The sequence below is a fragment of the Georgenia ruanii genome (assembly GCF_009193175.1).
GTDB classification, from domain to species: Bacteria; Actinomycetota; Actinomycetes; order Actinomycetales; family Actinomycetaceae; genus Georgenia; species Georgenia ruanii.
In genome coordinates, this window is record NZ_VUKE01000005.1 from 1 (window position 1) to 57,439 (window position 57,439).

Here is a 57,439-nt window from a genome sequence, read left to right on the forward strand (position 1 = left end):
GGCGACGGTGGTGAGCGGGTCCACCAGGACCGCATCGTGCTCGCCGGAGATCAGGGTCGACGTCATCGGGTCCCAGGCCATCGGTGGCCCGAACGGGCGGGGCCGGTCTCCCACCAGGGGCTTGTCCAGCGCGTCGAAGACGGCGAAGCTGAGCGTCGATGTCATGTCGACCGTTGCTCTCTGTGACCAGGCGCCCCGAGCGTGCGTGCGCGCCGGGAGGGAACGCACCTCATCACGGCAGACGCCGATCGCACGCGATGCCTTCGAGGGGCGTTGCGCTGATCGACGCGAGGTCACCTGCTGTGCCTTTGGCCTCCAGCGCGAGGCGGCCGGGCGGGTGGACCGGGCAGAGTCATGCCGCAACGAGCCCTCGACGACGAGCTTGACGACGGCCCCGGGCGCCGCGTCCCTCGATATCCAGCCCGCTGTCCAGCCTGATGAGGTGGACTTGTGCCCTGGACCTGATCGTGGGGCTGTCATGGCGCAATTCATGAGAACTTGGCGCCGGACTTCCGGGCTGCGGTGACCGTGACCCCCACGAGGAGCATCGTGGCGAGGAGGAGAGTCAAAGCGCCGTGGCCGGCTTCGATGAGCACCACGCCGACAAACGCCCCCAGGAACATGCTCACGACGCCGACGAGGCGACGCCCCACCCTGCTGACTTGTCCGCCGGCAAGCGTGCTGTCGGCGGGGATCCCGGTGATGGTCAGCGTGAGCACAGTCGTGGTGAGGTCGGGCACGGCGAGGGCGCGTGCAGTCGCGTTCTGGAGGCCCATCCCGAACCCGAGCAGCGTGATGGGAACGGTGACGCCAACGTCGCGGTAGGGGGGTGTCTGGGCTGCCGCCAAGGCGAACGCACCAAGGACTAGCGCAGCCTCGACCAGCGTGGCAACGGACGGTTCCTGGGATCGATTTACCACGTCGGTGCGGAACGTGTCACCGCGGCCCTTGCGTGACCGCTTGGCTGACGCCGGTGGTCAACGGAGGCGCCTCGAGGCCGCAATGGCGGTACTCCGGTGCGGGGGCGCCGGCTGGCCGGCGCGCGGGCCCGGGGTTGGTGATGGTGGCAGCGGCGAGGAGACCGGCTGCCACGCACAGCCCGCCGGAGATGAGCACCGCGGTCGTGAAGCCGGCGGCGAGCGTCTCCGGGTCGAGATAGGCCTTACCGGTGATGCCTGCCAGCGTCGGAAGCACGGCGACCGCCAGCAGGCCACCGACCCGCGCGACGTCGTTGTTGATCGCCGATGCGATGCCCGAGTGTTGGGTTGGTGCGGAACTCATGGCGGTGGCGGTGAGCGGCGCGACCGTGATGGCGAGCCCGAGCCCGAGGATGACGATCGCCGGCAGCGTGTAGATCACGTAGGTGGACCCGGCCGTGGTGAACGCGAGCGCGGCTACACCCGCGCCCACCACCACCGGCCCGATGCTCAGCTGGAGGCGCGGCCCGATCCGGGTGGCGACCCTGCCCGAGCGTGCGGACAACGTCAGCATGATTGCGGTCAGCGGTAGCAGCGCCAGCCCGGAGCCGAGCGGTGAGTACCCCGAGACCACCTGCAGCACCAAGGGAAGCAGGAAGGTCGCCCCGGTCAGCGCCGCATACACGATGAAGGTCACGGCGTTGGTGGCCGTGAACTGCCGCTCCCGGAAGATCGAGAGCGGCAGCATCGGCGCCGCCTCGCGGCGCTCGAGGACCAGCAAGGCCGTGAGCCCGCCTATGGCTAGCAGGGTAGCCATGAGCACGGCGGGGGACAGCCAGCCGAGCGTGGGCGCCTCGATGAACGCGTACGTGAGGCCGGACAGGAACACGGCGGCGGCCACGGCGCCGCCGTAGTCGAGCCTGCCCGTCACGCTCGCATCACGGGACTCGGGGACGTGCCGCGCGCCGAGGACGACGACCGCGGCCGCGATCGGGACATTGATGAAGAAGATCCAGCGCCAGGACGCGGCCGTGATCAGGTAGCCCCCGAGCACCGGACCGGCGGCGATCGCCAGCCCTCCCAGGCCCGACCAGGCGCCGATCGCCCGGGCCCGGTCGTCGGGCACGAACGAGGCCTCCAGTATGGCCAGGCTTCCGGGCGTGAGCAGCGCCGCCCCGAACCCTTGGAGGATCCGGGCGGCCACGAGCAGCACGGCGCTCGGGGCGAGCCCGCACGCGACTGAGGCCAGCGCGAACCAGACAACACCGATCAGGTACACCCTTCGCCTGCCGAAGCGGTCCCCGAGTGAGCCGCCGATGAGTAGAAAGCCGGCGAGCGTCAGTGTGTAGCCGTTCGCCACCCATTGCAGAGCGGCGACGCCGGTGTGGAAGTCCCGTCCGATGGTCGGCAGCGCGATGTTGACGACCGTGGCGTCCACCGCGGCGATGCCCGACCCGAGGACGGTGATCGCCAGCACCCACCGCCCCGGAGTGGAGGAGTACGAGAGTGCGGCACTAGCTGCGGTCGTCATGGCGCGCTCGATCAGGGGCAATGCTCGTCTTCGCCCCGGCCACTGGTATCACGGTCGGCTCCGACTCGGCGGAGAACAGGTAGCTGGTCGCGAGGCTGCGGTAGGGGCGCCACTTCTCGGAGATGGCGAGGACCTCCTGTTGGCTCGGACGGTGGTCGAGCCGGTAGGCGACCTGGATGGCTCGGCGCAGCGCAAGGTCGCCCGGAAGAACGACGTCTTCTCGCCCCAGGGCGAGGATCAGGGCTCCCTGCGCGGTCCAGGGACCTATCCCGGGGACGGCGGTCAGTTCGGCCATCAGCTCGTCGTCTGGCAGGCCACTCAAGACGGTGGTGTCGAGCCGCCCGTCCGACAGCCGCTCGGCCAGGTCGCGGAGGGTACTGACCTTTCGCCAGGACAGGCCAGCCTCGCGGAGTGCGCCCGGCTCGGCTGCGAGGAGCTCGGTCGGCGACGGGAGACGGCCGTCGAACAGCGCCTGGATGCGAGCCAGGGTATGGCGCGTCGCCGCGACCGAGAGCTGCTGCCCGGCGACCTGGAACAGCAGGGCGCCGTACAGGTCCATCGCCGGCAAGCGGGCGATCCACGCGCGCGGATCGAAGTCCGGCCGGCCGTCGATGAGCCGCGCCAACACCGGATCGGCACCGCGGAGGTGGCTGCGCGCCTGCCGCAGCCGCTCGGCGCGCCCGGCATCTGCGATCACCGGTCTGGGTCCTTGCCGGGCGGGATCGCGGTCCCTCTTTCATGACCAGGGGCCGGCGGCAGACGTCGACCGGACCTGCTGGCGTTCATCTCATGCGTTCCCCTGTGGGCTGCCGGTACCGGCGTCACGTTCGTGGCGGCGAACCTCGATCAGGTCAAGGCCCAGCGCCTCGACCTGTGCCAGGACGCCATAGAGCGCGGACTGATCCAGGAGGCCGGTCAGCACGGTTTCTGCGCCTAGCTGCCGTGGCTGTATCGCCGGGAAGGCAGCGAGCGTTGCGATGCCGAGGCGGCCCTTGAGGCGGATGGTGTACAGAGCCGGCGCCGCGTCCATGAGGCCATGGTGGCCGGCTGGCAGGTGAGGCCGGTTCATCATGATCTGGTGACCTGGCGCGGTCGCACATGCGTCTCGGGCGACAGCAGGCGCAACTCTCGTGCGCGATCCACGGCCGAGGAGCGATCACGAGCCTGAAGCTTGGCGTAGATGTTGCGCACGTGCGTGTTGACGGTGTTCACCGAGACGGACAGCTCGCGTGCAATCTCGGGCCGGGAGAGGTTCGTCGGAAGGTATCGAAGCACCCTGAGCTCGCTCGGGCTCAGCCGCTCCGTTGGCGGTGCCGCGAACCGGTCTTCGACAGGCAAGGACGACCCGCCCAGAACATCGAGAATGTCGATGACCAGAGCGGCGTGCGCTGTTTCGTGGCGCGGCAGGGTCTCCAGCAGCTGGCGTGAGCCTGTCATCGCGAACGGCAGCACGAGGCGATCGGGTTCGGCGAGGGCCAGCGCACCTTCCGTGGCCTCTTTGGCGGCGCGATGGTCGCCGAGCTCCTCGTGTGCGCGCGCCGCAAGCAAGCGTGCTTCGACGGCCGTGGTGACGTTCGCCGGCGACACGTGCTCGTCGGGCCCGTCAGGCAGCGCGGCGAGCGCTGCGGCGGGGTCGCCTTCCGCGAGCGAGATCGTCGCCCGTGCGTTGCAGATCTCCGCGGTCTGCGCCTGCGAGTGCGGGAGCGTGGCGAGGGTGGCGCGGGCCAGTCCGGGCTTCCCGAGGCGCGCCTGCGTGGCCAGCCGCCAGCCGCTCGCCTGGGTGGCCAAGACGGGCGTGCACGCCAACTGCGATTGCAGCTGTTCGGCAGCGTTGAACTCCTCGAGCGCCTCGCGGAAGCGGCCGCTGCCGGCATGCAGCATCCCGGTAGCCCTGTGAAGCAGCTGCCTGATGCCCGGCCCGGTGTCGGATTGCAGGGCCTGCGTGGTGCGCTGCAACCATCGTTGGCCTTCGTCGAGCTCGCCGGTCCAGATCATCGTTTCGGCGAGCGTGACCAGTGCGGGTGCGACGATCCACTCCGTGCCCCATCCGTGTTGTTCGGCGAGCGCTATGGCCTCCTCGCAGCGACGTCGGGCCTCGCTCACCGAGCGGATCTTTGCCGCGAATCCGAGCTGGGCGAGGCAACCGACCTCGAGGTAGGGCCGGCCCAACCTCCGAGCGAGGGCGGCGCCCTCCTGGAGGTGGCGTTCGCCGTCCGGAGCTCCCAGTGACCAAGCTTCGAGGGTCCCCAGATTCATCAGCGCAACTGCGCGCAGATCGCCGTAGAGCGCGATGTCTTCTTCGGTCCGTGCATCGATCATGGGAGCGAGAACCTCGGCCGCTCGGTCCACCACGTCGGACAGGTGACCCCGGCGCCTCGCCAGTGACAGTCTCAGCGCGACGATGGCGAGTTGGAGGCGGTGCCGGCGACCGTGTGAGGCTGTCTGGATCTGTGATTCGGCAACCGCCAGGTGGGCGGCTGCCTCGTCCAGGCGTCCCTCCACAACCTCGACGGCGGCGCGCGCGAGCGCTAGTTCAGGGAGGTCAGCGTCGGCTCCGTGTAAGGGGAAGGCCGTCAGCAACCTGCGCATGGTCTGCGTCTGTCCGTCGAGCATCAGGCTCAACGAATGATCGGTCAAGAGCCGGGCCGCACCTGACCAGTCGCCCACGGCTTGGGTGTGCCGAATGGCGTCTACGACCCATCCGTGCGCCAGAAACCACGTGGCGGCCCGCCGATGCAGTTCCGGCACTTCCGCGGGCATCGCGCGGCGTAGCTCCAGTCGGAGCAGATCGCCGAACAGGTGGTGGTAGCGGAACCACGTGCGCTCCGGGTCCAGCGACACCACGAACGCGTTCGCGTCTTCGAGAGCCAGGAGGGTCCGCTCCGCTCCGATGCCGCCCGTCAGCTGATCGGCAAGCTCACCGGTGAAGCGTTCGACCAGGGACGTGCACAGAAGGAGACGCTGGACGTCGGCCGGCTGGCGGTCCAGCATTTCCGCGATCAGGTACTCGGCGACCGTTCGATCGCTCCCGGTGAACTCGGCGACGAAGCGTTCCGGATCAGGGTGGCCGGTCAGTGAGATCACCGCCAGCCGCAGCCCGGCGGCCCACCCTTCGGTTCGTTGGTGCAGCAGCGCCACACCAGCATCGGACAGGGCGATATCGGAGGCATCGAGAAGCCGGCGGGATTCTCCTTCGGTGAAACGCAGGTCTGTCGCTCGGATCTCGGCCAGCTCGCCGGCGAGGCGAAGTTGGTGCAGGTGGACCGGGAGGTCGTGGCGCATCGCAAGGATTGCGTGCACGTGTGCGGGCAGCCGCGTCAGCAGGTCCGTCAGCCGGGCGAGAGCTTCCGGGGAGTTCAGCTCGTGCAGATCGTCGACGATCAGCATGGCGGGGTCGCTCCGTGCGGCGAGTTCCGCCAGGACCCTGTCGACCATCGCCTGCCCGTCGAAGTCGGGAGTCGGAGCAGGCGGCTCAGCCGCGTCGCTCACGGTGCCGCGGGCTTCTCGGGCGGCCGTGAGCAGGGCGAGCCAGAAGAGCTGAGCGTCCCGTTGGTCGCGTGGCACCTGAACCATGGCAAGCCGATAGGGCTGCCCGGGGCGGTTCGCCCAGGCGCGGATCAGCGACGTCTTCCCGCTGCCCGCCGGAGCCGAGATGAGCGTGACCTTTCCCGCCGCCGCCGCGTCGAGCGCGGCAAGAAGTGCGGCCCGCTCGATCAGTCTGGGATTCACTTCACCCGCCCCCAGAAGCCTGCGGTGGTCGTGGGGCCGTAGGCCCCTGTCGCCGGCGTCTCTTCCCGGCGCCGTCGCGCCTACCGCCAGTTCGCCCTGCGAGCGGGCACCGACGCCCGGGAGTGGGACATGGCCACGTCTCGCCATAGATGATTCAACGCCACGAGCTCGGGCGTGATGCCGTGTTCGCGGTCAGCGGACGCGCCAACCACGCCGTCGGCCTCGGGAGGATCGTCGCGGGATGCCGCGGCCGGTAACTGGTGCCGACCGCGCTGCGCTCCGCGATGACTCCGCGCCGCTCAGACCGCCGGGGCTCGGCCTTCGGTACGCGGATCACCAAGACAGGGTGACGGCGTTTCACCCGGTCGGGTGCAAGCGTGGTTCATCGGGCCGGGCCACGGCGCCTGCGTCAAGCAAGTCAGGCCAGTGCAGGCTCCGCGGAGCGAAGAGGTGGTACGGGATGTCCTCGGTTGCAGCATCGTCGGCCACCCTCAACCGGCGGGAGGCGTCGGCTGACCGGCGCTGGCTGGTCCTGGCCGGGGTTGCTGTCGCCCAGCTGATGGTGGTGCTGGATGCGACGATCGTGAACATTGCACTGCCGTCCGCCCAGCAGGCGCTGGGCTTCTCCAACAGCGGACGGCAGTGGGTGGTGACCGCGTACGCGCTGTCGTTCGGCAGCCTGCTGCTGGTGGGCGGACGGCTGGGCGACATGTTCAGTCGCAAGTGGGTCTTTATCACCGGCCTGCTCGGATTCGCCGTCGCCTCGGCGATCGGCGGCGCCGCAGGCTCGTTCGCCGTCCTGGTGGCGGCTCGGGCGCTGCAGGGGGCTTTCGGTGCTGTCCTCGCGCCGTCAGCGCTCGGCACCTTGGTGAGCACGTTCCAAGACTCGCGCGAACGGGGGAGGGCCTTCGGTGTCTTCGGTTCGGTCGCGGCCAGCGGCGGCGCCGTCGGTTTGATCCTGGGCGGGGTGCTCACCGAGTACCTCTCGTGGCGCTGGTGCCTGTTCGTCAACCTGGTGTTCGCCGCGATGGCCGTCGCGGGCGCGCTGGCCTACATCCGCGGCGGCCGCCCAGCGAGCCGGCCGCGCATGGACTGGCCCGGCGCCGTGCTGGTCTGCACCGGGTTGTTCGCGGTCGTCCTTGGCTGCTCCCGTGCCGCGACCGTCGGCTGGACGGCTCCGCTGACCCTCGGCTCCTTGGTCGGCGGCGTGCTGCTGCTCGCCGGCTTCGTCGCTGCTGAGCGGCGTGTCCGCCACCCGTTGCTGCCCCTGCGCGTCGTTCTTGACCGCGCCCGCGGCGGCTCCTATGTCGCTGTCGGCATCTCCGGAGTGGCGATCTTCGGCACCTTCTTGTTCCTGACCTTCTACCTGCAGGTGGTCAAAGGAGACGGCCCGCTGACAACCGGGCTGCTGTTCCTGCCGATGACGGGGTGCATCCTGCTCAGCTCCAACCTCTCCAGCATCATGGGCTTCGGACCGCGTGCCCTGATCGCGGCGGGCATGCTGCTCGGCGCCGGCGGCATGGCCGTCCTGACCCAGGTCACCGTCACGTCCAGCTATGTCGGCGCGGTGCTGGCCGCCCTGGTCCTCCTCGGCTTGGGCCTCGGCCTGATCTTCGCCCAGGCGATCAACACCGCCACGGCCGGCGTCGCACCCGAGGACTCCGGCGTGGCCTCTGCCCTGGTCAACACGATGCAACAGGTCGGCGGGTCGATCGGGACGTCGGCGCTGAGCACGATCGCGCTCGGTGCCACGGCCACCTACCTGATCGGGCACCGCACCAGCCCCCTGGCCCCGGCGATCGCGGCCACCCACGGCTACACGGTCGCCTTCGGGGTGTCGTCGGGGCTCTTCGGGCTCGGTTTCGTCCTCGCGATCGTGCTGCTGCCGCCGCGGCGCCGGCTCGCCGACGTCAACGAAGCGCCTGCCGCAACCCCGGATGCAAGCGACCCGCCGCGCGTGCTCGTCCCGGCCGTCCCAGCCGCCCCAGCTGCCGCTCCGGCCCGGCGCCAGCCTTCCGAAGCGATTCCCGTCGCCCTGTGCAGCTGCTCGCCCGTGACCTCCACCGGGCGCATCACGAGGATCCAATGACGCATGCTCACCTGGCCGGCAACCAACCTGAGGTCGTGCACCCGCGCGACCGTCAAGGTCCGTGCCGAATCACGCGGTCCTCACAGTCCCTGGCCGAGGCTGAAAGCCCGCCTCCCACCAGGAGGCGGCAGGTCAAACGCCCGATCGGCGAGAAAGGCCCTTTTCCAGGACCCGTGGCCAACACATGTCCGGTCATCGCGAACGACAGGAGTTCGCCATGAGAGACACGCTCGACTGGAACTCGAGGTCCATCGTGGAGTGTCCGGCGCACGCGTGGGCTTCGGCGCGTCTCGCGACAAGGAGTCGACCGTGAGTGGTGTCCCGGGGATGAGCCGGCCCGACCATGCGACACTTCGGTTTCTGGTGTTCTCCGGCTCGCTGCGAGCCGGTTCGCTCAACAGTTCGTTGGCCCGCCTCGCCGCCAAGGTGATCACGGCGAACGGCGGCGATGTCTATCTGGGGTCGCTGTCCGACTTCGACGCCCCGTCCTACGACGCGGACGTGGAACAAGCCGATGGCTTGCCACCTGGCGCGCAGGCGTTGCGCGAGCGGCTAGAGATGTGCGATGCGTTCGTGATCGCGTCGCCGGAGTACAACGCCTCCGTCCCGGGTGGCCTGAAAAACGTGATCGACTGGGTGTCCCGGTATCGCCCCCAGCCCTTCAACGAACGGCACTGCCTGTTGCTGTCGGCTTCGCCCTCGATGGTCGGCGGGAACCGCGGCTTGTGGGCGCTGCGAGTTCCGCTCGAGCACCTCGGGGCCCGGGTCTACCCCGACATGTTCTCCCTTGCCCAGGCGCACAGTGCTTTCGACGGCGACGGAGGTCTCGGCAACGACCACTTGCGCGTGCGGTTTGAGTCCACGATCGCCGACTTCATGGACCTGGTCGAGGCATCCATCCACTACCCGTGCATCAAGCGTGCCTGGGTGGAGTTCCTCGGCGAGGCTCCCGATCCTGCGATCGATAGAGTCGATCGAGCATGACGCACGCGCGCGGGGCTCCCTGGTGGACGTGATGTCGAGGGGCTCGTTGGTGAAGAGCGCCTCGATCAACTCGCCGAAGTCGAGGGGCAGCGCCAGAGGGCCAACGCCTCTGGACCTTTACCAATGGGCGCTCGACTCCAAGCGCGACGGGATCGCGTGAGAGGACCAATGACATGCGAGACGTGATGGAGTTGCTTCACAGCAACCTGCATGAAGTCTTTGCCGAGCGAGACCCTGAACGCCGACGGGCGGCCATCGAACGAACATATACGGACGACGTGACGTTTATCGACCCAGAAGGAGAATTTGTCGGACGACAGGCGTTGAGCGACCGGGCTCAGGAGCTTCTCGATGGCGCCCCGGCGAACTTCGTGTTCGAGGAGGACGGACACCGGTACGTTGGTACCGACACCGGCGCGCTGGCGTGGCGTTTCGGACCGCCTGGCAACCCGGTAGCCCGTGGGATCGATATCCTCACCATTCGTGACGGGCGCGTGAGCCTGGTGCGCACTTTGCTCCTGCCCGAAGGCGCTGCATGATCCGCCTCCCGGTCGATGCCGCCACGCATCGCTCTGGGCCGCATTCCTGCGGTCGGTCCCAACTCCCGTAAGACGCGGTCGCTGAGGGATGTCACGCCCGAGCTCCCCGCAGGCCAACGCTGCGATCGCCACCAGACGTCCGTGAGTGCTCGCGATGACGGGTCGGGAAGCTCTCGACCCGCGCGCGAGGAGCTCGCCGAGGGCGAGTCCGCGCCCTGGTCGCGTCGGGACGCCGCTTCCCGCATCCTTTCGACTCTTCGGGTGCCCACGCCGCTCTGTTGTTTCCCGGGGTTTCCGGCACGGCGGTCAGCTCGCCTGGCCCGCGTATCGGTGGCTGTGGTCAGCGAGTCCCGGGAATGTGATGATCGGCAGGGGACGCGGCCGGCCTCTCGTCACTTGCGGTAGCTCCCGGAGCGGAACTCGTCGACGAGTCCTGGACGCGACGGCGACCAGCCGAGGTCGGCACGAGCCTTGGCTGCGACGGTGGCCTGATCGAGCAGCAACGCTGCGGCGAGATGGTCGCCCACCCGTGCCCGCGCTTCGTCCCCGGAACCGGGAACCGCTCCCGGGGCGCCGACCGCGACGGCGGCGGCCTCGGTCAGTTCGGCGACGGAGGAGTTCCGCCCATCGCCGATGAGGTAGATGCCGTGGGCCGAGTCGTTTTCCAGCGCGCGCCGGAAGGCATCTGCCAGGTCAGCGACGTGAACCGTGGACCAGTGCTGTTCTCCGGTGCCGAGCATGATCAGACGGTCCGCGTCGTCGCGGGGGGAGCCGAGAAGAAGCCCGGGCACACCACCGCCGCCGTAGCCGTAGGCGACACTCGACACGACAACCACTCCGCGCATGCCGTCCGTACCGAGCAGTCGGCGTTCGATCGGTTCCTTCCAGGCCACCAGCGCAGGCGCGTCGAACGGGGACTCCTCGGTGATCGAGCGATTGTCCCCGTAGGTCCACGTCCCGCTGATGTGGAGGTAGGGCTTGCCGGTGCCGGCGAATGCGCCGATCGCCGCATCAACCACGGCGGCGTCCAGGTCGGCGCTGGTGGCGTCGCCAGGACTCGCCGTGTGGATGGCCCCGTCGGCATTGCTCAGCAGGCTCATGACAGCCGGCCGGTCGTAGAGGTCCACCACGATCGGGCTGGCGCCGCGAGCCTTGACAACGTCTGCCCTGGCGTCATCGCGGACAAGCGCCATCACCTCGTGTCCGTGCTCCTCCAATGCCGCCAAGACGTGGGATCCGATAAACCCCGTGGCACCGGTCAGCGCGATCTTCATGGTCGGACGGCCTCCTATCGCTGGTGTCGGGCCACGCTCGCCGTCCGTGTGGAGCGAGGCGGATACCGAGATTCGTGTTGTCGTCGTCGCTGCGGGGTGGTTTCGGCTCGGCTAATAGTCCGAACGCGGCCGAGCTCGGCCACGTTCTGAGGGCCGAACGTGAAAGCGGAGACCGGGGCGCCGTCGGGCAGGGCGAGCTTGCTGCCGGCGGGTGTGGCGATGGTGAAAGTCACGGCGTCCCCTGGACCATCGAGCATGCGCGGTGACCTGCGCGAGCCCCGCGACGAATGCAGGCTCGGCCCTGGTGGGTGAAGAATCGTCACCGGATCCCGGTGATTTGCGGGCGGACACGGACGGAGGTCGTATGGCCTCACCGGTGACCATGCGCCGCGGCCGACGGCGGTCAGGATGATCTCGTCGAGGGCACACCGTGCGACCTCGACCCCCGTTGCGGCAGGTGGCGACAGGCGGTGCGCGACAGCGGGGATCTCGGAGGTGACCTCGACGACGAATGGCCAGAGCACCGCGGACGTCGACATGTTCTCAGCCTGCGCGCAGCGGCCAACCATTCGGGCGTGCGTGATGCTCGTGCCGGCGCTTATGGCATCGTGCTGAAGGGGAGTCGGGGTGCTTACCTGCACCGGTCGCGTGTGGGTGGGCGAGCGTAGCCTTGGCAGTTGTGGCTTCGACCATCACATTGCTGGTGGTAGCAGGGGCTCGTCTTCCGGAGTAGCACGCAGGGGCCACTGGGGCCATCCGCTGGCACCGGAAGCCGCACGATTCCAACGATTGCGAGCTCTTCGGCCAGACGAATAGTTTCTAGCTGGTCCCTCGGCCGTCACCGGCCGTCGACCCTGTCAGGGGCGCGAATCCGTGGAATCTAGCGGGTCCGCGCATCTTCGCGTCTCGGGGTGCCGTCGACACCTGGAGTCATGAGTGACCCGATAAGCGCATCCAAAGGGGACGCAGGGGGCACGGACGGGAGGCGGACCAGGAGGTAGTTCCCACGATCCAGAGCCCTTCGGGCCAGCCGGTCAGCTGCCTCTTCGTGGCCCCGGTGTCGGTCGAGATCGGTCTCGCGTGGCGGGACGGGGCGGGACTGCTGTGCGACGAACCGCGAGGTGCAGCCGGTGCGTCGGGCAGGGAATTCTTCTCGTCGAACAACCGGTGCACGTGCCGAGCGATCCGCGCCACCCCGTGCTCGTACTTGTTCTTCTTCAGGCCCGTGCTAGTCGCGGCGGGCGCAGCGTCTCGACGATCCGCGCCGCCGCGTCACCGAGTGCCTTCTTCTGCTCCGGCGTGAGGTTGTCGAAGACGTAGCGGCGCACGGCGTCGACGTGCCCCGGAGCCGCCGCGACGACCTTGCGCCACCCGGCCTCGGTGAGCACAGCGAGCGTGTACCGGCCGTCGGTGGGGTCCGGGGTGCGGCGCACCAGGCCGGCCTTCTCCAGGCGCGAGACGACGCGCGACAGGTGCGAGAGCGTCATGTTGGCGACGGCCGCGAGCTCGCTGAGCCGGAGGGTGCGCTCCGGCGCCATCGAGATCTGGGAGAGCGCGTGGTACTCGGGGAGCGTCAGCGCGACGTCCTCCCGAAGCTGGGCGTCCAGGCGCGTGGGCAGCCACACCATCATCGTCCAGACCGAGAGCCACGCCTCGGATTCTTCCGGCAGGAGCCAGCGCACGTCGTCGTCCGTCGTCATGACCGCCAGCCTACCGATGACTTGACACGGAAAGTGACCGCTTCGTACGGTCACTTTCCGCAGCAAGTCATGTGCCTGGCCGGCTCGCACCGCGTCGCGGGTACCTCGTGCACCACAGTTAGGAGCCTTCGTGGCAGTCAACCTCCAGGACAACCTCGTCGCCATTCCGCGCACGGACGTCACCGCCGTTCCGCTGGTTCTGGGCGGCAACACCTTCGGCTGGACCTCCGACCGTGAGGAGTCCTTCGGCGTGCTCGACGCCTTTCGCCAGGCGGGCGGCACCCTGATCGACACGGCCGACGTCTACTCCGCGTGGGCGGAGGGCCACGGCGGGGGTGAGTCCGAGGCGATCCTGGGGGAGTGGATGGCCGCACGCGGCAACCGCGACGACGTCGTCATCGCCACCAAGGTCGGGATGCTCGCACCGTTCGACAAGCAGGACCGCGCCACCGTCACCGCCGCGCTCGACAGCTCCCTGAGCCGCCTGCGGACGGACCGTGTCGACCTCTACTACGCCCACCAGGACGACGAGAACGTCGCGATCGAGGAGCATGCGGAGACCTACGACGCCCTCGTCCGCGCCGGCAAGATCCGGTACGTCGGTATCTCCAACTACTCGCCCGAACGGATGCGCCGCTGGTTCGAGCACGCGGCCGCCGAGGATCTCACGGTGCCGGTGGCGATCCAGCCCCAGTACAACCTCGTCTTCCGGAAGGACTACGAGCAGGGCTACCGCCCGGTCGCCGAGCACTTCGATGCCGCCGTCTTCCCGTACTTCTCGCTGGCGTCGGGCTTCCTGACCGGGAAGTACCGCTCCGTCGCCGACCTGGCGGGCACGGCCCGGGAAGGCTTCGCGCAGGGGTACTTCTCCGAGCAGGGCCTGACGGTGGTGGCCGAGCTGGTTCGCGTGGCCGAGGCGCACGAGGCCGAGCCGGCCACGGTCGCGCTGGCGTGGCTGCTCGCCAAGGGCATCACCGCCCCCATCGCCTCGGCCCGGACCGTCGAGCAGCTCCCGGCCCTCCTGGCCGCAAGGTCGCTGCGGCTGACGGCGGTCGACGTCGCCGCCCTCGACGCGGCCTCGCAGCCCTTCGCCTGAGCGGCTCAATCTCCATCCCGGACCGTCGGCCCCGCCGGGGGCCGACGGTCCGGAAGGCCTCGGCCACCAGGTCGGCGGCGCGCTTCGCCCCACCCTTCGAACGGATCCCTCCATGACCATCATCCCCAGCACGCCAGGACTCGGGCTGACCGAGCTGCCCGCGGACGGCGGCACCGTCCTCGTCGCCGGGGACGCCGGCCTCATCGGCAGCTACGCCGCCCGGGAGTACACCCGGCTGGGGTGGACCGTCCACGGCGTGAGCCACCGGGCCATCGAGGCACCCTGGCAGCACCGCAGCGTCGACCTGCTCGACCCGCAGAGGGCACGGACCGGGCTCGCCGGGCTGGCCGACGTCACCCACCTCGTCTTCGCCGCCTACATCGAGCGGCCGACCGACGCCGAGCTCATCGAGGTGAACGACGCGCTCCTGCGCAACACCCTCGACGCCCTGCAGGCCGCCGGCGCCCCGCTCCGGCACGTCACCCTGTACCAGGGCGGGAAGGCGTACGGCCACCACCTCGGCTATTTCACCACGCCGGCGAAGGAGAGCGACCCCCGCCTCGTCGCGCCGCACTTCTACTACACGCAGGAAGATCTCCTGCGTCAGGCCGCCGCCGAGCGGGGCTTCGCCTTCACGGCGCTGCGCCCCGAGGGCGTGACCGGATACGCCGTCGGCAACCCCATGAACCTCCTGCTGGTCATCGGCGTCTACGCCGCGATCTGCAAGGAGCTCGGCCTGCCGATGCGCTTCCCCGGCACCCGCGCCGCCTACGACGTGCTCTACCAGACCACCGACGCCGAGCTGCTCGCCCGGGCGACCATGTGGGCGGGCTCCGCCGACACCGCCGCGAACCAGGTCTTCAACGTCACCAACGGCGACCAGTTCCGCTGGTCCGGCCTGTGGCCACGGTTCGCCGCACACTTCGGCATGGACTACGCGCCGCCGCAGCCGATGTCGCTCGCCGAGGCGATGCCCACCCGCGCCGACGTGTGGCACCGGCTCGTCGAGCGTCACGGACTGGTGCCCACGCCGTACGAGAACCTCGTCGGCTGGCCGGTCGGGGACTTCCTGTTCCACCACGAGGCGGACAACATCACCTCGACCGTGAAGATCCGTCAGGCGGGATTCGCCGACGCCCTCGACACCGAGACCCGACTGCTCCAGCTCTTCGATCACCTCGTCGAGGGGAAGGTGCTGCCACCGTTCCATGACCACTGAACCGCGATGACAGTGTTCATCTCGCGGCGAGGGGGCGGTCCACCGGTGCGAGGACGTGAAGACCCAGGCTGGGCGCGTCTCCAGTCGGAGACCAGCCGGCTTGGCGGTTGAGGAAGCATCCTTGCTGACGGGGGGAGCCGCAGACAACGGCGCGCCGGTAGTTCAGCGGTTCAGGCGTGGCACGTAGAGGGCACGAACATTGGGACCACAGGCGAGAATTGGTGGAATCAGGAGTGGGACGACCCGGGTCAACGGTCCCAAGTCGCCCGCTGGTCCCCAGGGCCGTCGGCATGGGGAAGTCGCCGGCGAACCTTGCCGGGCGCCATCCAGCGTCCAGGAGTGCACTGGTGTCGTGAGCGACATCCTTGAGAACCCGTTCGTCATCCCACCCGGAACGGTGCAGCAGGGCCTGAAGCGCGTGCGCGCGTTCAGCCTGGGCGAGCTCGTGGTGGACTCCCGGGCGCCGCTGCTGGTGTGGGGGCGCCCGTTTGTCCCCGAGTACTTCTTCCCGGAGGCGGACCTGAAGGTCGAGCTCCGACCGGCCGGCGAGGGGCCGGCGTCCAAGGTTTTCGGCAGCAGCGAGCTCTTCGACGTCCTGGTCGGGGCCCGGGTCGTGTCGCGGGCGGCCCGCCGCCACGCTGAGTCGGGCGTCGCGGCCCTGCGCCACGCGTACGGGCTGACCTGGTCGGCGTTCGACACCTGGATGGAGGAGGACGAGGTCGTCTTCACCCACCCCCGCAGCCCCTATGTGCGTGTGGACGCCCTGTCCAGCAGCCGGCACGTCGTGGTGACGGTCGCCGGCGTCGTCATCGCCGACTCGCACCGCCCGGTCGTCCTGTACGAGACCGGGCTCGTGCCGCGCTACTACCTCCCGCAGGTCGACGTCCGCATGGACCTGCTGGTCCCCACCGCCACCGTCACGCATTGCCCCTACAAGGGGACCGCGACGTACTGGGACCTGGCGGTCGAGGGGGCCCCGATCCGTGACGGCGCGTGGTCCTACCGCACGCCCTTGCCCGAGTCGGCCAAGGTCGCCGGGCTGGTCGCGTTCTGGCCCGAGAAGAGCCCAGAGCTGCACATCACCGTCGACGGTCAGGAACCGGGCGCATAGCGCAGGCGGCGCGCAGGCGCACGGACCACGGTCGACGCCGGCCCGGGCGGGCAGGGTCCGGCGTCGTCCGCGGTGCGTCCGCGCGGGCGGCGGCGCCCAGTAATGCCAGGAGTGGTTGCTCAGAACACCCGGATGGCGATCTCCGCCGGCGCCTCGAGGAGCTTCGTGATCTCGTCGTCGAGCTTGACCAGGGTGAGCGAGGCGCCGGCCATCTCGAGGGAGGTGCAGTACTCCCCGACGTAGCTGCGCCGGACATTGATGCCCTGCGCCGCGAGCTTCTCGTGGGCGATGCCGTAGAGCAGGTACAGCTCGCTGAGGGGGGTACCGCCGAGCCCGTTGATCATCAGGGCGACGTCGTCGCCGGAGCTGTAGGGCAGGTCGGGGACCACGGCACCGAGGAACTCGTCGACGATCGCGTCCGCCGACATGATCTTCGCCCGGCGCCGCCCCGGCTCGCCGTGGATTCCGACGCCGATCTCGATCTCGTCGTCGCCGAGCTCGAACAGCGGCGCCCCCTTCGCCGGCGGCGTGCAGGCGGTCAGGGCGATGCCGAGGGTGCGGGTGACGGAGTTGACCTTCTCCCCGATGCGGACGACCTCGTCCAGGTCCGCCCCCGCCTCGGCGGCGGCGCCCACGGCCTTCATCACGAAGAAGTTCCCGGCGACCCCCCGGCGTCCGACGGTGTAGGTGGAGTCCTGCACGGCGACGTCGTCGTCGATGAAGAGGGTGCGCGCGGAGATCCCGTCGGCCTCGGCCAGCTCCTGGGCCATCTCGAAGGCCATCTTGTCGCCGGTGTAGTTGTTGACCAGCAGCAGCACGCCCTTGTCGGAAGCGAGCAGCTTCGCGGTCTCGTAGACGTAGTCCGACGGCGGCGCGGCGAAGACGTCCCCGGGGCAGGCGCCGTCGAGCATGCCTTTGCCCACGCTCATCACGTGGGCGGGCTCGTGGCCCGACCCCGAGCCTTGAACGATGGAGACCTTGTCGTGGCGCGGGGCGTCGGCCCGCATGATGAGGTTGTACTCGGGCACGTAGCGCAGGGTGTCCGGGTTGGCGAGCTCGATGCCCTTGAGCATCTGCGGGACGTAGTCCTTGGGGTCGTTGACGAACTTCTTCACGGCGTCCTCCACATCGTTGTGAACGGTCGGTGAGGTGAGGTCCGGCCCGGGGCCGGCGTCGGTGCCAGGGTGACAGGTTCAGGAGGCGGCGGGGGCGGAACCGTCCTGCCACCGGTTCGCGATCTCCTCCGCGAGCACGGCGATCGCGAGGGCCCCGGGGTCGGGCGAGCCGATGCTCCGCTCACCGGTGTAGGAGGCCCGGCCGCGCCTGGCCTGCAGCGTGCTGGTGGCCTCGGCGCTCTCGCGCGCCCGGGCCGCTGCGGCGTCGAGGGCCTCCTGCGTCTGGGTGCCCTGCTCGAAGAGGTCGGCCAGGGTGTCGGTCATCGGCACGAGCGCGTCGAGCAGGGTCTTCTCACCGAGGTCCGCGCCGCCGCGCGCCTTGATGCCGGTGATCGCGGCCCGGAGCATCTCGACGACGTCGGACCTGGCCAGCTCCGCCTTCCCCTTCGACGCCGCGCCCGCGCGCAGGAACGCCGTGCCCCAGATCGGCCCCGACGTCCCGCCCATGCGGCTGGAGATGGTCGTCGCGACCTTCTGCAGGAACACCCCGGCGTCGGTGCGGTCCAGGGTGTCCCACTGCTCGAGCACCTTCTCGAAGCCGCGGGCGAGGGAGTAGCCGAAGTCGCCGTCGCCGACCACGGAGTCGAGATCGCCGAAGTACTTCTCGTTCGCGACGATCGTCTCGGCGATGGTCCGCACGACGAACTCGGTGCGCTGCAGGGCTGCGGTCATCGGGGCGCCTTCCTTGTCCGGTCCAGGATCGTGCTCAGGTCGCTGAGGCGGACGCGGTCGCCCACCCCCAGGCCGAGGGGGTCGGCGAGCACCCGGGCGGGCTCGACGTCGTCGCCCAGGCAGGTGACGACCAGCGCGGCGCCGTCGAAGTCCTCCTCGGCGGTGTAGCTGCTCACCGTCACGACGGTGGCCAGCCCCGCGTCCAGCGAGGCGCGGAGGCCGTTCTCGCTGTCCTCGACGACGACGGCGTCGGCGGGGTCGAGGCCGAGCTCGTGCAGCGCGTGCAGGTAGATGTCCGGGGCGGGCTTCTTGCGGGGCACGATGTCACCGGCGAACACGGCGAAGTCCGCGGCCCGCGCGGCCCCGACGGCGTGCTCCAGCACGGCGCGCACGGACACCTCGGCGGAGGTGGAGGCGACCGCCAGGCCCCAGCCGGCGGCGGCCGCCTCCTCGGTGATCCGGGCGATCCCGGGGCGTGGCGGCATGATGCCGGCGCCGACCCGGGCGGTGTAGTGGGCCGTCTTGCGCTTGTGCCAGTCGGCGATCATCGTCCGCTGCGCCTCGGCGTCGGTGGGCAGGTGCGCCGCCGCGACGAGCTCGGGGGTGAGCAGGCTCGCCATGCGCTCCTTGCCGCCGCCGATCTTGACGCGCTCGGCGTACTCCTCCTCGGACCACCGCACCGGCAGCCCCACCTCGGCGAAGGTCTCGTTGAAGGCCGGCAGGTGGCCGAAACGCTCGGTGTCGGCCAGGACGCCGTCGCAGTCGAAGATCAGGGTGGGGGCCATCACTTCGCCCCTGCGCCGTCGGCGTGCCCGGTCGAGCCGAACACGTCGAAGTACCGGGCCACCTCGGTCGTCACGGCCGCGGAGATGTCCTTGAACATCGACGGCGGGTCCCACTTGTTGCGCTCCTCCGCGCGGCGCAGGTGCTCGAGGGCGGAGTGCATGTACGCCCGCTTCAGCCCGGTGGAGATGTTGATCTTGGAGACCCCGGCGTCGATGAACGTCCGGAAGTCCGCGTCGCTCAGGCCCGTGCCGCCGTGCAGCACGATCGGGCGGTCGGTGAGCCGGGCGAGCTCGCGGACCCGTTCCGGGAGCAGTACCGGGGCCTTCGTGTACTGTCCGTGGGCCGTACCGAGCTGGGGGGCGAGCAGGTCCGCGCCCGTGCGCTCGGCGATCTCGGCGAGCTGGTCCACGGAGTACGCGTGCACGGCGACGTCGGAGCCGACGCCGTCCTCGACGCCGACGATGTTCTCGATCTCCGACTCCACGTCGACGCCGGCCGCGTGGGCGAGGACGACCACCTCGCTGGTCTCCTGCTCGGCCTGGGCGAGGTCGCGGTCCGAGGCGTCGAAGAGGACCGAGGACCAGCCGGCCGCCACGACGTCGTCGATGACCTTGCGGTCGGGGCAGTGGTCCAGGTGCAGCGCGACTGGGACGGGCACCGACGACGCGGCGGCGGCAAAGGTTTTGGTCATCAGGTCGACGCCGATCGACCGCACCGTCTTGACCGAGACCTGGACGATCACCGGGGAGGCCTTCTCGACTGCGGCGTCGATCACCGCCCGCAGGCTCAGGTCGTCGAGGATGTTCACCGCGGGGATGGCGTAGCCGCCCTCCTGCCCCTTGCGGGTGAGCTCCAGCGTGGACGTGATCATGGTGGCCCCTCCCTGGTGCCGGGCGCGCCGGGCAGGCGGGGGCGGCTCCGGGCGCCTGAGGCGGACGGGTCCACCACCACGACTGTCCTCTCCGTCGACGGACATCGCTCTGCACGGATACGCGGTACGGCGACTCTAAGCAGGTCGGGCGGGCTCGTCCAGCGGTCTACGACTGGGTCATCGGCCGGGGCCCCGACGGCGGTGACGCGGTCGGACGTGTGGTCGCCACCGGGACCGCGGCCGAGGTCGCCACCGCCCCGGGCGGCGCCACCGCGCCGCGGCGGGCGCGCGGCTAGCTCGCGGCTGCGAGCTCCGACCGCGGGACGCTGGGGCGGGTGCCCTCGAGAACCGCCGCCTCGACGACGGCGGTGGCCTCGGGCGCGCCGATGCCCAGCACGAGGGCGAGCTCGGCGACGAACGGGGTGAGCGCGTCCCGGAGCATCGTCGTCTCGCCGAACGAGAGCCGCTTCTCCTGGTTCCACCGGGTGAGGTCCCGGATCAGGCCGGCGATGACGCGGATGTCGCCGGAGCGCAGGCGCTCGGCGTTCTTCTTCACGCGGCGGGACCACACCCCGTCCTTCTCTCCGCTCGGCGCAAGCAGGAGGTCGAAGACCTCGCGCAGACCGTCGGCATCGAGCAGCGGTCGCACACCGAGCTCCCGGGCCTGCTCCAGCGGCACTCCGACCGACAGGTCGGTGTTGTGTACGTCCAGCTTCAGATAACGCTGACGGCCCTTGCCGATTTTGCGGTCGAGGATCTGCGAGACGGTAGCCGGGCCGTGGTGGGGATGTACGAGAACCTGACCGGGAAAGTAATGCAACGCGTAAACCTTTCGACGAAACGCCGCCGGCTGCGCGCTCCAGAGGGGAGCGTCGCGCTCGGGTGGGCGTCCACCGGCGAGAGGCAGCCATGGCGGGCTGCCGAGTGCTTGTACCAGGTGCTGGGGAGTCCGGAGGGGCGATGCCTGTGCAGCGCGCGGAGATGGACTCGAAGCCGTCCGGTGGAGTGTCCGACCCTGGCGAGCCGGTCGGGCCATGCTCTCAGATAACGCTGGTAAATTCCAGAGGGGCCTTGGCAGTCGCGAGCGATGCCCGATTTTCCAGAAATTCATGCGGCTCCTTTTGAGCATGTCAGGCGCGACGTCACGGAGCAATTTCTCGTTGGCCACTCGGCGTCAACCGTCGCCCTACCTGCGCAAACGCCTGGATCCGCGAGTCCGCGGGGCAAGCCACCTCGCGCTCGATGCGGAGCCTCGGTCATCAGCGCGGTCCTCGTGGGACTGCCGGCCTCTCGGTGCGTCGGATGATGATCCGGGTCGCGAGCAGCGCGACGCAGGCGCTCAGGGCAGCGGTGCCGAGGCGCAGCCATGCCGGCCACCGGCCGCGATCGACCTCGCCGGCCTCGCGGACCTGCAGGTCCGGCAGCAGGGCAGTCGCCAGCTGGAAGTTGCCCACCCCGTAGTTCCCGCCTCCCGGTACCGCGCTGAGTCGGCGCGGCTCGCCGCCGTCGAGAGGCACGGCGGTCAGCCAGTACAGCGCGGTGTCTGCCTCCGGATCCCCGGGCGTCGGGTAGTTGTCGAGGACGATCACCTCGTCGGTGTCGGTCCATCCCAGCAGGCCATGCGATCCGACCAACCCGGTCGGGAGGGCGGGTGGCACCGCGTCCCCGCCGCCCGCGACATCGACGAACACAGTGTCGTCCTGCTGGTCCAGGCACCTCTGCCAGGGGACCTCGTCCCACCCGTTGATCTGGTCGTCGCACTCCGTCGACTGCCTGCGGGTCGCCAGCAACGTGCCGTCGGGGGACCAGGCGGCGGGGCCGGACAGGTACCGGTCGGACGGCAGCTCGATCTGCCGGCGGACCGTGCCGTCCAGGGCCACGATGTCGACCGTGCCGCCGCCCAGCCGCGGGATGCCCCAGTCTTCCGCGGTGCCGTCGGGCTCGATGCGGTGGATCGCCATCTGTGTGCCGTCCGGCGAGAACGCCACGGCCCGGACGTCGGGCGGACCAGGAAGGATGCTCGCCGTGCCGGCGCGTGCGTCCAGCACACCGACGTCGCCGGTGATTGCGGTGCCCGTGTACGGATTGCTCGGTTCCGCCGTGGTCAGGTAGGCGAGCAGCGTCGAGTCGGGCGACCAGGCCAGCGGGATGGCGCTGCGCCCGCCGGGCACCGGGTGCACCTTCACGCGCCCAGACGTCGGGTCCAGCACGGCAACGTCCGGTGCGGAGCTGGCGTAGTCCCCGACGGCGATGCGGGTCCCGTCCGGGGACAGCAGCATGGGAGCGGCGTCACCCTGGGTCTCTGGACCGCCCCGGGCCTCCGCCACGCCCACCCGGCGGTAGACGTCGCCGTCGGCGCCGAGCATGACCGCCTGGGGGAAGTCCATGAACTCCACGCCGAAGCCATGCTGGTAGAGGGCCACCGCGCGCCCGGGCGGCGAGGCCGACACGTCACCGGTGAGGTACGAGTAGTCCGCCAACCGTGCCGGCACGCTCGCCGGGCGGCCCCCGGCGGACGCTGGCGCCTTGCCGGGGAGGAAGGCCACAGCCAGAGCCACCGCGAGCACCGCGATGCCGATTGCCGGCGGCAACCACCGTGTTGCCCTCATGCGCGGAAGATAGCAACGCCGCGGGTGCCGCAGGGGCGTGATGAGCGTCAGCTAAGGGCCTCGCGCGGCACGGGCGGTCAGGCCCCGAACGCCTCCTCGACGGCGAAGAAGTCCAGCAGGACCGGCGCCAGCACCTCGGGATCGACGCGGTGCGTCTGGCCCTCGAGCGTGCGGCGCTGCCCGAGCGGCAGCGCATCGGCGACCGCCTGGGCCGCCCGATGCATCCACGCCGGGCTCGCTCCGCCGTCGAGCACGAGCGTGCGCACGTGCACGTCGCCGAACAACCGGGGTGGGAAGGTGTCGCCGCGGGTGCTCTCCGCCATGATCGTCGCGTCGTAGGGCAGGGTGTGGGCCAGGGCCTCGCCAACCTCCCACAGTGGCGAGCGGCGGAGCTGGTCGAGCGCGTCGGCGGGCATCGCGGCGGCCTCGGTGAAGAACAGGGCGACGGCGTCGCCGCGGCGACCGGCCCGCAGCAGAGAGGTCAGCCGGTCGAGGTAGTCGGGCGGCACCGGCGGGCGGGACTCGTCGACGATGTACGGCGGTTCGTACAGCGCCAGGTGCGTGATCGGGACGCCCTCGGCGGCCGCCTCGAGCGCGAGAGCGGCGCCCGAGGAGTAGCCGAGCACCCGGGCGCTGCCGCCGACCGCCTCCACCACCGCCGCGAGGTCCTCCACCTCGCGGGCGACCGCATAGGGGTCGGTGTCACCGCTGTCCCCGCGGCCGCGCCGGTCGTAGCTGACCGCGGCGACCGGCCCGGCCAGCTGCGACGCCAGCGGCGCCGCGGTCTCGCGGCTGCTCAGCGCCCCGCCGACAAGGACCACCGCCGGCCCCTCGCCGGTGCGCTCGTACGCGATGACCGTGCCGTCCCTCGAGACCACGGTGTCCACGGTGCCGCCTCCCCGCGCTCGCCCCGCCACGTCTAGGGTGCGGACGTGCTCGCGGTGCGGTCAACACCGTGGCCGACGGCGGTTGGCCGGCGGTTTAGGGTCGAGACCTCACAACCTCACCTCCCGGGACGTCTGCCCACCGTGAAGCCCTTCGAGCGCGTCGTCGACGAGCACGGCCCCACCGTGCTGCGGGTGTGCCGTGCGCTCCTCGGGCCCACCGACGCCGACGACGCGTGGTCGGAGACCTTTCTGGCCGCGCTGCGCGCCTACCCGGAGCTGCCCGCGGACGCGAACGTCGAGGCCTGGCTCGTGACGATCGCCAGGCGCAAGGCCCTCGACCAGCTTCGCGCCCGGCGCCGCCGCGCCGTGCCGGTGCCCGAGCTGCCGGAGACCGCCGTCGACGGGCACCAGCCCGCGGACGAGGACCTGTGGCGGGCCCTGCGCGCGCTGACCACCCGCCAGCGCGAGGCCATCGCCTACCACCACCTCGTCGGCCTGCCCTACGCCGACGTCGCCGCGCTGGTCGGCGGGTCGGCCGACGCCGCCCGCCGCGCCGCCGCGGACGGCATGCGGACCCTGCGGACCCTGCTCAAGGAGCGGCCATGACCACCGACCCGCTGCGCCCGCTCGACACCGTCAGCGGTGCCGACCTGGACCGGCTCCGCGCTCGGCTCGTCGACGCCGCCGCCACCGGCGGCGTGCTCGACGTCGCCTACCGCACCCTCGACACCCCCGTCGGCCCGCTCCTGCTGGCCGCCACCGACCGGGGGCTGGTGCGGATCGCCTTCGCCAGCGAGGACCACGACGCCGTGCTGGTCCGCCTCGCCGAGCGCATCAGCCCGCGGATCCTCCGCGCCCCCGCCCGGCTCGACGACGCCGCCCGCCAGCTCGCGGAGTACTTCGCGGGTCGGCGCCGCAGCTTCGACCTCCCGGTCGACCTGCGCCTGGCGGGCGGGTTCCGCCGCGAGGTCCTCGACCAGCTGCCTCACATCCCGTTCGGGCGCACCGCCAGCTACGCCGAGGTCGCCGCGGCCACCGGCCGGCCCCGCGCGGTGCGCGCCGTGGGCACCGCCTGCGCCACGAACCCGGTGCCGCTGGTGGTGCCGTGCCACCGGGTGCTCCGCTCGGACGGCGCCCTCGGCGGGTACCTGGGCGGCCCGGAGGTCAAGCGCCGCCTCCTGCAGCTCGAGGGCGCCGCATGAGCATGTCGGGGGTCCCTGGCAGGGTGGGCGCATGACGCAGACCTCCGGCGCCGGCTCGGCCGCCGCCGCGCCTACCGCACCGGTTGCCTCCTCGACGCCGGGAGCGGGCGCCGCCCCGGTGAGCGACGGCGTCGTCGTCGGGCCCGACGGCCTGGCCCGGCCCGGCTGGGCGGCCACCGACCCGCTGCTGCGCACCTACTACGACACCGAGTGGGGCCTGCCGATCCGGGACGAGCAGGGCGTGTACGAGCGGGTCTGCCTGGAGGGCTTCCAGGCCGGGCTGTCCTGGGCGACCGTGCTGCGCAAGCGCCCGGCCCTGCGGGAGGTCTTCCGCGGCTTCGATCCCGACGAGGTGGCCCGGTTCGACGACGACGACGCCGCGCGGCTGCTCGCCGACCCCCGCATCATCCGCAACCGCGCCAAGATCCGCGCCACCATCACCAACGCCCGCGCCACGATCGCGCTGCGCGCCGAGGGCGGGCTCGCGGCGCTGGTGTGGTCCTTCCAGCCGGCGACCACGCCGGCGCCGCGCACGCCGGCCGAGATCGCGGCCACGAGCGAGGAGTCGGTGGCGCTCTCCCGCGAGCTGCGCCGACGCGGCTTCGCCTTCGTCGGGCCGACCACGATGTTCGCCCTGATGGAGGCGATCGGCATGGTCGATACCCACCTGGTCGGCTCCCACCGGCGCGGCAGCTCGGGCCTGTGGGCGGCCGACGGCACGCGCCGGTGAGCGGCAGGGCCGGGGCGGCCACCGGAGCCGGCGTGAGCGTCCGGATCGCTCTGCACCCGCCCTTCGCCGTCGCCCCGGTGCTGGCGGCGCTGGCCGCCCACGCCGTGCCGGGCGTGGAGCGGGCCGAGCCGGAGGCGGCGCGCCACACCCGCACCGTGCCGGCCCCGCACGGCCCCGCCGTCGTCACTGTGCGCCTGGCCGACGACCACGTCGCGGCCACCGTCCACGCGCACCCCGGCGACGAGGCCGAGGTGGTCGCCCTGGTGCGCCGCTGGCTCGACCTCGAGGTCGACCCGGCGGCGGTCGCCGACGTCCTCGGCGCCGACCCGCTGCTCGGCCCGCTCGTCGCCGCCCGGCCGGGGCTGCGGGTGCTGGGGCACGTGGACGGCTTCGAGGCGGCCGCCGTGACCGTCCTGGGCCAGCAGGTCTCGCTCGCCGCCGCCCGGACCTTCGCCGGCCGGCTCGTGGCCGCCCACGGCGGCGCCGCGCCGCTGGGTCTGCGCGCCTTCCCGCGGCCGGCCGTGATCGCGGGAGCCGCCCCGGAGGAGCTTCGCGCGGCGGTCGGGATCACCCGGGCTCGGGCCAGGACGCTGATCGCCCTGGCCGAGGCGTGCGCCGACGGGCTGGACCTCCGGCCCGGGCAGGACCCGGCCTCCGTGCGGCGTCGGTTGCTGGCCCTCCCGGGGATCGGCCCGTGGACCGCGGACTACCTCGCCCTGCGGGCGCTGGGGGACCGGGACGCCTTCCCCGCCACCGACCTCGTCCTGCGGCGGGCGCTCGGGAACCCCGCCCCGGCGGCCGCTCTCGCCCAGGCCGAGCCGTGGCGGCCGCTGCGGGCCTACGCCGTCACGCACCTGTGGACGGCGCACGCCTACGTGTGACGGGGCGCACGCCTACGTGTGACGGGGCGCACGCCTACGTCTGACGGGCTCGGTGTGGGGGAGCGGGCTCGCCGGGAGCCGACGCCGCCTCAGGCCGCGGCGCCCACCCCACGCAGCTGGACGTCGACGAGCGTGCCCACGTAGTCCCGGATCCCGGCCCGCAGATCGTCGGCGCTCCTCGGCGAGCTGAAGAGCACGTGGACGAGCACGGCACCCTCGATGGCGTCCAGCAGCTGGTCCACCGGGGTCTGCGGGGGCAGCTCGCCGCTTCCGCAGGCCTGCTGGATCCGGTCGTGCAGGCTCAGTAACCCGCGGCTGATGCTTCGCTGACGGATCTCGTCGAACTCGGCCGGGTTGGCCTGGGCGGCGGAGTAGAGATGGGTGAGAGCGCGTCCGTGCTCGCCCAGGTACAGCTCGGCGCGCGCGACCGCGTGGCCGACGAGGTACTCGCGGATGGTGAGGTTCTCGCTCTCGTCCGGCACGACCAGGTGTTCCTCGAGGTCGTGCAGGGCGTCCATGAGGAGGTCCCGCTTGTCCTTCCACCGCAGGTAGATCGAGGACTTGCCGATGCCGGCGTGGGTGGCGACACCGTCGAGGCTGAGCCCGGCCCAGCCCCTCTGGCCGAACAGCTCGAGCACGGCGCGGTACGCGCGGGCCTCTGTGTCCGCGTGCCGCGGGCGCCCCGGCCCCCGTCGCATGGGGGGCTGCTCAGGCGCGGGCGTCTGCTGCTGCGACATCAGTCAGGTCCCTTTCCTCGACGGGTTGCCAGGAGGCTACCTGCGGGGCATGGGGCCCGGGGCGACATCACGACGACATTCGCAGATGAAAAGGCGCCGCCGACGAAGCGGGCTCGTCTGGCGGGCAGGCGAGCGGCAGACGGGAGGGCAGGCCACCAGGCCTGCCCTCCCGACGGGAGTCGTCAGCGCGCCGCCGGAGAAACCACGAGCAGCCACTGCTCGGGCCGCAGCTCGGCGGTCGTGTCCGCCGTCGCGCCCCGCTCCGCCCGCGCCAGCTCCTGGCACAGGGCGATGGCCGAGGTGAGCAGCTCGCGCAAGCGGTCGTCCGCATCGCCGACGCACGCCGTGGCGATGCCCGGCACCGCGAAGTCGAGGATGACCGGACCGGGGTGGTAGCGCACCGGACCGATGACGCCGTGGGCGATGAAGTCGCGGGCCCACCGCGCCGCGAGCGGCACATCGGCCAGCGCCCGTTCCGTCTCCGGTCGCAGCGTGCCGGGCTCCCGGCCGTCGCCGTCGGCGAGCATGCGGTCGACGCTGAGGATGCCCACGGCCAGGGCCCGCTGGGTCTCCTCGGCCACCACCGGCAGCGCCGTGGTCGCGGTGAGCAGGGCGATCTCGTGGTTCCAGCGCGGGTCCTTGCTCGTCAGGCCGATCACCGAGGGGATGAGCGGAGCGAGCTTCGGGCGCGAACGGTCGGAGGTGCAGTCGTTGACCAGCCGCGCGAGATGCGCCAGAAGGGGATGGGTGCACGCCGGGCGGTCGCTCCACCGCTCGCCGGCGAGGAAGGACGCCAGCTCCATGAAGCACGCGCCGCGTCGTGGGTTCCGGTGCTTCCCGCGGGAGAGCATCGGGAGCATGTCTGGCTGATCGGTCCTCATCATCACGATCTCACCGGCCTCGGCACTGGGGGTGATGCGCTCCTGACCCCGTCAAGTCTGCGCCTGGCGCCGGGGCCGTGCAACGGGTGACGCCGAGTTGGGCGGACGAAATCGGGCGTCACCCGGGGTGTTGCCTTGACCGGGGCGGGGCGAGGGCATGACCGCCGGCCGGCTGCTCAGCAGTGCGCGGCGGCGACGGCGAGGAGCAGGGCCCGCGCGAAGTTCTCCTCGCGCTCCTGGGCGCTCATGTCCTGGGAGTGGTCGAGCAGGTGGTCGGAGATGGTGAGGACGGCCAGCGCCTCGCGGTCGTGCTGGGCGGCCACGGCGTACAGCGCCGCAGCCTCCATCTCCACCGCCAGCGTGCCGTAGTCCGCGAGGGCCTGGATCTGCTCCGGCGGATTGCCGTAGAAGTGGTCGCGGGAGACGACGGGGGCGACGTGGACGTTCGTCGCGTCCCCGGCGGCAGCGACCGCGGCGGCGACCAGCGGGTAGGACGCGACCGCGGAGAAGTGGATCCCGGGGATCCGGCTGGTGTTCATCGCCGAGTCGGTGTGGGCGCCGAGGGCGATGACGACGTCGCCCACGGTGACCTTGGGTGCCAGGCCGCCGGCGGTGCCCACGCGGATGATGCGTCGGACGTCGTACTCGGCGAAGAGCTCGTTGGCGTAGATGCCGATGGACGGCATCCCCATGCCCGAGGCCATGACGGACAGCGGCTTCCCGTTCACGGTGCCGGTGTAGGCGCCGATCCCGCGCACGTCCGAGACCTTCCGCGCGTCGGGCATGAGCAGGCTCGCGATGCGCTCGGCGCGCCGCGGGTCCCCGGGCATGAGGACGGCGGGGGCGAAGTCGCCCTTCTCGGCGGCGATGTGCGGGGTGGCCATGGGGCTCCTTCGGTCGGGTGCGCCGGCGGCCCGCGAGGACCGCGCGGAGGGCGTGCCGCTCGGGCGGCGCCGACCATCGTCCCACGTCGGAACGGACGCGGGCGGGACCACGGCCTCGGGCCGACAGACGGACGCGGGCGCGCCACGGCCCGGCGGAGCGGGGGCTCCGCCGGGCCGTCGATGGCGCCGCGCCGCGCGGGGTCGCTACTGCGTGACGGGGGCGCGCTCCTCGGTCGCCGGTGCCGGCTCCGCCGCCCGGGACTCCTCGTCCGACATGTGCTGGCACAGCGTGATGGCGTCGGTGAGCAGCTCGTAGAGGATCCGGTCGGCGTCGGCGCCGCGGGAGTGGGCGATGGCCGGGACGGCGTACTCGAGGATCGCCGGCCCGGGGTGCCGGGTGACGTGGTCGGGACCCATCTGCCGGGCGAACTCCTGGGCCCACCCGGCCGCGGCGGGGTCGTGGCCGAGCGCGTTCTCGCTGCCGGGGCGCAGCGTCCCCACGGCCCGGCCCTCGTTGAGGGCGAGGAGTCGCTCGCAGGCGAGGATGCCGACGGCCACCGTGGGCCGGCGCAGCGCGGAGGCGTACGGCAGGGCCCGGGTGGCCACGAGCAGGGCGATCTCGTGGTCCCAGCGCCGGTCGCTGCTCCTGAGCCCGATCACCGAGGGCACCAGCGGGGCGAGCCGCTGCCGGCCGGCGTCGCTGGTGAAGTCGTTGACCAGCCGCGCGAGGTGCGCGAGCAGCGGATGCGTGCACGCCGGGTGGTCGCTCCACCGCTCCCCGGCCAGCACAGATGCCATCTCCATGAAGCACGCGCCACGGCGCGGGCTGCGGTGCTTGCCCCGGCCGAGAACGGGAAGGAAGTCAGTCTGGTCGCTTCGCATGTCGACCTCACTCGCAGGGTGGTCCATCAGGGGTACAGGAAGTGTGTTCCGCGGCACAGCAACGTGCAACGGGGACGTACCCGTCCGATGTCCCCCGGCTCCGGGGGCCCCTGGCCGGGTGCCCGGCGGGTGCGTGCTGGGGTGCACTGCTCGGTGCCCGGCGGCGCGTGCCGGGCGCGCTGCTCAGTGCCCGGCGGCGCGTGCTGCGCGCGGCTCAGTGCCCGGCGGCGAGGGGCTCGCGGACGCCGCCCCGGCTCGGGCCCGCGATTGCGGACGGTCGTGACTGCCTTCACAGTGTGCCGGTGACCACAACCACCCAGGCCCCCGAGCGGGAGCAGTGGTCGGGCCAGCTCGGGTTCCTCCTCTCGGCGATCGGCTCGGCCGTCGGCCTCGGCAACATCTGGCGGTTCCCCGGCGTGGCGTACGAGAACGGCGGCGGGGCGTTCCTCATCCCGTACCTCGTCGCCCTGCTCACCGCCGGCATCCCGATCCTGCTGCTCGACTACTCCCTCGGGCACCGCTTCCGCGGCTCCGCCCCGGCCGCGTTCCGGCGCCTGGGCCGGCGGTTCGAGGCGCTCGGATGGTTCCAGGTGGCCATCGCGTTCGTCATCGCCACCTACTACACGGTCATCCTCGTGTGGGCGATCCGCTACGTCGGCTTCTCGGTGACCCAGGCGTGGGGGAGCGACCCGGCGGGGTTCTTCGTCGGCGACTTCCTCCAGGACGCCGGGCCCACGCTGAGCACCGACGTCGTCGGCGGGATCTTCTGGCCCATGGTGGCCGTCTGGGCGGTCACCCTCGTCGTGCTCGCCCTCGGGGTCCAGCGCGGCCTGGAGCGGGCGAACAAGGTCATGCTGCCGCTGCTCGTCGTGCTCTTCACCCTGCTGGTCGTGCGCGCCCTGTTCCTGCCCGGCGCCGTGGACGGGCTGGACGCCTTCTTCACGCCCAGCTGGAGCGCCCTGGCCGACCCGGGGGTGTGGATCGCGGCCTACAGCCAGATCTTCTTCTCGCTGTCCATCGGCTTCGGCATCATGCTCACCTACTCGAGCTACCTGCGCCGCCGCGCGAACCTCGTGCCGACGTCGTACGTCGCGGCGTTCGCCAACTCCTCCTTCGAGGTCCTGGCGGGCCTCGGCGTCTTCGCCACGCTGGGGTTCATGGCCCACCAGCAGGGCGTGGCGGTGGGCGAGCTCGAGGGGATCAGCGGCGTCATCCTCAGCTTCGTCACCTTCCCGCAGGTCATCTCGATGATGCCGGCCGGCCCGGTGTTCGGGATCCTCTTCTTCGTCTCCCTCACGCTGGCCGGGTTCACCTCGCTCATCTCGATCCTGCAGGTCGTCTCGGCCGCCTTCCAGGAGAAGTTCGACCTCGGTCGGGCGCGGGGGGTCGGCGTCGTCGGCGGGCTGTGCGCGCTGATCTCCCTGGCCCTGTACTCGACGACGTCCGGCCTGGCGATGCTCGACACGGCGGACAAGTACGCCAACGAGGTGGGCGTCATCGGCTCGGCCATCACCATGTGCCTCGTGGTGGCCTACGGGGCCCGCCGGCTGCCGGAGCTGCAGGCCCACCTCAACTGGGTCTCCACCGCCCGCGTGGGGCGCTGGTGGCGGGTGCTCGTCGGCGCCGTCGTCCCGCTCGCGCTCACGCTGATGCTCGTCACCAGCCTCGCCGACCTCGTCACCGAGCCCTACGGCGGGTACCCGTGGGCGTTCGTCAACGCGGTGGGCTGGGGCGTGGCCGGCGGCGCGCTCCTCGCGGCGCTCGCCCTCGCCGCCCTGCGCTGGCGCCGCCCGGTGGACGACTTCGCGCCCGAGCCGGTGCCGGCGGAGGCGGTCCGATGAGCGCGGCCGCCCTCGTCATGCTGGTCGTCGCGCTGCTGGTGGTCTGGGGCGGGCTGGGCGCCGCCGTCGGCTTCCTCCTGCGGCACCCGCTGCCCGACGACGACGTCGACCGCGTCCTCGGCGAGGAGGGCGCGGACGCGCCGCAGCGGTGAGACCGAGACGCCGGTGCCACGAGCACCAGGATGCGCCGGAGCGGTGAGATGACCCACAACCGGACGGGGTGCGTCCGTCCGTGACGGGTGCCCACCGGTCGCGCGCGGACGAACGACGGCGGGGACAAGTTCCCGGGACCTGTCGCCGTTCGCTTCGCATGCGCGGCCGAGCGGGCGTTCCGTAACCTTAGGTGGTGCATCTACGGGGAAACGCCAGCTTCCGCTACCGCGACAGCGCCATCGTGGCGCTCGCCCACATCGAGGCGCCGGTGGTCGTGACGTCCGCCGAGTTCGAGGAGCGGCTGGCCCCCACCCGCAAGAAGCTGCGCCTGCCCGACCACCTCCTCGAGCGGGTCTCCGGGGTGCGGGAACGGCGCTGGTGGCGGCCGGGCACCGCGTTCGAGGACATGGCCGCGGAGGCCGGCAGCAAGGCGCTGGCCGAGGCCGGGGTGGACCCGGGCGAGGTCGGGCTGCTCATCAACACCTCGGTCTCGCGCAGCACCCTCGAGCCGTCCGTGGCGGTGCGCATCCACGACCGGATGGGGTTGCCGTCGTCGGCGCTGAACTTCGACATCACCAACGCCTGCGTGGGCTTCGTCAACGGCCTGCAGATGGCCGCGGCCATGGTCGACGCCGGGCAGGTCGCCTACGCCGTCATCGTCAACGGCGAGGACGTGCGGCCCACCCAGGAGGACACCCTCGCCCGGCTCCTGGCCGACGGAGTGACCCGCCGGGACTACGCCGACCAGTTCGCCTCCCTCACCCTCGGTGACGGCGCCGCGGCCGCCGTGGTCGGCCGGGCCTCGCACCGCCCGGACGGCCACCGCATCGTCGGGTCGGTCTCCCGCGCCGGCACGGAGCACCACGACCTGTGCGTGGGCAGCTTCGGGAAGATGACCACCGACACCAAGAACCTCCTGCGCCACGGGCTCGCGCTCGTCACCGACGCCTGGCACGAGGCCGAGGCGGACGGGTGGAACTTCGCCGGCATGGACCGCTACGTCACCCACCAGATCTCCACCCCCTACACCCACGCCATCGTCGAGGCCGTGGACCTGGACCCCGCGGCGGTGCCGATCACCTTCGACCGGTGGGGCAACGTCGGCCCGGCCTCCATCGCGATGACCCTGTCCGAGCAGGCCGAGTCCCTCAGCGCCGGGGACCGGGTGATGTGCCTGGGCGTGGGCTCCGGGCTCAACACCGCCATCCTGGAGCTCGCCTGGTGACCGCCATGACGGGGCGGCCGGCGCCCGAGGCCTGGCCCGGCGTGGACCCGGCCTGGTCCCGGGAGGTGGTGGCGGGCGGGCATCGCTGGCACTACCTCGACAACCTCAGCTCCCTGGGCGGCGCCGAGCCCCGCGGGACGCTGCTGTGCGTCCACGGCAACCCCACGTGGGCCTACCTGTGGCGCTCGGTGCTCGCGGCCGGCGCGGCCGCCGGGTGGCGCGCGGTCGCCGTCGACCAGCTCGAGATGGGCTACTCCGAGCGCACCGGCGTCACCCACCGGCTCGCGGACCGGGTGCGCGAGCTGGGCGAGCTCACCGACGTGCTCGGCCTGTCCGGACCGCTGTGGGACGGCCGGCCGGTGGTGACCGTGGGGCACGACTGGGGCGGCATCGTCTCGCTCGGCTGGGCCGTGGACCATCCGCGCGAGCTGGCCGCGGTGGTGCTCACCAACACCGCCGTCCACCACGCGGCCCGCACCAAGGTGCCCTACCTCCTGCGGCTGGCGCGCAGCCGCCGGGTGCACGGCCCGGCCACCGAGGCGACCCCCACCTTCCTCGAGGTGACCCTCGCGCTGGCGCGCCCGGCGCTGGCCCCGGAGGTCAAGGCCGCCTACCGGGCCCCCTACCGCAGCGCCGCCGGCCGGGCGGGCATCGCCGCGTTCGTCGAGGACATCCCCGTCGACGCCGCCCACCCCAGCCACGCCGAGCTCGAGCGCATCGCCGCCGGCACCCGGGGGCTGCGCGTGCCCGCGCTGGTCATGTGGGGCCCGCGCGACCCCGTCTTCTACGAGCGCTACCTCCGCGATCTGCTCGACCGGCTCCCGCACGCCGACGTCCACCGGTTCGAGGGGGCCGGGCACCTCGTGGTGGAGGACGCCGCGGTCGCCGGCACCCTCGTGCACTGGCTGGAGCGGCGGAGGGTGGGACGGCCCGCGGCCGAGCGCGACCGCCCGGCCGGCGGCGCAGCGGTAGGGGGCCCGGATGGGGGCGCGGAGGAGCCGCGCGACCACCCTGCCCGCCCGGCCGCGCCGGCGGGGGAGTACCGCCCCCTGTACGCCGCCCTGGAGGAGCAGGCCGACTCGCCCGTCACCGCCGTCGTCGCGCTCTCCGGCGCGGGGCGCTCGGAGCTGAGCTGGGCCGAGCTCGCCGCCCGCGTCCGCCACCTCGCCCTCGGCCTGGCCGACGCCGGCGTGCGCCCGGGGCAGCGGGTCAGCCTGCTCGTCCCGCCCGGCGTGGACCTCACCACGGCCCTGTTCGCGTGCCTGCGCCTCGGCGCCGTCGTCGTCCTCGCCGACGCCGGCCTCGGGCTGAAGGGGCTGACCCGGGCGGTGCGCGGCGCCGCCCCCGACCACATCATCGGGATCGAGAAGGCCCTCGTCGCCGCCCGCCTGCTGGGCTGGCCGGGGCGGAAGTTCATCGCGGTGCCCGGCGGGCACGACGTCGGCTACACCCCGCCGCGCACCGCTCACACCCGCCGGCGCACCTTCCGGATCTTCGGCAGCATCCGCGAGCTCCTCGCCCGCGGCGCGGTCCTCGACGACGCCGGCGGCCAGCTGCCGCCCGAGCCGGACCCGGACGCCGACGCGACGATCCTCTTCACCTCCGGCTCCACCGGCCCGGCCAAGGGCGTGGTGTACACCCACCGCCGCCTCGCCGGCATGCGCGACGTCGTCGCCGCCACCTACGGCCTGTCGCCCGAGCGGAGCTTCGTCGCCGGCTTCGCGCCGTTCGCGCTGCTGGGCACGGCCACCGGCGCCACGAGCGCCACCCCGGACATGGACGTCACCAGCCCGGCCACCCTCACCGCGGCGGCCCTGGGCGACGCGGCGGCCGCGATCGACGCCTACGCCGTCTTCGCCTCCCCGTCGGCGCTGGCCAACGTCGTGCGCACCGCCGACGCGCTGTCGCCGGCGCAGCGCGCGGCGCTGGCCCGGGTGCGTCTGTTCCTCTCCGCCGGCGCGCCGATCGCCTCCGAACGCCTGGCGCGGGCCCGCACCGTCATGCCGGCCGCCGAGCTGCACACCCCGTACGGGATGACCGAGGTGCTGCCGGTGACCGACGTCTCGCTGGAGCAGGTGGAGGCGGCCGAGGCCGACGCGCGGGCGGGCGCTGTCGCCGGCGCGGGCGGCGGGAGCTGCGTGGGCACGCCGGTGGCCGGCGTCCGCGTCCGCATCGTGCCCCTCGACGACCAGGGGCAGGCGACCGGCCGGCCCACCGACGAGGCCGGGATCACCGGCGAGGTGCTCGTCACCGCGCCGCACCTGAAGGACCGCTACGACCGGCTCTGGGCGACCCAGGACGCCTCGGCCACCTGGCCCGGCTGGCACCGCACCGGCGACGTCGGCCACCTCGACGCGGCCGGCCGGCTGTGGATCGAGGGGCGGGTCTCGCACGTCATCGTCACCCCCGACGGCGTCGTCACCCCGGTCCAGCTCGAGAACGACGTGCTCGCCCTGCCCGCGGTGCGGCGCGCGGCGGTGGTCGGCGTCGGTCCGGTGGGCGCCCAGCAGGTGGTCGTGGTCGTCGAGACCGACCCCGAGATGGACCCGGGCGCCCGGCACCGGCCGGCGCTGGCGCCCGCGGGGCTCGCCCGCGCCGTGCGGTCGGTCGCGGCGGTGCCCGTCGCGGCGGTGCTGCGCCTCCCCGAGGTGCCCACCGACGTGCGGCACAACTCCAAGGTCGAGCGCGCGCGGATCGCCGCCTGGGCGGCGCGCTTCCTCGCCGGGCTGCGGGCGGGCCGGCCGTGAGGGTGCTCGTGACCGGTGCGAGCGGCATGCTCGGCCGGGAGGTGGCGACGGCGCTGCTCGCCCGCGGCGACGAGGTGACCACCCTGCAGCGGCGCCCCTCCGGCGTCGCCGGCGCGCGGGACGTGTGCGGCGCCGTCGACGACGCCGGCGTGGTGACGGCGGCGGTTCGCGGTCAGGACGCCGTCGTGCACCTGGCCGCGAAGGTGTCCTTCGCCGGCCCGTTCGCCGAGTTCGAGCGCACCAACGTCGAGGGCACCCGGATGCTGCTCGAGGCCGCCCGGGCCGCCGGCGCCGGGCGGTTCGTGTTCGTCTCCTCGCCCTCGGTCGCACACACCGGCGCCTCGATCGTGGGCGAGGGTGCCGGGCCCGCCCAGCCCGGGCTCGCCCGGGGGAGCTATGCGCGCACCAAGGCGGCCGCCGAGCTGCTCGCCCTCGGTGCCGACGCGCCCGGCTTCGCCGTCGTGGCCGTCCGGCCGCACATCGTGTGGGGGCCGGGGGACACCCAGCTGGTCCAGCGGGTGGTCGACCGGGCCCGCGCGGGCCGGCTGCCCCGGCTGGATGCCGGCGCGGCGCTCATCGACACCACCTACGTCGACAACGCCGTCGGCGCGCTCGTCGCCGCGCTGGACCGGGCGGAGGTGGCGCACGGGGAGGCGTTCGTCGTGACCAACGGCGAGCCGCGGCCGGTGTTCGAGCTCGTCGCGGCGATGTGCCGAGCCGGCGGCGTGCCGGCGCCGCGCTGGGCGGTGCCCGGCGCAGTGGCCCGGGCGGCGGGGGGCGTCATCGAGAAGGTGTGGGCGGTGCGGCCCGGCCGGGACGAGCCGCCCATGACCCGCTTCCTCGCCGAGCAGCTCTCCACCGCGCACTGGTTCGATCTGCGCCGCACCCGCGAGGCGCTGGGCTGGCGGCCCACGGTCCCCCTGGACGAGGGGTTCGCGCGGCTGGCGGAGTACTACGGCACACGCTGACCGGCCGGGCGCTGGCGAAACGCCGTCGGTGGTGCGGGCGTCCCGGCGGGTCAGAACTCCTCGTGGGTGTCGGGGTCGCCGCCGAGGCGCCCGCCGGCCATGGCGCTGATGCGCTCCATCTCCGGCTCACGCAGGTTGAACCTGAAGATGTCGAAGTTCTCCTGCTGCCGCCGCGGGTCGGAGGACTTCGGGATCGGCACCGTCCCGAGCTGGTGGAGCCAGCGGAGGATCACCTGCGCCGGCGTGACACCGTGGAAGCCCGCCGCCTCCACCACCGCAGGCGCGTCGAGGAGGCGGCCCTTGCCCAGCGGCCGCCAGGACTGGGTGACGATCCCGCGCTCGGCGTCCACCCGCCGCATCTCGTCCTGCGGGAAGCCGGGGTGCAGCTCGATCTGGTTGACCGACGGCGCCACCCCGGTCTCGCCGATGATGCGGTCGAGGTGCTCGGCGGTGAAGTTGGAGACGCCGATCGAGCGCACGAGCCCGTCCTCGCGCAGCTTGATCATCGCCCTCCAGGTCTCCACGTACGTGTCCTGGCGGGGCAGCGGCCAGTGGATGAGGTAGAGGTTGACGTACTCCACGCCGAGGTCGCGGCGGGTGGTCTCGAACGCCCGCAGCGTCTCCTCGTAGCCCTGGTCGCGTCCGCGCAGCTTGCTCGTGACGATGATCTCTCCTCGCGCAGCACCCCCGACTCGGCGATGCCGCGACCCACGCCCGCCTCGTTGCCGTACGAGGCGGCGGTGTCGATGAGCCGGTAGCCCGTCCTGATGCCCTCGGCGACGGCGGTGGCCGCCTCGTCGTCGGACATGGCCCAGGTGCCCAGGCCGATGGCGGGCAGGGCGTAGCCGTCGTTGAGCGTGAACCGGGGCACAGTCATGGCCCACATTGTGCCCGGCGGGGCGGCGGACTCGCCGGTCCTCACGCCCCGGAACGCCGTGGACGGGGACTCTGGCGGGCATAATCGCTCGAACAGCACGCCGCCCCGGCGTGCCCGCACCGCCGGGTGCGGCCGCCGAGCAGGAGACCGAGACGTGACGGATCCGCGACTGATCGCCTTCGACCTCGACGACACCCTGGCGCCGTCGAAGTCCCCGATGCCGGCCCGCATGGGGGCCGCCCTCGCCGCGCTGCTCGACTCGCTGCCGGTGTGCATCATCTCCGGCGGCCACTTCGGCCAGTTCCGCGACCAGGTGCTCGCCCACCTGCCGGCGACGGCGGAGCAGCTGGCCCGCCTGCACCTCATGCCCACCTGCGGCACCCGCTACCTGCGCTTCGAGGCCGGGGAGTGGCGCCAGGTCTACGCCCACGACCTCACCGACGACGAGCGCGGCCGCGCGGTGGCCGCCGTCGAGGGCGAGGCCCGGCGCCTGGGCCTGTGGGAGGCGCAGACCTGGGGCGACATCCTCGAGGACCGCGGCTCGCAGATCACCTTCTCCGCCCTCGGCCAGCAGGCCCCGCTCGCGGCCAAGAAGGCGTGGGACCCCACCGGCGCGAAGAAGGGCGCCCTGCGCGACGCCGTCGCCGCCCTGCTGCCCGGGCTCGAGGTCCGCTCGGGCGGGTCGACGTCGGTGGACATCACCCGCAAGGGCGTGGACAAGGCCTACGGCATGGAGCGCCTGAGCGAGCAGACCGGCATCGACGTCGCGGACATGCTCTTCGTGGGCGACCGGCTCGACGAGGGCGGCAACGACTACCCCGTGGTGCGCCTGGGCATGCCGACCCACGCCGTCGCCGACTGGGAGGACACCGCCGCGCTGGTCGAGCGGATCGTCGCCGGGCTGGCGGTCACCCGGGCCTGACCCGGGGGCCGCTCAGAGCGCCGCGACCGCCTCGCGCAGCCAGGCCAGGCGCGGCACGCCCTCGACGCGGTGACGCACCCGCCCCGCGCCGTCGAGCACCAGCACGGTCGGGGTGCTGCGGATCGCCAGGGCCGCGGCGAGCCGTTCGTGACCGGCAACGTCGACGTCGACGTGCCGCACCCCTTCGGCCGTCTCGGCGACCCGCGCGGCCACCACCCGCGCGGCCGCGCACGGGGCGCAGAACGCGCTCGACACCTGCAGCAGCGTCGCCCGCTGCCCGAGGCGGTCGGCGGGCAGGCCGAGGTCGGCCGCGGTGAGCGGGGCGCCGTCGGGCGTGGGCACGGACATGGTCCGATTGTCGCGCGCCGGCCGCGGGCCGGCCGTGTGGGCTTCGTCATGAAGGCCCCGCCCCGGGTGGGAGGCACCACGCTGCGCCCACAGCGCCGCGGGGACGGGGCGTCGTTACCCTGAACGGGTACAAGCACCCGAGGACGAGGAGCGTGCAGGTGACCGAGCGGGTGGGAGACCGGTGGACGGACGCCCGCACTTCGATCCGCACGCTGGCCTGGCCGACGGCGGCGCGCGCCAGCGCCGCGATCGGGGTCCCGCTCACCGCGCTGACGCTCCTGGGGCACCACGAGGTCGGTCTCATGGCGAGCACCGGGGCCTTCACCGTGCTCTACGGCGCCGGCCGGCCCATGCGCTACCGCTGGCGGATGCTGGTCGTCGTCGCGCTCGGCTTCGTCCTCTGCTCCGCCCTCGGGGCGCTGACGGCGGGCATCGGCTGGGCGGCGATCCTGCTGCTGACGGTGATCGGTGCGGTGGCCACGTACGCCACGCTGGCACTGCGCTCTGGCCCGCCCGGGGCGTTCTTCTTCGTCATGGTGGCCGGCGTGGCCGGGTTCGTCCCGGCGCAGGGCACGGTGCCGCCGACCCTGATGATCGCCGCCACCGCGATCGGCGCGGCGTGCGCGGTCCCCATCGCCATGGCCGACCTGCTGCTCGACCGGGCCGCCCCGCAGGTCAAGGCGGTGCGCCAGGCGCGGGCCGCCGTCGAGCGCTACCTCGCCTCCGACCGGTACGGCGCCGAGGCGGCGCGGCTGTCCGCCGAGGCCGCCGGAGCGCTGCACCGCGCCTGGGGCGTGCTGTGGGACGCCGGCGACACCACCTCGCGCCGGCCCGAGGCGCTGGCCCGGGCCGCGGAGCTGTCGACCCTGCACCAGGCCTACGCCTCGCACATGCTACCGGGCAGCTCGCCGGACCCCGACCTCGCCGCCGACCGCACCGAGACCCCGCTCGGGCTGCCGACCACCTGGCTGATGCTCCGGCGCGCGCTGCACACCCCGACGGTGCCGGTCGACGCCGCCGGGCGCGTGGCGCTGGGCATCGTCGTCTCCGGGCTGATCGCGCTGACCCTCGGCACGGACCACATGTACTGGGCGATGATGGTCTCCGCCCTCGTCCTCCACCAGGGGCTCGACCGGCGCCGCTCGCTCATCCGGGCACGCAACCGGTTCATCGGCACGGTGGTGGGGCTGGGGATCTTCGCGGCCATCACGGCCGCGGGACCGAGCGAATGGGTGACGGTCGCCATCCTCATCGTGCTCCAGGGCTCGATCGAGCTGGCCGTGCCGCGCAACTACGCGGTCGCGGTCTCGTTGATCACCCCGCTGGCGTTGACGATCGCCACCGGCGGGGCCAGCAACGGGGTCTTCCCCGTCGTCACCGAGCGCCTGCTCGACACGGTCGTGGGGCTGGCGGTGGCGGTGGTGGTGCTGCTGGTCGTGGCCCGCGGCAGCGCCATGCCGATGGTGCGCAACTACGTCGGGCGCGTGCTCGCCTCGTGCGGCAACGCGCTGGAGCACATCGGCGCCGGGACCATCACGGGTTCGGCGGGGGCCGCCGCGCAGCTCGAGCTCGCGCTGGACATGCAGGATCTGTCCCTGGTCGCCGGCCGCGCGCTCACCGACGATCCCGAGGGCATGGCCACCTGGGCCGAGCCCCGCGAGTCGACGGCGTGGCTGGGGCTGACGGTGCTCGCCCGCTGCGCCCGCGCCAGCGGCCCGGCCGACGGCGTGGGCGGGGCGACGTGGGCCTGCTGGGCGCTGGGGGCCTCGGCCGAGCGGGGCGTGCCGCCCGACCCCATCGCCCTGGGCAACCTGCGCGCCGTCATCCGCTGACGCGGTCACTCGCTGCGGCCGTTGTCTGGGTGGGCCTCGGCCGATCGGCCGGGCGCCGTCCTCGCCGCGCCGGCGCTCTTTGGGGGTGACCGTCCGGAGTCCGGGTCGCACGGCGCAGTGAGGCGGACCACCTCCGCCGGGAATCGGGTGCGGCCTGCCCGCGCAGGCACGTACGGTGTCAGGGCCCAGTCCCGTCCGGAAGGAGTCCCGTGCGCCGTCGCGCCTTGCTCGTGCCCGTCGCCGCGCTCGTCGCCGCGCTCGTCCTGGCCGGCTGCACCTCCGCCGACGGCGGGACCACCGAGACGACGTCCCCGCCGCCCGCCGCGAGCGAGCTGGTCGCCCCCGGGGAGACCGCCGTCCTGGGCACCGACGACCCGGCGGAGCTCGCCCGGCAGAGCGCCCTGACCTTCTTCGCCGCCGCGCCGGTGGTCGTCCTCACGACGGGGGAGGCGCTGCTGCCCGCCGCCTCGGCCGCAGTCGTGCTCGGCGTTCCGGTGCTCCTCGACGGCGATGACGCGACCGTGGGCGCCGAGCTCGAGCGCCTGCACCCGGAGGCGGTGCTCACGGTCGGGACGGCGGACGTGCCCGACGGCGCCGACGTCACCGCCGTGCCTGCACCGGCCGACCCGGCGGCGCTGGGCGAGCTGCTCGGCGCGACCCTGGCGACCGGCGACCCGGTGGCGGCGGGCGGCGAGGTGGCCGCGGTGGCCGGCCTCGACCCCGACGCCCCGGCGTACCTGAGGCCCGCGGAGGAGGGCACGCCCGCATCGGCGGACGAGCCGGCCACGTCCGGTGCGGCGGCCCCCTCAGGTCAGGCGGCGCCGTCAGGTCAGGCGGCGCCGTCGCTGCCGCAGACCTCCCGCCCGAAGCCGGCGGCCGAGGGCGTCGTCGTCATGAGCACCGGCGACCCGGCGCAGGCCGCCGCCGTGGCGAACGCCCGCAGCGCGGGCGCGCGGGTGCTGGTGGTCCCTGGCGGCGACCCCCGGGCGACGAGCGAGACGGTCAGGACGACCGCCGCCAACGCCCCGGACGTCGTCGTCGGCCTCGGCACCGCCTTCGGCGACGCGGGCACCCTCGCCTGGCGCGCCGCCACCGCCGCGACCGGCGTCGAGCTGCCCGGCGGCGGCCAGCTCGCTCTGCCCGGCAAGACCTACGTGGCCCTCTACGGGCACCCGGGCAGCGGCGCGCTGGGGGTGCTGGGGGAGCAGGACGCGCCGGCCACCGTCGAACGCGCCCAGGCGCACGCCGAGCCCTACCGTCCGCTGACCGGCACCACGGTCGTGCCCGCGCTGGAGATCATCGCCACGGTCGCCTCGGGCGGCCCGGGCGACGACGGGAACTACTCCGCCGAGGCGAGCGTGGAGCAGCTGCGCCCGCTCGTGGAGCTGGCGCACGAGCACGGGCAGTACGTGGTGCTCGACCTGCAGCCCGGGCGCACCGACTTCGTCACCCAGGCCAAGCGGTACGAGGAGCTGCTGACGATGCCCAACGTCGGGCTCGCGCTCGACCCCGAGTGGCGGCTGCGCCCGGACCAGGTGCACCTGCGGCAGATCGGCCAGGTCGACGTCGCCGAGGTGAACCAGGTGGTCACCTGGCTCGCCGACCTCACCCGCGAGCACCGTCTGCCGCAGAAGCTCCTCGTGCTCCACCAGTTCCAGGTCCGGATGATCCCGGGCGTCGACGGCGTCGACCAGTCGCGTTCGGAGCTGGCCATCCTCATCCACGCCGACGGGCAGGGCTCCCAGCCGGCGAAGGCGGGCACCTGGGGCACCCTGCACGCCAACGCGCCGAGCATCCGCTCGTGGGGGTGGAAGAACTTCTACGACGAGGACAGCCCGATGCTCACCCCGGAGCAGACCATGCAGGTCCAGCCGACGCCGAACTTCATCAGCTACCAGTAGACCCGCCCGGGGCCCGGCGCCGGGGGACAGGCACCGGGGGCCCGGGGGCCGGCACCGGGGCCGGGCGCCGCCACGGCACCCGGCCCGCGCCGCCGCTGACCTCAGCCGCGCATCGCCGCCGCGGTGTGCGCGGGGTCGACCTCCTCGCCCGGGCGCACCGGGCCGGGCGCGGTGCCGGCGCCGAAGGGCCGGCCCCCCAGCGCCTCGCGCCCGTGCGGGGTCAGCCACCCGGACAGGTCCGGGCCCGCCGGGACGATCCCGGTGGGGTTGATGTCCGTGTGGACGATGTAGTAGTGCTCCTTGATCTGCTGGAAGTCCACGGTGTCGCCGAACCCGGGGGTCTGGAACAGGTCCCGGGCGTAGGCCCACAGCGCCGGCATCTCGGTGAGCTTGTTGCGGTTGCACTTGAAGTGCCCGTGGTAGACGGCGTCGAAGCGCACCAGCGTGGTGAACAGCCGCACGTCCGCCTCGGTGATGGTGTCGCCCACCAGGTAGCGCCGGTCGGTGAGGCGCTCCTCGAGCCAGTCCAGCGCCGTCCAGAGCCGGGCGTAGGCGGCGTCGTAGGCCTCCTGGGAGCCGGCGAACCCGCAGCGGTAGACGCCGTTGTTGACCTCGGTGAAGACCCGCCGGTTGACGGCGTCGATCTCCTCGCGCAGCGCCTCGGGGTAGAGGTCCGGCGCGCCGTCGCGGTGGTACGCCGTCCATTCGGTGGAGAAGTCGAGGGTGATCTGGGCGAAGTCGTTCGTCACGACGGCGCCGGTGGGGATGTCGACGACGGCGGGGACCGTGATCCCGCGCGGGTAGTCGGGAAAGCGCCTGAAGTAGGCCTCCTGCAGCCAGTGGATGCCCAGGACCGGGTCCTTGCCGCCCGCGTCGAGGTCGAAGGTCCACGACCGGGCGTCGTGCGTCGGCCCGGGCAGCCCGACCGAGATGGCCTCCTCGAGCCCCAGCAGGCGCCGGACGATGAGGGTGCGGTTGGCCCACGGGCAGGCTCGGGCGGCGACGAGGCGGTACCGGCCCGGCTCGACCGCGTAGCCGTCGCGGCCGTCGGCCGTGATGCGGGTGGTGATGTAGCGGGTGTCGCGGGAGTACTCCTGGCCCGGCGTCGTGTAGCGCCCGCCCTCGTGGTGCTCGGGGCGCTCGGCCTCGGTGGTGGTCTCGGTGCTCATGGTCTCCTCCCGAGTGGTCAAAGTTTCAATAAGCCTAGGCGGTGCGGGTCAGAAGCGCTCCACCACCTGCCCGTGCGCGTAGACCTCCCGTCCCGCGATGAACACCCGCTCGGCCCGGGCGTAGAGGTCGAGCGGGTCGCCCGACCAGACGACGACGTCGCCGTCCAGGCCCGGCGCCAGGGCGCCGACGCGGTCGTCCAGGCCGAGCATCCGCGCCGGGTTGACCGTCAGCGCCGCGAGGGCCACGTCGCGGTCCAGCCCCGCCTTCACCGCGATCGAGGCCTGGTGGACCAGGAACTGGATCGGGACGACGGGATGGTCGGTGGTGATGGCGACCTGCACGCCCGCGGCGGCGAGGTCCACGATCTTCTCCAGGCCCCGGTCGCGCAGCTCCACCTTGGACCGGTTGGAGATCATCGGGCCGAAGATCACCGGGATGTGCTTCTCGGCCAGCAGGGCGGCGAGCTTGGCCCCGTCCGTGCCGTGGTTGACCACGAGCCGGTAGCCGAACTCCTCGGCCAGGCGGATCGCGGTGGCGATGTCGTCGTGGCGGTGGGTGTGCTGGTCCCACACGAGCTCGCCGGCGAGCACCTGGGCGAGCACCTCGTGGGTGAGGTCGCGCTCGAACGGCTGGCTCCCGCGGGCCGCGTGCTCGCGCGCGTCGGCGTAGTTGCGGGCCTTGACGAACGCCTCGCGGATGACGCGGGCCACGCCCAGGCGGGTCGAGGGCAGCTCCTTGCGGTCGTGGTAGACGCGCTTGGGGTTCTCGCCCAGCGCCGACTTCACCGAGACGGCGGCCTTGATGACCTGCTCGTCGACGGTGCGCCCGCCCCAGGTCTTGATGGCGACGCTCTGCCCGCCGATCGGGTTGCCCGACCCCGGCTTCACGACGGCGCTGGTGACCCCTCCCTCGAGGGCGTCGCGAAAGCCGAGGTCCTCGATGTTGATGGCATCGAGGGCCCGCACGGCCGCCATCACGGGGCCACTCGTCTCGTTGGAGTCGTCGCCGGCCCAGCCCTCGCCCTCCTCGGCGACGCCGAGGTGGGCGTGCGCCTCGACGAAGCCGGGCAGCACCCACCGGCCGGCCGCGTCGACCACCGGCACCCCGGGCGGGACGGCGACGTCGCGGCCCACCTCCCGGACGACGCCGTCGACCACCACCACCGTGCCACCGTCGATCGGCGGGCCCACGATCGGCAGCACGCGCCCGCCCACCACGGCGATGCTGGCGCCGCGCGGGCCTGCCGGAGCCTCGAGGTTCGTCATGACGTCATCATGGCCGACCTCACCTCGTCCGCATGTGCTGACCAACCTGGACCGCGGCCGACCCCCGTCGCGGCGAGGTGGCCGGTCAGGGCCTCACGCGGGCCTCAGTCCGGGACGGGCCAGGTGTGCACCGGCTCGTTGGCGTGCATGTGGCGCATGTACTCGCGCAGCATCTCGCGCAGCGCGGCCGGCCGGTCCATCCCGCGGGCCTCGAACGCCTCCGTCGCCGCGACCTGCCACGTCGCGCCGTTGACCCGCAGCTTGGCGCGGGCCTCGATGATCCCGAGGTACTTGTCGATCACGTCGGAGGCCACCCCCAGCCGCTCGAGCCCGCGGTGGGCCAGCGGGAGGAGCACCCGCAGGAACAGCTCGTCCCAGTCCACCTGCCCCGCGCCGGGCCAGTACAGCCGCGCCGCGGCGCCCTCGCGCGCGGCCTCGTGGAAGTTCTGCCGGGCGGCCTCGAAGCTCATCCGGGACCACACGGGCCGCTCGTCCACGACCATCTCCACGACGGCGCCGTAGAAGAAGGCCGCGTTGGCGACGACGTCGACCACGGTCGGGCCCGAGGGCAGCACCCGGTTCTCGACCCGCAGGTGCGGCCGGCCGTCCGACACGTCGTAGATCGGCCGGTTCCAGCGCCAGATGGTGCCGTTGTGCAGCCGCAGCTCGGACAGCTGCGGCGTGCCGCCGGCGTCGAGGACGGCGAGCGGGTCCTCGTCGCTGACCTCCGGCAGCAGCGCCGGGTAGTAGCGCACGTTCTCCTCGAACAGGTCGAAGATGGAGTTGATCCACCGGTCCCCGAACGGCACCAGCGGGCGCACCCCCTGGTTGCGCAGCTCGGGCGGCCGGGTGTCGGTCGCCTGGAGGAACAGCTCGGTGCGGGTCTCCGCCATGAGGCGGTGACCGAACAGGTACGGCGAGTTCGCCCCGACGGCGAGCTGGGGCCCGGCGAGGACCTGGGCGGCGTTCCAGTACCGCGGGAAGCTGGCCGGGCGCACCTGCAGGTGCAGCTGCACGGAGGTGCACGCGGCCTCGACGGCGACGGTGTCGTTGGTCATCTGCAGCCGCTCCGGCCCGGGGATGTCCAGCGCGATGTCCTCGCGCCGGGCGGCCATGACCGCCTGGTCGAGCATGCGGTAGCGGGCGTTCTCGGAGAACCACGAGAAGCCGTGTTCCGGGCGCGGCAGCGTCGGCAGGATGCCGATCATGCAGATGTCCGAGCCGACGTCGCCGGCCCGGTCGCGGGCGTGGTTGAGGTTCTTGCGCAGCGCGCTCTCGAGCTGGGGCAGGGACTGGCCGTCGATGCGGCGCGGCTCGATGTTCACCTCGATGTTGAACCGCCCGAGCTCGGTCTGGAAGCGCATGTCGTCGATGTGCGCGAGCACGTCGGCGTTGTTCATCGCCGGGTCGAGGTTCCCGTCGACGAGGTTGAGCTCGATCTCCAGGCCGGTGCGCCACTCGTCCTCCACGAACGAGCCCGCCTCGAGCATCCGCGCGAGGGCGTCGAGGCAGCGCTGCACGGCCTCCCGGTGCCGGGTGTGGTCCCGCCGCGAGTAGACCTTCGCCTGGACGTCCTGCCCCATGCTCACCTCCCGTACGCCGGGTCTCAGGCCGAGGCCCGGTCGTTCTCAGCATGCGGGGACCGCGGCGCCGTCGCACGTCGGCGCGGGTGGCGCCCCGAGCGCGTGGCGCGACCGGCCGCCGGACCCGCGCAACCGGCCCCCGAACGCACGCGACCGACCGCTGGCGTCTCGGCCCGGCGGGCGTACCGACCTCTCACACGGGCGCCCGGGATGATGGAATGGACGGGATGCACAGCACGACGAGCCCCCGACGGCGCTGGGAGTGGTGGCACCGCCAGACCCCCTCCACCCGGCGCACCATCCGCGCGGCGCTGACTCTGCTGGTCACCGGTCTGCTCGCGGCCACCTTCGGCATCACCACCGCCTCCACCCACGCCTCGCTGGGCCCTCACCAGGCCGACCTCAAGGTGACGCTCGACCGCCAGGTCACCGTCCAGCTCGGCCCCCTGGGCGCCCTCATCATCGACTCGCCGCTGCCGTGGCCGTTGGGCGTCGACGTCGTCGTGGAGGAGATCCCGTCGGCCCTCAGCCCCGCCGGCGGCAACCCGCTCACCGGCCTGCTGGGGGACGCCAAGGCCTACGGGCAGCTCTTCAGCGAGCCGGAGGCGGCCCTGGACGACGCCGTCGCGGGGTTGGTCCGCGACGCGCTGGGCCGCGCCGCCGTGGCGTGGTCCGTCATGCTCGTCCTGCTCGCCGCTGGGCGGCTGGCCTCGGGGGGCCGGCTGCGGGACGAGCTGAAGGCCGCGCTCGCCCGCCCGGGCGTCGCCGTGCTGGCCGGGGCCGCCGCACTGAGCGCCGTGGCCGTCGTCGTGGTGCCCGCCGCCACGCCGCACCGCGCGGCCGGGTACAGCCCGGCCGTCCTCGACGGCACCCCGCTGGAGGGCGCACGGATCACCGGCCGGCTGGCCGACGTCGTCGCCGCCTACGGCCCGACGGTCAAGAAGGCCTACGAACGCAACGAGAAGTTCTACGACGAGGCGTCCCGCAACCTCGCGGCCGCCTACGCCGCCGACCCCGAGCCGCACGCCCCGGCGGCACTGGTGCAGTCCCCCGGCGCTGGGGCATCCGGCACCGCGGAGCCCGCCCCGGCCAGGACGGCGTCCCCCGGCACCGGGGCGACCCCCGGCCAGGGCACGACCGGAACCGGCTCGGGCCCCGGCGCCTCCGACCCACCCGCCGACCCCGTCACCTTCCTGCTCGTCTCCGATCTGCACTGCAACGTCGGCATGGCGCGCGTCATCGGCACCGCGATGGAGCAGACCGGCGCGCAGGTGCTCCTCGACGGCGGCGACACGGTGATGAGCGGCACCTCGGTGGAGTCCTACTGCGTCAACGCCTTCGCCCGGGCCGTGCCGCGCGGCACGCCGGTGGTCGTGTCGACCGGCAACCACGACTCGGCCACGACGGCCAAGCAGGAGCGCGAGGCCGGACGCACGGTGCTCGCCGGGGAGGTCATCGAGGTGGAGGGCGTCCGGATCCTCGGCGACACCGACCCCACGCTCACCGCGGTGGGCGCCGGCGGCACCCGGCCCGAGCGCGACGAGACGATCTCCGCGATGGGCCAGCGGCTCGCGGACACCGCCTGCGCGGCGGCGCGGGAGGGCCGTCCGGTCGACATCCTGCTCGTGCACAACCCGCGCGCCGGCAACGCCACCCTCAACCGCGGGTGCGCGCGCCTGCAGCTGTCCGGCCACTGGCACCGCACGGTGGGCCCGGAGGTCCACGGTCAGGGGGTGCGCTACGTCAGCAACTCCACCGGCGGTGCCGCCCCGGGCAGCGCCACGCTCGGACCGCTGTCCGTGCCGGCCGATCTCACCGTGGTCCAGGCGGACCGCGCCACCGGTGTGCCCTACGCCATGCGGCGCATCACCGTCGGCAAGGACGCCCGGGTGACGGTCGGTCCCTGGCTTGCGCTGCCGCCGGCGCCGGCCGGGGCGCCCGCCGACGCCGGCGGCGGCACTCCCACGCGCTAAGCGCCGCGATGTCGCCGCTCCCGCGCATACTGGGGCCGGAACAGGGAGGTCATGTGAGCATCAGGCGCACCCCGTCGCGGCCGAGCGGCCGGTCCGAGCTCGAGCGGCTCAGCGACGACGAGCTCGACCGCGAGCTCGCCGTCCTCGATCGGTCCCGGCCGAGCGAGCACCAGCGCGAGGGCGGCGCGCCGCGCGAGCTCGGCTGGCTGCTCACCGTCGGCGGCCTGCTGGGGCTGTGGGCCGCCGTCGAGCTGGTGCTGTCCGAGATCACCGTGGCCGGCAACCCCCACGCCTCCCTCGCCTGCGACTTCAACCCGCTCGTCGGGTGCGGCACGTTCATCACCACCTGGCAGGCGCACGTGCTCGGCCCGCCCAACGCCGTGGTGGGCACGGCGGCCTTCGGTGCCCTGACCGCCGTGGGGCTGGTGCTGCTCGCCCGGGGTCGGGTGGCGCGCTGGTTCTGGCGGGTGCTGCTCGCCGGGGTGAGCCTGGGGATGGTGTGGGTGCTCTGGTTCCAGTTCCAGGCGCTGTTCGTCATCCGTGGGCTGTGCCCGTTCTGCCTGGTTGTGTGGACGGTGGTGATCCCGGTGTTCGTCCACACGTGGGCGCGCGCGGTCCAGGCCGGGCACGTGCCCGCGGGGGAGCGGCTGCGGCGCGCGCTGGTCCTCGACCGCTGGGTGATCGTCGCCGTCTGGTACGCGCTCGTGGTCCTGGCGGTCGTGGTGGTGTTCTGGGACCGCTGGCTCCTGCTCTTCTGACCTCGGCAGGATCCGCGTGGGCGGGGCGCGATCGGCTCGCGCTGTGGGGGCCAGGGACGGTCAGCCGAGTGCCGTGCGGCGGCCGGGCACGGTCAGCCCAGCGCCGGCGCGCCGAGTGCGGCGGGCACGTGGGCGCCCTGGCCGGCGGCCCGCAGCGCCTCGCGCACCCGCTCGGCCGCGGCGTCGAGCTCCTCGGCGGGCACGTCGTGGCGGGCGTTGTCGAACCGCAGCGAGGACTCGTCCCACGCCGGCAGCACGTGCAGGTGGAGGTGGTCGATCTCGAACCCGGCCACCAGCACGGCGGCGCGCGGCGCGCCGAAGGTGGCCTGCTGGGCCCGCCCGACCGTCTTCGCCACCACCGCGAGGTGGCCGAGCAGGTCGTCGGGGGCGTCGGTGTACTGGTCGATCTCCTCGCGCGGCACCACGAGCATGTGCCCGTCGGTGATGGGCGCGACGGTGGAGAAGACGACGCAGCGCTCGTCCGCCCACACGAACCGGCCCGGGATCTCCCCGGCGATGATCTTGCTGAAGACCGTGCTCATGGGGTCATCCTGGCATGCGGCCAAGGCGGGCCGCGGCGCGGGCGCCACCGCCGACCGTGGCCGCCGCGGGCGCCTCGACCGTGGCCACCCCGGGCGCTGCTCGGGCCGCGGCCGCCCCGGGCGCTGCTCCGGCTGCGCCGCCCGGACGCTACTCCGGCCGCGGGGCCGCGATCTGGGCGGCCAGGTGCCCGCCCCCGTAGCCGTTGTCGATGTTGACCACGCCCACCCCCGGCGCGCAGGAGTTGAGCATGGTGAGCAGCGCGGCCATGCCCTGGAAGCTCGCGCCGTAGCCCACCGAGGTCGGCACGGCCACGACCGGCGCGGCGACCAGCCCGGCCACGACCCCCGGCAGCGCGCCGTCCATGCCGGCGACGACGACGATGGCGGCGGCCCGGCGCAGGGTGTCCACGCGGGCGAGGATGCGGTGCAGGCCGGCGATGCCGACGTCGACGACGAGCTCGGTGCGCCGGCCCAGGTACCGGGCGGTCAGCTCGGCCTCGCGGGCCACCGGCAGGTCCGAGGTGCCGGCGCAGGCGACGACGACGAGACCGCCGATGGGCTCGGGCGGCGCGGGCGGCCAGGCGAGGAGGCGGGCCTCGGGCTCGTGGCGGGCGTCGGGCAGGACGTCGAGGATGGCCGCGGCCCGCTCCTCGTCGGCCCGGGTGAACAGCGTCCGGGCGCCGGCGGGGGCGCCGTCGGCGTGCCGCTCGCGCAGCGCGGTGGCGATGGCGCGCAGCTGCGCGGGGGACTTCCCCTCGCAGAAGACGGCCTCGGCGTACCCCCGGCGGCGCGCCCGGTCGTGGTCCAGCTCGGCGATGCCCGCGGCGGGATCGAGGACCGGTCCGGCCGTCGGGTGGGCGGCCGGACCGGCCGCGGCCGGGGCCTCCAGGGGCAGGCGGGGGTCAGCCACGGTGGCCCACCTCCACCAGCGGGAGGGTGAACGCGCCGGACTGGATGCCCTTGAGGTCCACGACGACGAACCGGAAGCCGACCGCCCGGACCCCGCGCACGAGCTCCTCGCGCACGCCGTCCGCGGTGGCCCGGGCCAGCTCCGCCGTCGGCAGCTCGATGCGCGCGATGTCGCCGTGGTGGCGCACCCGCCCGTCGGAGAAACCGAGCGCGCGCAGCACCTCCTCGGCCCGCTCGACCTGGCGGAGCTTCTCGGGGGTGACCTGCTCGCCGTGCGGGATGCGCGAGGCGAGGCACGGGGCGGCGGGCTTGTCCGCGACCGGGAGCTCGAGGGCCCGGGCCACCTCGCGCACCTGCTGCTTGGTCAGCCCGGCCACGGACAGCGGGCGCAGCACGCGGTGGTTGGTGGCGGCCTGGGCGCCGGGACGGTCGGGCCGGCGGGCGTCGTCGGCGTTCTCGCCGTAGGCGACGGCGGCGAGGCCGTGGGCCGCGACGACCTCGTCGGAGATGCGGCGGAAGAGCTCGTCCTTGCAGAAGAAGCAGCGGTCGGCGCCGTTCTTGACGTAGTCGGGGTTCTCGCCCTCGTGGGTCTCGATCTCCACGACGCGCGCGCCGATGAACGCGGCGGTCTCGTGGGCGCGGGCCCGCTCGCTGCGGGCGAGGGAGGGGGAGACGCCGAGGAGGGCGACGACGTCGCCGGCGCCGAGGCTGCGCACGGCCAGGGCGAGCAGGAGGGCGGAGTCGACGCCGCCGGAGTAGGCGACGCCCAGCGGCGCCGCGCCCGCGAGCTCCGCGCCGACCGCGTCGGCGAGGGCGAGCGTCTCCGCGGTCAGGTTCTCGAAGCGTGCCGGCACGGCGTCCTCCTCCATGTTGCTGCTCAATCACTGTACGGTCCGGTCGCGCGGCAGTGCCCCGCCGGGGGCGTGCGCAGCCCGGCGCGGCCGGCCGGGCCTGACGCGCCGAAGGGCGCTGCCGGTGCAGCGCCCTTCGGGTGGGAACGGTCAGGCGACGCCGTCGGGGTGGAGCTCGGCGTGCCGCTTGGCGCGGTTCTCCTGGATGCTCGCCATGATCTCCTGGAACTTCGCCTCGGTGAGCGGGTACCGGGACATGATGAGGAAGGCGACGAGGAAGAAGGCCGCGGGCAGCAGGGCGCCCCAGGTCTGGATGCCGTCGAGCACCGACTGCGGCTGGACCTCCAGCGTGGCGTTGTAGCCGACGAACCCGAGGACGTAGGCGCCGATGGCGGCGCCGACCGCCTGGCCGACCTTGCGGATGAAGGAGAAGGCGGCGTAGGTGGCGCCCTCGGTGCGGATGCCGGTCTGGTACTCGCCGTACTCGACGGTGTCGGCCTCCAGCGCCCACGTCATGGTGTTGAGCAGGCCCATGCCGAAGCCGATGAGGAACAGGCCGACGAGGCTGAGCAGCAGGTTGTTCGCCAGGGCGAAGACGATGCCACCGGCGATGCCGATCCCGGCCGCGGTCATGAAGCCGTGCTTCTTGCCGAGCTTGCGGGTGACGCCGGGCCCGATCGGTCCGACGTAGAGCACCGCGCCGGTGGTGATGATGGTGACGACCGCGGCCAGCCAGTTGCCCGCGCCCGCGTACTGCGCCAGGGCGTGGTTGGCGATGTAGATGCCGAGCGCCGAGACGATGTTCTGGCCGATGAGGTAGAAGAGCGAGGAGCCGCACAGCCGCAGCAGCGGGCCGTTGTGGCGCAGGGTGTGCAGGGTCTCCTTGAAGCTGACCCGCTCGACCTCGCGGTAGACCGTCTCCTTCGAGGTGACGAAGGTGGTCATGAACATGACCATGCCGACCACCAGGAAGATGACGGCGGTGACGAGGAAGGTCGAGGCGAGGTTGTCCGCGCCCTTGATCCGCGGGGCGAGGATGACCGAGAGCAGCAGGATGGTGCTGCCGGAGCCGACCATGCGGGCCGCCGACAGGCGGGAGCGGTCGACCGGATTCTGGCTCATCGCGCCGGCGAGGGAGCCGTAGGGGATGTTGACCAGGGAGTAGAGCAGGCCGAGCAGGGCGTAGGACGCCACCGCCCAGACCAGCTTGAGCGAGTAGCTCTCCACCGGGATCCAGAAGGCCAGGAGGTTCGAGGCCAGCAGCGGCAGCGAGAACCACAGGATGAAGGGCCGGAACTTGCCGAAGCGGGTCATGGTGCGGTCGACCATGCGGCCGGCGAAGAGGTCGGCGAAGGCGTCCCAGATCTTGACGAACAGGAAGATGCTCCCGGCGTGCGCGGGGCTGATGCCGACGACGTCGGTGTAGAAGACGAGCAGGAACAGGCCCGTCATCTGGAAGGCGATGTTGCAGCCGGCGTCCCCGGCGCCGTACCCGAAGATGGTCCGGGCCTTGAGGTGGGGCGCCCGGGCACTCGGTGCCGACCGCTGGACAGCCGTGGCCTGTGCGGTGCTCATGGAATCTCCTTGACGGAAAAGGGGTGCTCGTCCCTGGTGCCCCCTGCGGTTACCGGGCGGAAGGGTCGTAGCGCGTTGGAACTGTTATCCGTCCCCGGCCCCCGGGACTTCCATTGCTTGCCATGGGTTGCCCCGCGGTTGTCGGTTGTTGCCGGAGCCCGCGGCGGCCCGAACCGCGCGCTGGCGCGAGGGTCCGCGCGGCGACGTGACGAGGGCCACGTGCGCCGGCGCGCGGGCGCCCGGGCCCCGGGCGCGCCCAGGGCCCGGCAGTGGACGGCACCGGCCGGTGCCGCGCGCCGGGCCCGGCTCCGCGTGCGGAGCCGGGCCCGTCGAACCCGTGACCGGGCGCAGGGCGGCGCCGCGGAAGGTCAGTGGCGTCCGGTCCACCGCCGGCGCAGCAGGTGCGCGGCCGCCTTCGGGCGCCGGTCGCGGGTGAACACGCCCTTCTTGTTGCCGTCCACCCGGACGATGCCGCGGGAGGTCTGGAAGTCCGCGAAGTTCCACACGTGCTCGCCCTGGAGGGCGTCGACCCGGTCGAAGACCCGGTGGTACATCTCCAGCAGCTCGCTCTGGTACTCCTCGGACCACAGGGCGCCGGTGAGGTCGTGCAGGCCCGCGATGGTGTCGGCGCCGTACTCGGTCATGAGGACGGGCTTGCCGTGGGCCTCCCACAGCCGCAGCTCGGCCTCGAGGTCGGCCTCGGCGGCGGCGAGGTCGCCGGTGTTGGCGTACCAGCCGTGGTAGCGGTTGATCATGATGACGTCGGAGTACTTCGCCAGCCGGTCGACGTCGGCCTGGGAGTACATGACGTTGACGAAGCCGACGGGGCGGTGCCGGTCGAGCTCGCGGGCGAGGGCGAAGAGGGGCTTGAAGTACTCCTCGGACTCCGGGGTGTGGGACTCCGGCTCGTTCGCGATGGACCACAGCACGACCGAGGGGTGGTTCTTGTCGCGGGCGACCAGCTCGCGGATGGCCTGCGCGTGCGCGGCCTGGGCCGCGGCGCCCACCGCGTCCTCGGAGAAGACCTTGTCGATCTTCGTGCCAAGGACGGCGGCGACGGAGGCGTTCATCCCCACCGCGGCCGTCTCGTCGATGACGACGACGCCGTGGGCGTCGGCGTAGTCGAGGACCTCCTCGGCGTAGGGGTAGTGGGAGGTGCGGAAGGAGTTCGCACCGATCCACCGGAGCAGCTCGAAGTCGTGGACCATCTCCGCGTCGTCGTGGCCCTTGCCCCGGGTGAGGTGGTCCTCGTGCATGCCGAAGCCGCGGAAGTAGAAGGGGCGGCCGTTGATGAGGAACTCGGTGCCGCGCACCTCCACGGTGCGCACGCCCACCTTCTGCAGGTAGCTGTCCACCACGGCCGCGTCGGCGCCGAGCACCTCGACGACGAGGTCGTACTGGTAGCCCTCGCCCGGCTGCCACAGGTGCACCCCGGGCACCTCGAGCACGCCGTCGGCGCCGGTGCCGCGGGCCACCTCGGCGCCGTCGGCGTCCAGCAGCCGCACGCGCACCTGCGCGGCGCCGGCGTCCGGGCCGGCGACCTCGACGGCGTAGGTCACCATGCCGGTCACGTCGGCGGCCGTGGGGTCGCCGGTGGTGCCCGGGACGACCGTGACGTCGTGGACGCGGGTGCGGGGGGTGGCGTAGAGCCACACCGGCCGGTGCAGCCCGGCGTAGTTGAAGAAGTCGTGCATGTACTTCTGCCGCTTGCCGTGCGGGGTGTCCTCGACGATGCCGGGCGGGATGGTCGCCCAGGTGAGCCGGTTGTCCACCACCGCGGTGACGCGGACGGGCTCGCCGGGCGCGACGAGGTCGGTCACGTCGGCCTCGAACGGGGTGTACCCGCCCTGGTGGGACATCACCTCGGTGTCCCCGACCCACACGGTGGCGCCGTGGGTGGCGGCGTCGAAGCGCAGGACCACCCGCTGCCCGGCCCACCCGCGCGGGACCCGCGCGGTGGTCTGGTACCAGACCTCGCCGACGTGGTCGTGCAGCTCGCGCCCGGGGACGATGTCGTTGTAGCTGGCCGGGACCGGCATGTCGATGGCGTCCGGCAGCGGGCCGGCGAACCACCGCGCGTCCCGCCCGGCGCCGTCGGCGTCGGCCCGGAACCTCCAGAGGCCGGTGAGCGACCGGCGTTCGCGGGTGGCGGTGTCCTGTGGGCGGAGCATGCGGGTTCCTCTCGTCTGGGTGCTCGAGCCTGGTGCGGCGCCTCGGCGGCGCGCCGCCCCGTCCGGCACGCGGTGCGCGGACGTGGGGCGGGCGACAGGGGCAGCGGGGCCGGTGCGGCCGGGGCGCGACGGTTCAGCCGGCGCCGGTGAGGGGCTCGCCCCCGTGGAGCTCGGCGTGGCGCCTGGCCCGGTTCTCGACGATACCGTGCACGATCTCCTTGAACCGCTCCTCGGTGAGCGGGTAGCTGGCCATGATGAGCAGCGCCACGACGAACAGCACGGCCGGCACGACGGCGCCCGCCGTCTGCATCCCCGCGAGCACCTGCGGCGTCTGGGTCACGGGGTGGCCCGACGTCGAGGGCTGGAAGCCGACGAAGGCGAGGGAGTAGGAGGCGATGGCCGCGCCGACCGCCTGGCCGACCTTGCGGGTGAACGAGAAGGCCGCGTAGGTGGCGCCCTCGGTGCGCACGCCGGTCTGGTACTCGCCGTACTCGACCGTGTCGGCCTCCAGCGCCCACGTCATGGTGTTGAGCAGCGCCATGCCCAGCCCGATGAGGAACAGCCCGAGCAGGGCGATGGCGAGGCTGTTGCTCACCCAGAAGACCAGGCCGCCGAGGACGGCGATGCCCGCGGCGATCATGAACCCGCGCTTCTTCCCCACGCGCCGCGTCACGGACGGGCCGAACGGGCCGACGTAGATCACCGCGCCGGTGGTGATGATCGTCGCCACGGTCGCGATCCAGCCGGCGGTGCCGCTGACGTACTGCGAGAGCACGTCGTTGGCGAGGTAGATCGTCAGCGCCGAGACCACGTTCTGGCCGGTGAGGTAGAAGAACGAGGACAGGCACAGCCGCACCAGCGGGCCGTTCTTCCCCAGCGTGGCGAACGTCTCGCGCAGGCTGACCCGCTCCACCTCCCGGAAGACCGTCTCCCGGGACGTGAAGAAGGTGGTGAGGAACATCGCCATGCCGACGACGAGGAACACCAGGGACACGACGATGAACGTCAGGTGCAGGTTCGGGGCGGACTTGATCCGCGGGGCGAGGACGACGGCGAGGAGCAGGATCGTCGTGCCCGACCCCACCATCCGGGCGGCGGCGAGGCGGGAGCGGTCCACCGGGTTCTGGCTCATCGCGCCCGCGAGGGAGCCGTAGGGGATGTTGACGAGCGAGTACAGGACCCCGAGCAGGGCGTAGGTGGCGTACGCCCAGGCGAGCTTGTAGCCGTAGGTGGAGAAGTTCGGCATCGAGAAAGCCAGCACGTTCGACGCCAGCAGCGGGAGGGAGAACCACAGGATGAAGGGGCGGAACTTGCCCCACCGGGTCATCGTCCGGTCCACCATCCGGCCGGCGAAGATGTCCGCGAAGGCGTCCCACACCTTCACCACGAGGAACACGGTCCCGGCGTCGGCGGGGTGGATGCCCTCGACGTTGGTGTAGTAGACGAGCAGGAAGAGCCCGGTCATCTGGAAGGCGATGTTGCAGCCGGCGTCGCCGGCGCCGTAGCCGACGATCGTCTTGGGCGGCAGGTGGGGAACCGCCGCGTTCTCCAGAGTGCTGGTCATGGTCGCCATGCGGTGCTCCCGTCAGCGGGTGGCCGGGACCGGCACACCCGTGGCACCGCGGGGGCGTCGGCGACGGCCGCGAGACCGGTCGGCACCATTGACCCACCGGGCCCCGGGGAGGGCAATCGCACCCGCACCGGCGCCGCGGTGCGCGAAGATGTGGTGACCGTGCGGCCACGACCGGGCCCACCGCCGCCTGAGCGGCGCGATACCGGCGGCAGGACCACGGTCGCACCCGGCGTGTGCGATCGACGCGACACCGGGAGGAGCTCCTCCGGAGCAAGCGGTTGCCATATCTTGCCGTCAGGCACGTACCGTGGGTGCCAGGGACGAAGAGGGGCGGGCGCATGGCGCAGGACGACGACGGCGGCATGACCGGCGGCACCACGGCCGGTGGCGGCGCGACCGACCCCGCCGGCCCCCATCCGGAAGCGCGGACCGGCCCCCACCCGGAAGCGCGGACCGGCCCTCACCCGGAAGCGCGGACCGGCCCTCACCCGGTGCCGGAGACCGGCGCTCACCCGGTGGCGGAGACCGGCCCCCACCCGGTGGCCCCGGAGCGGCCGCGGCGCAGGGGGGTGCCCACGATCTACGACGTCGCGCAGGCCGCCGGCGTGGCGCCGTCCACGGTCTCGCGGACCTTCTCCCGGCCCGGCCGGGTGAACTCAGAGACCGCCGCCCGGATCCGGCAGGTCGCCGCCGAGCTCGGCTACCGCACCAATCCCATGGCGCGCGCCCTGTCGACGACGCACACGAGCCTGCTCGCCCTCGTCGTCCCGGACATCACCAACCCGGTGTTCTTCGAGATCATCAACGGCGTCCAGGACGAGGCCGCCGAGGCCGGCTACACCGTGGTGCTCGTGGACTCGCGCGAGTCG

General features: G+C 72.9%; 49 protein-coding genes and 1 pseudogene (1 of these 50 cut by a window edge). 21 read left to right on the forward strand and 29 right to left on the reverse strand.

Annotated elements, in window-relative coordinates; genetic code table 11:
- Positions 1-488: 488 nt before the first annotated feature.
- The 5 genes from GD880_RS06680 to GD880_RS06700 all read right to left on the reverse strand — a co-directional run bounded on the left by GD880_RS06680 (position 489) and on the right by GD880_RS06700 (position 6,177).
- Positions 489-920: a DUF1275 family protein gene (locus tag GD880_RS06680; RefSeq protein WP_152230860.1), complete on the reverse strand. Its 432-nt coding sequence runs from the start codon at positions 918-920 to the stop codon at positions 489-491.
- Positions 921-936: 16 nt separating this feature from the next.
- Positions 937-2,394 (reverse strand): MFS transporter, encoded by a 1,458-nt coding sequence (locus GD880_RS06685; RefSeq protein WP_226909436.1) that lies wholly within the window; start codon positions 2,392-2,394, stop codon positions 937-939.
- A gap of 37 nt (positions 2,395-2,431) precedes the next feature.
- Complete coding sequence (locus tag GD880_RS06690) at positions 2,432-3,145, reverse strand: DNA-3-methyladenine glycosylase family protein (RefSeq protein ID WP_152230862.1); 714 nt, start codon at positions 3,143-3,145, stop codon at positions 2,432-2,434.
- Positions 3,146-3,235: 90 nt separating this feature from the next.
- Positions 3,236-3,478, reverse strand: coding sequence for a hypothetical protein (locus tag GD880_RS06695; RefSeq protein ID WP_152230863.1), 243 nt, complete (start codon positions 3,476-3,478; stop codon positions 3,236-3,238).
- Positions 3,479-3,516: 38 nt separating this feature from the next.
- On the reverse strand, positions 3,517-6,177 hold the full coding sequence (locus tag GD880_RS06700; RefSeq protein ID WP_226909437.1) for a LuxR C-terminal-related transcriptional regulator: 2,661 nt from the start codon (positions 6,175-6,177) through the stop codon (positions 3,517-3,519).
- A 460-nt stretch (positions 6,178-6,637) separates the two neighbouring features.
- Here GD880_RS06700 and GD880_RS06705 point away from each other — a divergent pair, with 460 nt between their 5' ends.
- From GD880_RS06705 to GD880_RS06715, 3 genes are all read left to right on the forward strand, one after another.
- Positions 6,638-8,266: an MFS transporter gene (locus GD880_RS06705; protein WP_152230865.1), complete on the forward strand. Its 1,629-nt coding sequence runs from the start codon at positions 6,638-6,640 to the stop codon at positions 8,264-8,266.
- Positions 8,267-8,593: 327 nt separating this feature from the next.
- Complete coding sequence (locus GD880_RS06710) at positions 8,594-9,250, forward strand: NADPH-dependent FMN reductase (RefSeq protein ID WP_152231032.1); 657 nt, start codon at positions 8,594-8,596, stop codon at positions 9,248-9,250.
- 173 nt (positions 9,251-9,423) lie between these two features.
- On the forward strand, positions 9,424-9,789 hold the full coding sequence (locus GD880_RS06715; protein WP_152230866.1) for a nuclear transport factor 2 family protein: 366 nt from the start codon (positions 9,424-9,426) through the stop codon (positions 9,787-9,789).
- Between the two features lie 392 nt (positions 9,790-10,181).
- On the opposite strand, the gene GD880_RS06720 is transcribed toward GD880_RS06715, so the two are convergent.
- Both GD880_RS06720 and GD880_RS06725 read right to left on the reverse strand, forming a co-directional pair.
- Positions 10,182-11,063 carry an NAD-dependent epimerase/dehydratase family protein gene (locus GD880_RS06720; RefSeq protein ID WP_152230867.1) on the reverse strand — a complete coding sequence of 294 codons (882 nt, stop codon included), beginning with the start codon at positions 11,061-11,063 and terminating at the stop codon, positions 10,182-10,184.
- Between the two features lie 1,217 nt (positions 11,064-12,280).
- On the reverse strand, positions 12,281-12,763 hold the full coding sequence (locus tag GD880_RS06725; protein WP_152230868.1) for a MarR family winged helix-turn-helix transcriptional regulator: 483 nt from the start codon (positions 12,761-12,763) through the stop codon (positions 12,281-12,283).
- Between the two features lie 130 nt (positions 12,764-12,893).
- On the opposite strand from GD880_RS06725, the gene GD880_RS06730 reads away from it, so the two are divergent.
- From GD880_RS06730 to GD880_RS06740, 3 genes are all read left to right on the forward strand, one after another.
- On the forward strand, positions 12,894-13,859 hold the full coding sequence (locus tag GD880_RS06730; protein ID WP_152230869.1) for an aldo/keto reductase: 966 nt from the start codon (positions 12,894-12,896) through the stop codon (positions 13,857-13,859).
- Positions 13,860-13,971: 112 nt separating this feature from the next.
- Complete coding sequence (locus GD880_RS06735) at positions 13,972-15,078, forward strand: SDR family oxidoreductase (RefSeq protein ID WP_152230870.1); 1,107 nt, start codon at positions 13,972-13,974, stop codon at positions 15,076-15,078.
- A 352-nt stretch (positions 15,079-15,430) separates the two neighbouring features.
- Positions 15,431-16,189 carry a DUF427 domain-containing protein gene (locus GD880_RS06740; protein WP_226909439.1) on the forward strand — a complete coding sequence of 253 codons (759 nt, stop codon included), beginning with the start codon at positions 15,431-15,433 and terminating at the stop codon, positions 16,187-16,189.
- A gap of 119 nt (positions 16,190-16,308) precedes the next feature.
- Here the strand turns inward: GD880_RS06740 and dhaK are convergent, their stop codons facing one another.
- The 7 genes from dhaK to GD880_RS06775 form a co-directional block, all read right to left on the reverse strand.
- The gene (gene dhaK / locus GD880_RS06745; protein WP_152230871.1) at positions 16,309-17,304 is read right to left on the reverse strand and encodes a dihydroxyacetone kinase subunit DhaK; all 996 of its coding nucleotides are present in this window, start codon (positions 17,302-17,304) and stop codon (positions 16,309-16,311) included.
- A 78-nt stretch (positions 17,305-17,382) separates the two neighbouring features.
- Complete coding sequence (gene dhaL / locus GD880_RS06750) at positions 17,383-18,036, reverse strand: dihydroxyacetone kinase subunit DhaL (protein WP_152230872.1); 654 nt, start codon at positions 18,034-18,036, stop codon at positions 17,383-17,385.
- Positions 18,033-18,821 carry an HAD-IA family hydrolase gene (locus tag GD880_RS06755; RefSeq protein WP_152230873.1) on the reverse strand — a complete coding sequence of 263 codons (789 nt, stop codon included), beginning with the start codon at positions 18,819-18,821 and terminating at the stop codon, positions 18,033-18,035. The genes dhaL and GD880_RS06755 overlap by 4 nt, the downstream gene beginning before the upstream one ends.
- A complete protein-coding gene (locus GD880_RS06760; RefSeq protein ID WP_152230874.1) occupies positions 18,821-19,693 on the reverse strand; it encodes a class II fructose-bisphosphate aldolase in 873 nt (290 codons plus the stop codon). Before GD880_RS06760 ends, GD880_RS06755 begins: the two co-directional genes overlap by 1 nt.
- A gap of 292 nt (positions 19,694-19,985) precedes the next feature.
- On the reverse strand, positions 19,986-20,513 hold the full coding sequence (locus GD880_RS20290) for a CarD family transcriptional regulator (protein ID WP_193314393.1): 528 nt from the start codon (positions 20,511-20,513) through the stop codon (positions 19,986-19,988).
- Positions 20,514-20,952: 439 nt separating this feature from the next.
- Positions 20,953-22,302, reverse strand: a complete 1,350-nt coding sequence (locus tag GD880_RS06770) for a WD40 repeat domain-containing protein (protein ID WP_152230876.1) — start codon at positions 22,300-22,302, stop codon at positions 20,953-20,955.
- A gap of 77 nt (positions 22,303-22,379) precedes the next feature.
- Positions 22,380-23,189, reverse strand: coding sequence for an alpha/beta fold hydrolase (locus tag GD880_RS06775; protein WP_152230877.1), 810 nt, complete (start codon positions 23,187-23,189; stop codon positions 22,380-22,382).
- A gap of 141 nt (positions 23,190-23,330) precedes the next feature.
- Here GD880_RS06775 and GD880_RS06780 point away from each other — a divergent pair, with 141 nt between their 5' ends.
- From GD880_RS06780 to GD880_RS06795, 4 genes are read left to right on the forward strand one after another with little or no spacing between them, the layout of a single operon-like run.
- Entirely contained in the window at positions 23,331-23,795 is a 465-nt protein-coding gene (locus tag GD880_RS06780; protein WP_152230878.1) for an RNA polymerase sigma factor, read from the forward strand.
- Entirely contained in the window at positions 23,792-24,391 is a 600-nt protein-coding gene (locus tag GD880_RS06785; RefSeq protein WP_152230879.1) for a methylated-DNA--[protein]-cysteine S-methyltransferase, read from the forward strand. The genes GD880_RS06780 and GD880_RS06785 overlap by 4 nt, the downstream gene beginning before the upstream one ends.
- A gap of 31 nt (positions 24,392-24,422) precedes the next feature.
- On the forward strand, positions 24,423-25,121 hold the full coding sequence (locus GD880_RS06790) for a DNA-3-methyladenine glycosylase I (protein WP_152230880.1): 699 nt from the start codon (positions 24,423-24,425) through the stop codon (positions 25,119-25,121).
- Between the two features lie 32 nt (positions 25,122-25,153).
- The gene (locus GD880_RS06795) at positions 25,154-26,002 is read left to right on the forward strand and encodes a DNA-3-methyladenine glycosylase family protein (protein ID WP_152230881.1); all 849 of its coding nucleotides are present in this window, start codon (positions 25,154-25,156) and stop codon (positions 26,000-26,002) included.
- 89 nt (positions 26,003-26,091) lie between these two features.
- Here GD880_RS06795 and GD880_RS06800 read toward each other — a convergent pair whose 3' ends face one another.
- The 4 genes from GD880_RS06800 to GD880_RS06815 form a co-directional block, all read right to left on the reverse strand.
- A complete protein-coding gene (locus GD880_RS06800) occupies positions 26,092-26,700 on the reverse strand; it encodes a TetR/AcrR family transcriptional regulator (protein ID WP_193314394.1) in 609 nt (202 codons plus the stop codon).
- 221 nt (positions 26,701-26,921) lie between these two features.
- Positions 26,922-27,620 carry a hypothetical protein gene (locus GD880_RS06805; protein ID WP_226909440.1) on the reverse strand — a complete coding sequence of 233 codons (699 nt, stop codon included), beginning with the start codon at positions 27,618-27,620 and terminating at the stop codon, positions 26,922-26,924.
- Between the two features lie 176 nt (positions 27,621-27,796).
- Entirely contained in the window at positions 27,797-28,504 is a 708-nt protein-coding gene (gene deoD / locus GD880_RS06810) for a purine-nucleoside phosphorylase (RefSeq protein WP_152230883.1), read from the reverse strand.
- Positions 28,505-28,708: 204 nt separating this feature from the next.
- A complete protein-coding gene (locus GD880_RS06815; protein WP_152230884.1) occupies positions 28,709-29,386 on the reverse strand; it encodes a hypothetical protein in 678 nt (225 codons plus the stop codon).
- Positions 29,387-29,688: 302 nt separating this feature from the next.
- Here GD880_RS06815 and GD880_RS06820 point away from each other — a divergent pair, with 302 nt between their 5' ends.
- The 5 genes from GD880_RS06820 to GD880_RS06840 all read left to right on the forward strand — a co-directional run bounded on the left by GD880_RS06820 (position 29,689) and on the right by GD880_RS06840 (position 36,320).
- Positions 29,689-31,227 (forward strand): sodium-dependent transporter, encoded by a 1,539-nt coding sequence (locus tag GD880_RS06820; protein WP_152230885.1) that lies wholly within the window; start codon positions 29,689-29,691, stop codon positions 31,225-31,227.
- A complete protein-coding gene (locus GD880_RS06825; RefSeq protein ID WP_152230886.1) occupies positions 31,224-31,379 on the forward strand; it encodes a methionine/alanine import family NSS transporter small subunit in 156 nt (51 codons plus the stop codon). The genes GD880_RS06820 and GD880_RS06825 overlap by 4 nt, the downstream gene beginning before the upstream one ends.
- Positions 31,380-31,573: 194 nt before the next feature.
- Positions 31,574-32,605: a 3-oxoacyl-ACP synthase III gene (locus tag GD880_RS06830; RefSeq protein WP_152230887.1), complete on the forward strand. Its 1,032-nt coding sequence runs from the start codon at positions 31,574-31,576 to the stop codon at positions 32,603-32,605.
- A 5-nt stretch (positions 32,606-32,610) separates the two neighbouring features.
- The gene (locus tag GD880_RS06835; protein WP_152231035.1) at positions 32,611-35,352 is read left to right on the forward strand and encodes an alpha/beta fold hydrolase; all 2,742 of its coding nucleotides are present in this window, start codon (positions 32,611-32,613) and stop codon (positions 35,350-35,352) included.
- Positions 35,349-36,320, forward strand: coding sequence for an NAD-dependent epimerase/dehydratase family protein (locus GD880_RS06840; protein ID WP_152230888.1), 972 nt, complete (start codon positions 35,349-35,351; stop codon positions 36,318-36,320). Before GD880_RS06835 ends, GD880_RS06840 begins: the two co-directional genes overlap by 4 nt.
- Before the next feature lie 50 nt (positions 36,321-36,370).
- Here the strand turns inward: GD880_RS06840 and GD880_RS21160 are convergent.
- A pseudogene (locus tag GD880_RS21160) lies at positions 36,371-37,197 on the reverse strand (aldo/keto reductase).
- A gap of 154 nt (positions 37,198-37,351) precedes the next feature.
- On the opposite strand from GD880_RS21160, the gene GD880_RS06850 reads away from it, so the two are divergent.
- Positions 37,352-38,119, forward strand: coding sequence for an HAD-IIB family hydrolase (locus tag GD880_RS06850; protein WP_226909441.1), 768 nt, complete (start codon positions 37,352-37,354; stop codon positions 38,117-38,119).
- Between the two features lie 12 nt (positions 38,120-38,131).
- Here GD880_RS06850 and GD880_RS06855 read toward each other — a convergent pair whose 3' ends face one another.
- On the reverse strand, positions 38,132-38,467 hold the full coding sequence (locus GD880_RS06855; protein WP_152230890.1) for a TlpA family protein disulfide reductase: 336 nt from the start codon (positions 38,465-38,467) through the stop codon (positions 38,132-38,134).
- A gap of 158 nt (positions 38,468-38,625) precedes the next feature.
- Between GD880_RS06855 and GD880_RS06860 the strand changes: the two genes are divergently transcribed.
- Entirely contained in the window at positions 38,626-40,299 is a 1,674-nt protein-coding gene (locus GD880_RS06860) for an FUSC family protein (protein ID WP_152230891.1), read from the forward strand.
- Positions 40,300-40,508: 209 nt separating this feature from the next.
- Positions 40,509-42,200 carry a hypothetical protein gene (locus GD880_RS06865; protein WP_152230892.1) on the forward strand — a complete coding sequence of 564 codons (1,692 nt, stop codon included), beginning with the start codon at positions 40,509-40,511 and terminating at the stop codon, positions 42,198-42,200.
- Between the two features lie 101 nt (positions 42,201-42,301).
- On the opposite strand, the gene GD880_RS06870 is transcribed toward GD880_RS06865, so the two are convergent.
- The 3 genes from GD880_RS06870 to GD880_RS06880 form a co-directional block, all read right to left on the reverse strand.
- Positions 42,302-43,369: a glutathione S-transferase family protein gene (locus GD880_RS06870; protein ID WP_152230893.1), complete on the reverse strand. Its 1,068-nt coding sequence runs from the start codon at positions 43,367-43,369 to the stop codon at positions 42,302-42,304.
- Between the two features lie 48 nt (positions 43,370-43,417).
- Positions 43,418-44,635: an amidohydrolase family protein gene (locus GD880_RS06875; protein WP_152230894.1), complete on the reverse strand. Its 1,218-nt coding sequence runs from the start codon at positions 44,633-44,635 to the stop codon at positions 43,418-43,420.
- Positions 44,636-44,739: 104 nt separating this feature from the next.
- Positions 44,740-46,218 carry a glutamate--cysteine ligase family protein gene (locus tag GD880_RS06880; RefSeq protein WP_152230895.1) on the reverse strand — a complete coding sequence of 493 codons (1,479 nt, stop codon included), beginning with the start codon at positions 46,216-46,218 and terminating at the stop codon, positions 44,740-44,742.
- Between the two features lie 227 nt (positions 46,219-46,445).
- On the opposite strand from GD880_RS06880, the gene GD880_RS06885 reads away from it, so the two are divergent.
- On the forward strand, positions 46,446-48,191 hold the full coding sequence (locus tag GD880_RS06885; protein ID WP_152230896.1) for a metallophosphoesterase family protein: 1,746 nt from the start codon (positions 46,446-46,448) through the stop codon (positions 48,189-48,191).
- Between the two features lie 53 nt (positions 48,192-48,244).
- On the forward strand, positions 48,245-48,949 hold the full coding sequence (locus tag GD880_RS06890) for a vitamin K epoxide reductase family protein (protein WP_193314395.1): 705 nt from the start codon (positions 48,245-48,247) through the stop codon (positions 48,947-48,949).
- A gap of 92 nt (positions 48,950-49,041) precedes the next feature.
- Here GD880_RS06890 and GD880_RS06895 read toward each other — a convergent pair whose 3' ends face one another.
- From GD880_RS06895 to GD880_RS06920, 6 genes are all read right to left on the reverse strand, one after another.
- Positions 49,042-49,491 carry an HIT family protein gene (locus tag GD880_RS06895; RefSeq protein WP_152230898.1) on the reverse strand — a complete coding sequence of 150 codons (450 nt, stop codon included), beginning with the start codon at positions 49,489-49,491 and terminating at the stop codon, positions 49,042-49,044.
- 148 nt (positions 49,492-49,639) lie between these two features.
- Positions 49,640-50,308 (reverse strand): nickel pincer cofactor biosynthesis protein LarB, encoded by a 669-nt coding sequence (gene larB / locus GD880_RS06900; RefSeq protein ID WP_152231036.1) that lies wholly within the window; start codon positions 50,306-50,308, stop codon positions 49,640-49,642.
- An 85-nt stretch (positions 50,309-50,393) separates the two neighbouring features.
- Complete coding sequence (gene larE / locus GD880_RS06905; RefSeq protein WP_152231037.1) at positions 50,394-51,269, reverse strand: ATP-dependent sacrificial sulfur transferase LarE; 876 nt, start codon at positions 51,267-51,269, stop codon at positions 50,394-50,396.
- 132 nt (positions 51,270-51,401) lie between these two features.
- Positions 51,402-52,826 carry a glycoside-pentoside-hexuronide (GPH):cation symporter gene (locus GD880_RS06910; protein WP_152230899.1) on the reverse strand — a complete coding sequence of 475 codons (1,425 nt, stop codon included), beginning with the start codon at positions 52,824-52,826 and terminating at the stop codon, positions 51,402-51,404.
- Between the two features lie 368 nt (positions 52,827-53,194).
- Positions 53,195-54,997, reverse strand: coding sequence for a beta-glucuronidase (gene uidA, locus GD880_RS06915; protein ID WP_152230900.1), 1,803 nt, complete (start codon positions 54,995-54,997; stop codon positions 53,195-53,197).
- Between the two features lie 133 nt (positions 54,998-55,130).
- The gene (locus GD880_RS06920) at positions 55,131-56,570 is read right to left on the reverse strand and encodes a glycoside-pentoside-hexuronide (GPH):cation symporter (RefSeq protein ID WP_152230901.1); all 1,440 of its coding nucleotides are present in this window, start codon (positions 56,568-56,570) and stop codon (positions 55,131-55,133) included.
- Between the two features lie 569 nt (positions 56,571-57,139).
- Here GD880_RS06920 and GD880_RS06925 point away from each other — a divergent pair.
- Positions 57,140-57,439 carry the 5' end (the start) of a LacI family DNA-binding transcriptional regulator gene (locus tag GD880_RS06925; protein WP_226909442.1) on the forward strand. The gene runs 729 nt beyond the window's last position, so the window shows 300 of its 1,029 coding nt (coding positions 1-300); the start codon lies at positions 57,140-57,142; the stop codon falls past the right edge of the window.

Bases quoted from the DNA above. Each gene is read 5' to 3' on its own strand.
- GD880_RS06695 (WP_152230863.1), bottom strand. From the start codon at position 3,478: ATGGACGCGGCGCCGGCTCTGTACACCATCCGCCTCAAGGGCCGCCTC.
- GD880_RS06705 (WP_152230865.1), top strand. From the start codon at position 6,638: ATGTCCTCGGTTGCAGCATCGTCGGCCACCCTCAACCGGCGGGAGGCG.
- GD880_RS06710 (WP_152231032.1), top strand. From the start codon at position 8,594: ATGAGCCGGCCCGACCATGCGACACTTCGGTTTCTGGTGTTCTCCGGC.
- GD880_RS06715 (WP_152230866.1), top strand. From the start codon at position 9,424: ATGCGAGACGTGATGGAGTTGCTTCACAGCAACCTGCATGAAGTCTTT.
- GD880_RS06720 (WP_152230867.1), bottom strand. From the start codon at position 11,063: ATGAAGATCGCGCTGACCGGTGCCACGGGGTTTATCGGATCCCACGTC.
- GD880_RS06725 (WP_152230868.1), bottom strand. From the start codon at position 12,763: ATGACGACGGACGACGACGTGCGCTGGCTCCTGCCGGAAGAATCCGAG.
- GD880_RS06735 (WP_152230870.1), top strand. From the start codon at position 13,972: ATGACCATCATCCCCAGCACGCCAGGACTCGGGCTGACCGAGCTGCCC.
- dhaL (WP_152230872.1), bottom strand. From the start codon at position 18,036: ATGACCGCAGCCCTGCAGCGCACCGAGTTCGTCGTGCGGACCATCGCC.
- GD880_RS06755 (WP_152230873.1), bottom strand. From the start codon at position 18,821: ATGGCCCCCACCCTGATCTTCGACTGCGACGGCGTCCTGGCCGACACC.
- GD880_RS06760 (WP_152230874.1), bottom strand. From the start codon at position 19,693: ATGATCACGTCCACGCTGGAGCTCACCCGCAAGGGGCAGGAGGGCGGC.
- GD880_RS06770 (WP_152230876.1), bottom strand. From the start codon at position 22,302: ATGAGGGCAACACGGTGGTTGCCGCCGGCAATCGGCATCGCGGTGCTC.
- GD880_RS06785 (WP_152230879.1), top strand. From the start codon at position 23,792: ATGACCACCGACCCGCTGCGCCCGCTCGACACCGTCAGCGGTGCCGAC.
- GD880_RS06790 (WP_152230880.1), top strand. From the start codon at position 24,423: ATGACGCAGACCTCCGGCGCCGGCTCGGCCGCCGCCGCGCCTACCGCA.
- GD880_RS06800 (WP_193314394.1), bottom strand. From the start codon at position 26,700: ATGCGACGGGGGCCGGGGCGCCCGCGGCACGCGGACACAGAGGCCCGC.
- GD880_RS06805 (WP_226909440.1), bottom strand. From the start codon at position 27,620: ATGAGGACCGATCAGCCAGACATGCTCCCGATGCTCTCCCGCGGGAAG.
- deoD (WP_152230883.1), bottom strand. From the start codon at position 28,504: ATGGCCACCCCGCACATCGCCGCCGAGAAGGGCGACTTCGCCCCCGCC.
- GD880_RS06815 (WP_152230884.1), bottom strand. From the start codon at position 29,386: ATGCGAAGCGACCAGACTGACTTCCTTCCCGTTCTCGGCCGGGGCAAG.
- GD880_RS06825 (WP_152230886.1), top strand. From the start codon at position 31,224: ATGAGCGCGGCCGCCCTCGTCATGCTGGTCGTCGCGCTGCTGGTGGTC.
- GD880_RS06835 (WP_152231035.1), top strand. From the start codon at position 32,611: ATGACGGGGCGGCCGGCGCCCGAGGCCTGGCCCGGCGTGGACCCGGCC.
- GD880_RS06855 (WP_152230890.1), bottom strand. From the start codon at position 38,467: ATGTCCGTGCCCACGCCCGACGGCGCCCCGCTCACCGCGGCCGACCTC.
- GD880_RS06870 (WP_152230893.1), bottom strand. From the start codon at position 43,369: ATGAGCACCGAGACCACCACCGAGGCCGAGCGCCCCGAGCACCACGAG.
- GD880_RS06875 (WP_152230894.1), bottom strand. From the start codon at position 44,635: ATGACGAACCTCGAGGCTCCGGCAGGCCCGCGCGGCGCCAGCATCGCC.
- GD880_RS06880 (WP_152230895.1), bottom strand. From the start codon at position 46,218: ATGGGGCAGGACGTCCAGGCGAAGGTCTACTCGCGGCGGGACCACACC.
- GD880_RS06885 (WP_152230896.1), top strand. From the start codon at position 46,446: ATGCACAGCACGACGAGCCCCCGACGGCGCTGGGAGTGGTGGCACCGC.
- GD880_RS06895 (WP_152230898.1), bottom strand. From the start codon at position 49,491: ATGAGCACGGTCTTCAGCAAGATCATCGCCGGGGAGATCCCGGGCCGG.
- larE (WP_152231037.1), bottom strand. From the start codon at position 51,269: ATGGAGGAGGACGCCGTGCCGGCACGCTTCGAGAACCTGACCGCGGAG.
- GD880_RS06910 (WP_152230899.1), bottom strand. From the start codon at position 52,826: ATGAGCACCGCACAGGCCACGGCTGTCCAGCGGTCGGCACCGAGTGCC.
- uidA (WP_152230900.1), bottom strand. From the start codon at position 54,997: ATGCTCCGCCCACAGGACACCGCCACCCGCGAACGCCGGTCGCTCACC.
- GD880_RS06920 (WP_152230901.1), bottom strand. From the start codon at position 56,570: ATGGCGACCATGACCAGCACTCTGGAGAACGCGGCGGTTCCCCACCTG.